The sequence below is a fragment of the Bacillus sp. FSL K6-2971 genome (assembly GCF_038006405.1).
In the GTDB taxonomy this organism is placed as follows: domain Bacteria; phylum Bacillota; class Bacilli; order Bacillales; family Bacillaceae; genus Bacillus; species Bacillus pumilus.
This window is the reverse complement of the sequence record NZ_JBBOVD010000001.1, coordinates 2,580,233-2,636,366: the sequence shown is the minus strand read 5'-3', so window position 1 is coordinate 2,636,366 and position 56,134 is coordinate 2,580,233. Positions and strand designations below refer to the sequence as shown.

67 protein-coding genes, 1 tRNA gene and 2 riboswitches (2 of these 70 cut by a window edge) are annotated in these 56,134 nt (G+C 41.0%); of the genes, 51 read left to right on the top strand and 17 right to left on the bottom strand.

Features of this window, described 5'->3' with window-relative positions; genetic code table 11:
* From dnaG to MHI33_RS14015, 6 genes are all read left to right on the top strand, one after another.
* Nucleotides 1-1,059 carry the 3' portion of a DNA primase gene (gene dnaG / locus MHI33_RS14040; protein ID WP_340912056.1) on the top strand. It extends 771 nt beyond the left edge of the window, so 1,059 of the gene's 1,830 nt are visible here — the last part of the coding sequence; the start codon falls outside the window, past its left edge; the stop codon is at nt 1,057-1,059.
* A gap of 201 nt (nt 1,060-1,260) precedes the next feature.
* On the top strand, nt 1,261-2,382 hold the full coding sequence (gene rpoD, locus MHI33_RS14035) for an RNA polymerase sigma factor RpoD (protein ID WP_008342392.1): 1,122 nt from the start codon (nt 1,261-1,263) through the stop codon (nt 2,380-2,382).
* 303 nt (nt 2,383-2,685) lie between these two features.
* A complete protein-coding gene (gene cccA, locus MHI33_RS14030) occupies nt 2,686-3,045 on the top strand; it encodes a cytochrome c550 (protein ID WP_044139406.1) in 360 nt (119 codons plus the stop codon).
* A 110-nt stretch (nt 3,046-3,155) separates the two neighbouring features.
* Nucleotides 3,156-3,872, top strand: coding sequence for a tRNA (adenine(22)-N(1))-methyltransferase (locus MHI33_RS14025; RefSeq protein ID WP_065098414.1), 717 nt, complete (start codon nt 3,156-3,158; stop codon nt 3,870-3,872).
* Entirely contained in the window at nt 3,865-4,986 is a 1,122-nt protein-coding gene (locus tag MHI33_RS14020; RefSeq protein ID WP_065098413.1) for a Nif3-like dinuclear metal center hexameric protein, read from the top strand. Before MHI33_RS14025 ends, MHI33_RS14020 begins: the two co-directional genes overlap by 8 nt.
* A 116-nt stretch (nt 4,987-5,102) precedes the next feature.
* Nucleotides 5,103-6,253 (top strand): IS3 family transposase gene (locus MHI33_RS14015; RefSeq protein ID WP_106030396.1). Its coding sequence is split into 2 segments (ribosomal slippage): nt 5,103-5,376 and nt 5,376-6,253, totalling 1,152 coding nucleotides; the frame shifts between segments, so codons are not numbered across the junction.
* A gap of 60 nt (nt 6,254-6,313) precedes the next feature.
* Here MHI33_RS14015 and MHI33_RS14010 read toward each other — a convergent pair.
* Nucleotides 6,314-7,258, bottom strand: coding sequence for a 4-hydroxy-3-methylbut-2-enyl diphosphate reductase (locus MHI33_RS14010; protein WP_044139403.1), 945 nt, complete (start codon nt 7,256-7,258; stop codon nt 6,314-6,316).
* A gap of 158 nt (nt 7,259-7,416) precedes the next feature.
* Nucleotides 7,417-8,115, bottom strand: a complete 699-nt coding sequence (gene vrrA, locus MHI33_RS14005) for a VrrA/YqfQ family protein (protein WP_065098412.1) — start codon at nt 8,113-8,115, stop codon at nt 7,417-7,419.
* A 155-nt stretch (nt 8,116-8,270) separates the two neighbouring features.
* Here vrrA and MHI33_RS14000 point away from each other — a divergent pair, with 155 nt between their 5' ends.
* Both MHI33_RS14000 and MHI33_RS13995 read left to right on the top strand, forming a co-directional pair.
* A complete protein-coding gene (locus MHI33_RS14000; protein ID WP_065098411.1) occupies nt 8,271-9,590 on the top strand; it encodes a DEAD/DEAH box helicase in 1,320 nt (439 codons plus the stop codon).
* A 9-nt stretch (nt 9,591-9,599) separates the two neighbouring features.
* Nucleotides 9,600-10,493, top strand: coding sequence for a deoxyribonuclease IV (locus MHI33_RS13995; RefSeq protein WP_044139400.1), 894 nt, complete (start codon nt 9,600-9,602; stop codon nt 10,491-10,493).
* Between the two features lie 47 nt (nt 10,494-10,540).
* Here the strand turns inward: MHI33_RS13995 and MHI33_RS13990 are convergent, their stop codons facing one another.
* The gene (locus MHI33_RS13990) at nt 10,541-10,795 is read right to left on the bottom strand and encodes a DUF2624 domain-containing protein (protein ID WP_044139399.1); all 255 of its coding nucleotides are present in this window, start codon (nt 10,793-10,795) and stop codon (nt 10,541-10,543) included.
* 140 nt (nt 10,796-10,935) lie between these two features.
* Between MHI33_RS13990 and MHI33_RS13985 the strand changes: the two genes are divergently transcribed.
* The 5 genes from MHI33_RS13985 (at nt 10,936) to MHI33_RS13965 (ending at nt 15,053) form a co-directional block, all read left to right on the top strand.
* On the top strand, nt 10,936-11,817 hold the full coding sequence (locus MHI33_RS13985; protein WP_003217308.1) for a YitT family protein: 882 nt from the start codon (nt 10,936-10,938) through the stop codon (nt 11,815-11,817).
* 135 nt (nt 11,818-11,952) lie between these two features.
* Nucleotides 11,953-12,729: a metal ABC transporter ATP-binding protein gene (locus MHI33_RS13980; protein WP_217012221.1), complete on the top strand. Its 777-nt coding sequence runs from the start codon at nt 11,953-11,955 to the stop codon at nt 12,727-12,729.
* Entirely contained in the window at nt 12,729-13,589 is an 861-nt protein-coding gene (locus MHI33_RS13975) for a metal ABC transporter permease (protein WP_003217436.1), read from the top strand. Before MHI33_RS13980 ends, MHI33_RS13975 begins: the two co-directional genes overlap by 1 nt.
* Nucleotides 13,567-13,995 carry a Fur family transcriptional regulator gene (locus tag MHI33_RS13970; protein WP_003217433.1) on the top strand — a complete coding sequence of 143 codons (429 nt, stop codon included), beginning with the start codon at nt 13,567-13,569 and terminating at the stop codon, nt 13,993-13,995. The genes MHI33_RS13975 and MHI33_RS13970 overlap by 23 nt, the downstream gene beginning before the upstream one ends.
* Before the next feature lie 140 nt (nt 13,996-14,135).
* Nucleotides 14,136-15,053 (top strand): ROK family protein, encoded by a 918-nt coding sequence (locus MHI33_RS13965; RefSeq protein ID WP_065098408.1) that lies wholly within the window; start codon nt 14,136-14,138, stop codon nt 15,051-15,053.
* A gap of 219 nt (nt 15,054-15,272) precedes the next feature.
* On the opposite strand, the gene MHI33_RS13960 is transcribed toward MHI33_RS13965, so the two are convergent.
* Entirely contained in the window at nt 15,273-15,851 is a 579-nt protein-coding gene (locus tag MHI33_RS13960; RefSeq protein WP_044140951.1) for a 5' nucleotidase, NT5C type, read from the bottom strand.
* Between the two features lie 139 nt (nt 15,852-15,990).
* Here MHI33_RS13960 and MHI33_RS13955 point away from each other — a divergent pair, with 139 nt between their 5' ends.
* A complete protein-coding gene (locus MHI33_RS13955; RefSeq protein WP_003217474.1) occupies nt 15,991-16,353 on the top strand; it encodes a DUF308 domain-containing protein in 363 nt (120 codons plus the stop codon).
* A gap of 43 nt (nt 16,354-16,396) precedes the next feature.
* Here MHI33_RS13955 and ispG read toward each other — a convergent pair whose 3' ends face one another.
* Complete coding sequence (gene ispG / locus MHI33_RS13950) at nt 16,397-17,509, bottom strand: flavodoxin-dependent (E)-4-hydroxy-3-methylbut-2-enyl-diphosphate synthase (protein ID WP_340912043.1); 1,113 nt, start codon at nt 17,507-17,509, stop codon at nt 16,397-16,399.
* A 105-nt stretch (nt 17,510-17,614) separates the two neighbouring features.
* Nucleotides 17,615-17,917 (bottom strand): hypothetical protein, encoded by a 303-nt coding sequence (locus MHI33_RS13945; protein ID WP_034661318.1) that lies wholly within the window; start codon nt 17,915-17,917, stop codon nt 17,615-17,617.
* A gap of 190 nt (nt 17,918-18,107) precedes the next feature.
* On the opposite strand from MHI33_RS13945, the gene MHI33_RS13940 reads away from it, so the two are divergent.
* A complete protein-coding gene (locus MHI33_RS13940) occupies nt 18,108-18,653 on the top strand; it encodes a GNAT family N-acetyltransferase (RefSeq protein WP_065098407.1) in 546 nt (181 codons plus the stop codon).
* Nucleotides 18,654-18,708: 55 nt separating this feature from the next.
* Here the strand turns inward: MHI33_RS13940 and MHI33_RS13935 are convergent, their stop codons facing one another.
* Nucleotides 18,709-19,479, bottom strand: coding sequence for a DUF1189 domain-containing protein (locus MHI33_RS13935; protein WP_003217320.1), 771 nt, complete (start codon nt 19,477-19,479; stop codon nt 18,709-18,711).
* A 143-nt stretch (nt 19,480-19,622) separates the two neighbouring features.
* On the opposite strand from MHI33_RS13935, the gene MHI33_RS13930 reads away from it, so the two are divergent.
* The 9 genes from MHI33_RS13930 (at nt 19,623) to pstB (MHI33_RS13890) (ending at nt 29,226) form a co-directional block, all read left to right on the top strand.
* Nucleotides 19,623-20,108 (top strand): DUF456 domain-containing protein, encoded by a 486-nt coding sequence (locus MHI33_RS13930; protein WP_003217408.1) that lies wholly within the window; start codon nt 19,623-19,625, stop codon nt 20,106-20,108.
* A gap of 187 nt (nt 20,109-20,295) precedes the next feature.
* Entirely contained in the window at nt 20,296-20,904 is a 609-nt protein-coding gene (gene sodA / locus MHI33_RS13925) for a superoxide dismutase SodA (RefSeq protein ID WP_007501264.1), read from the top strand.
* 122 nt (nt 20,905-21,026) lie between these two features.
* The gene (locus MHI33_RS13920) at nt 21,027-22,313 is read left to right on the top strand and encodes an MFS transporter (protein ID WP_044140954.1); all 1,287 of its coding nucleotides are present in this window, start codon (nt 21,027-21,029) and stop codon (nt 22,311-22,313) included.
* A gap of 122 nt (nt 22,314-22,435) precedes the next feature.
* The gene (locus MHI33_RS13915) at nt 22,436-24,571 is read left to right on the top strand and encodes a peptidoglycan D,D-transpeptidase FtsI family protein (protein ID WP_340912039.1); all 2,136 of its coding nucleotides are present in this window, start codon (nt 22,436-22,438) and stop codon (nt 24,569-24,571) included.
* Between the two features lie 214 nt (nt 24,572-24,785).
* Nucleotides 24,786-25,703, top strand: coding sequence for a phosphate ABC transporter substrate-binding protein (locus MHI33_RS13910; RefSeq protein ID WP_034661310.1), 918 nt, complete (start codon nt 24,786-24,788; stop codon nt 25,701-25,703).
* Between the two features lie 79 nt (nt 25,704-25,782).
* On the top strand, nt 25,783-26,709 hold the full coding sequence (gene pstC / locus MHI33_RS13905; RefSeq protein ID WP_003217329.1) for a phosphate ABC transporter permease subunit PstC: 927 nt from the start codon (nt 25,783-25,785) through the stop codon (nt 26,707-26,709).
* Entirely contained in the window at nt 26,709-27,593 is an 885-nt protein-coding gene (gene pstA / locus MHI33_RS13900) for a phosphate ABC transporter permease PstA (RefSeq protein WP_340912036.1), read from the top strand. Before pstC ends, pstA begins: the two co-directional genes overlap by 1 nt.
* A 23-nt stretch (nt 27,594-27,616) precedes the next feature.
* Nucleotides 27,617-28,429, top strand: coding sequence for a phosphate ABC transporter ATP-binding protein PstB (gene pstB / locus MHI33_RS13895; protein ID WP_034661308.1), 813 nt, complete (start codon nt 27,617-27,619; stop codon nt 28,427-28,429).
* Nucleotides 28,430-28,443: 14 nt separating this feature from the next.
* Nucleotides 28,444-29,226, top strand: a complete 783-nt coding sequence (pstB, locus tag MHI33_RS13890; RefSeq protein WP_034620853.1) for a phosphate ABC transporter ATP-binding protein PstB — start codon at nt 28,444-28,446, stop codon at nt 29,224-29,226.
* A 44-nt stretch (nt 29,227-29,270) separates the two neighbouring features.
* On the opposite strand, the gene MHI33_RS13885 is transcribed toward pstB (MHI33_RS13890), so the two are convergent.
* Nucleotides 29,271-29,771 (bottom strand): endolytic transglycosylase MltG, encoded by a 501-nt coding sequence (locus tag MHI33_RS13885; protein ID WP_003217472.1) that lies wholly within the window; start codon nt 29,769-29,771, stop codon nt 29,271-29,273.
* Nucleotides 29,768-30,115 (bottom strand): hypothetical protein, encoded by a 348-nt coding sequence (locus tag MHI33_RS13880; RefSeq protein WP_340912032.1) that lies wholly within the window; start codon nt 30,113-30,115, stop codon nt 29,768-29,770. The genes MHI33_RS13885 and MHI33_RS13880 overlap by 4 nt, the downstream gene beginning before the upstream one ends.
* A gap of 420 nt (nt 30,116-30,535) precedes the next feature.
* On the opposite strand from MHI33_RS13880, the gene rpmG reads away from it, so the two are divergent.
* The 11 genes from rpmG (at nt 30,536) to MHI33_RS13825 (ending at nt 40,102) form a co-directional block, all read left to right on the top strand.
* Entirely contained in the window at nt 30,536-30,685 is a 150-nt protein-coding gene (gene rpmG / locus MHI33_RS13875; protein WP_012010579.1) for a 50S ribosomal protein L33, read from the top strand.
* Nucleotides 30,686-30,733: 48 nt separating this feature from the next.
* Nucleotides 30,734-31,294, top strand: coding sequence for a 5-formyltetrahydrofolate cyclo-ligase (locus tag MHI33_RS13870; protein ID WP_340912030.1), 561 nt, complete (start codon nt 30,734-30,736; stop codon nt 31,292-31,294).
* Between the two features lie 78 nt (nt 31,295-31,372).
* A complete protein-coding gene (locus tag MHI33_RS13865) occupies nt 31,373-31,735 on the top strand; it encodes a hypothetical protein (protein WP_340912028.1) in 363 nt (120 codons plus the stop codon).
* A 181-nt stretch (nt 31,736-31,916) separates the two neighbouring features.
* A complete protein-coding gene (locus MHI33_RS13860) occupies nt 31,917-32,090 on the top strand; it encodes a hypothetical protein (RefSeq protein WP_165840198.1) in 174 nt (57 codons plus the stop codon).
* A gap of 86 nt (nt 32,091-32,176) precedes the next feature.
* Complete coding sequence (locus MHI33_RS13855) at nt 32,177-33,715, top strand: rhomboid family protein (RefSeq protein ID WP_126741036.1); 1,539 nt, start codon at nt 32,177-32,179, stop codon at nt 33,713-33,715.
* Between the two features lie 70 nt (nt 33,716-33,785).
* Nucleotides 33,786-33,989, top strand: coding sequence for a YqgQ family protein (locus MHI33_RS13850; RefSeq protein WP_008342322.1), 204 nt, complete (start codon nt 33,786-33,788; stop codon nt 33,987-33,989).
* 13 nt (nt 33,990-34,002) lie between these two features.
* A complete protein-coding gene (locus MHI33_RS13845) occupies nt 34,003-34,956 on the top strand; it encodes an ROK family glucokinase (protein ID WP_065098404.1) in 954 nt (317 codons plus the stop codon).
* A gap of 213 nt (nt 34,957-35,169) precedes the next feature.
* A complete protein-coding gene (locus MHI33_RS13840; RefSeq protein ID WP_065098403.1) occupies nt 35,170-37,089 on the top strand; it encodes an LTA synthase family protein in 1,920 nt (639 codons plus the stop codon).
* An 86-nt stretch (nt 37,090-37,175) separates the two neighbouring features.
* The gene (locus MHI33_RS13835; RefSeq protein WP_065098402.1) at nt 37,176-38,300 is read left to right on the top strand and encodes a M14 family metallopeptidase; all 1,125 of its coding nucleotides are present in this window, start codon (nt 37,176-37,178) and stop codon (nt 38,298-38,300) included.
* A 155-nt stretch (nt 38,301-38,455) separates the two neighbouring features.
* Nucleotides 38,456-39,709 carry an MFS transporter gene (locus tag MHI33_RS13830; protein WP_065098401.1) on the top strand — a complete coding sequence of 418 codons (1,254 nt, stop codon included), beginning with the start codon at nt 38,456-38,458 and terminating at the stop codon, nt 39,707-39,709.
* Between the two features lie 78 nt (nt 39,710-39,787).
* Nucleotides 39,788-40,102 (top strand): MTH1187 family thiamine-binding protein, encoded by a 315-nt coding sequence (locus tag MHI33_RS13825; RefSeq protein ID WP_034662003.1) that lies wholly within the window; start codon nt 39,788-39,790, stop codon nt 40,100-40,102.
* Between the two features lie 222 nt (nt 40,103-40,324).
* Here the strand turns inward: MHI33_RS13825 and MHI33_RS13820 are convergent, their stop codons facing one another.
* The gene (locus MHI33_RS13820) at nt 40,325-40,498 is read right to left on the bottom strand and encodes a DUF2759 domain-containing protein (protein WP_003217333.1); all 174 of its coding nucleotides are present in this window, start codon (nt 40,496-40,498) and stop codon (nt 40,325-40,327) included.
* 157 nt (nt 40,499-40,655) lie between these two features.
* Here MHI33_RS13820 and MHI33_RS13815 point away from each other — a divergent pair, with 157 nt between their 5' ends.
* Nucleotides 40,656-41,294, top strand: a complete 639-nt coding sequence (locus MHI33_RS13815; RefSeq protein WP_065098400.1) for an MBL fold metallo-hydrolase — start codon at nt 40,656-40,658, stop codon at nt 41,292-41,294.
* Between the two features lie 45 nt (nt 41,295-41,339).
* Here the strand turns inward: MHI33_RS13815 and MHI33_RS13810 are convergent, their stop codons facing one another.
* Nucleotides 41,340-41,582, bottom strand: coding sequence for a DUF2626 domain-containing protein (locus MHI33_RS13810; protein ID WP_003217440.1), 243 nt, complete (start codon nt 41,580-41,582; stop codon nt 41,340-41,342).
* 213 nt (nt 41,583-41,795) lie between these two features.
* Here MHI33_RS13810 and MHI33_RS13805 point away from each other — a divergent pair, with 213 nt between their 5' ends.
* Nucleotides 41,796-42,176: a Spx/MgsR family RNA polymerase-binding regulatory protein gene (locus tag MHI33_RS13805; protein WP_007501232.1), complete on the top strand. Its 381-nt coding sequence runs from the start codon at nt 41,796-41,798 to the stop codon at nt 42,174-42,176.
* A 54-nt stretch (nt 42,177-42,230) separates the two neighbouring features.
* On the opposite strand, the gene MHI33_RS13800 is transcribed toward MHI33_RS13805, so the two are convergent.
* A tRNA-Gln gene (locus MHI33_RS13800) sits at nt 42,231-42,301 on the bottom strand.
* Between the two features lie 98 nt (nt 42,302-42,399).
* On the opposite strand from MHI33_RS13800, the gene MHI33_RS13795 reads away from it, so the two are divergent.
* From MHI33_RS13795 to MHI33_RS13755, 9 genes are all read left to right on the top strand, one after another.
* Nucleotides 42,400-43,272 carry an STAS domain-containing protein gene (locus MHI33_RS13795; protein WP_065098399.1) on the top strand — a complete coding sequence of 291 codons (873 nt, stop codon included), beginning with the start codon at nt 42,400-42,402 and terminating at the stop codon, nt 43,270-43,272.
* A 178-nt stretch (nt 43,273-43,450) separates the two neighbouring features.
* Nucleotides 43,451-44,521 carry a competence type IV pilus ATPase ComGA gene (gene comGA / locus MHI33_RS13790; RefSeq protein ID WP_044140966.1) on the top strand — a complete coding sequence of 357 codons (1,071 nt, stop codon included), beginning with the start codon at nt 43,451-43,453 and terminating at the stop codon, nt 44,519-44,521.
* Nucleotides 44,463-45,542 carry a competence type IV pilus assembly protein ComGB gene (gene comGB / locus MHI33_RS13785; protein ID WP_231129518.1) on the top strand — a complete coding sequence of 360 codons (1,080 nt, stop codon included), beginning with the start codon at nt 44,463-44,465 and terminating at the stop codon, nt 45,540-45,542. Before comGA ends, comGB begins: the two co-directional genes overlap by 59 nt.
* A gap of 16 nt (nt 45,543-45,558) precedes the next feature.
* Nucleotides 45,559-45,852 carry a competence type IV pilus major pilin ComGC gene (gene comGC, locus MHI33_RS13780; RefSeq protein WP_003217322.1) on the top strand — a complete coding sequence of 98 codons (294 nt, stop codon included), beginning with the start codon at nt 45,559-45,561 and terminating at the stop codon, nt 45,850-45,852.
* Nucleotides 45,845-46,291, top strand: coding sequence for a competence type IV pilus minor pilin ComGD (gene comGD, locus MHI33_RS13775; protein WP_044140967.1), 447 nt, complete (start codon nt 45,845-45,847; stop codon nt 46,289-46,291). Before comGC ends, comGD begins: the two co-directional genes overlap by 8 nt.
* Nucleotides 46,275-46,592 (top strand): competence type IV pilus minor pilin ComGE, encoded by a 318-nt coding sequence (comGE, locus tag MHI33_RS13770; protein WP_044140968.1) that lies wholly within the window; start codon nt 46,275-46,277, stop codon nt 46,590-46,592. The genes comGD and comGE overlap by 17 nt, the downstream gene beginning before the upstream one ends.
* The gene (comGF, locus tag MHI33_RS13765; protein WP_258395182.1) at nt 46,501-47,031 is read left to right on the top strand and encodes a competence type IV pilus minor pilin ComGF; all 531 of its coding nucleotides are present in this window, start codon (nt 46,501-46,503) and stop codon (nt 47,029-47,031) included. The genes comGE and comGF overlap by 92 nt, the downstream gene beginning before the upstream one ends.
* Nucleotides 47,028-47,411 carry a competence type IV pilus minor pilin ComGG gene (locus MHI33_RS13760; protein ID WP_044140972.1) on the top strand — a complete coding sequence of 128 codons (384 nt, stop codon included), beginning with the start codon at nt 47,028-47,030 and terminating at the stop codon, nt 47,409-47,411. The genes comGF and MHI33_RS13760 overlap by 4 nt, the downstream gene beginning before the upstream one ends.
* A 59-nt stretch (nt 47,412-47,470) precedes the next feature.
* Entirely contained in the window at nt 47,471-47,665 is a 195-nt protein-coding gene (locus MHI33_RS13755) for a YqzE family protein (RefSeq protein ID WP_106065585.1), read from the top strand.
* 33 nt (nt 47,666-47,698) lie between these two features.
* On the opposite strand, the gene MHI33_RS13750 is transcribed toward MHI33_RS13755, so the two are convergent.
* On the bottom strand, nt 47,699-47,977 hold the full coding sequence (locus MHI33_RS13750) for a DUF3889 domain-containing protein (protein WP_065098439.1): 279 nt from the start codon (nt 47,975-47,977) through the stop codon (nt 47,699-47,701).
* Nucleotides 47,978-48,276: 299 nt separating this feature from the next.
* On the opposite strand from MHI33_RS13750, the gene tapA reads away from it, so the two are divergent.
* From tapA to tasA, 3 genes are read left to right on the top strand one after another with little or no spacing between them, the layout of a single operon-like run.
* Nucleotides 48,277-48,804, top strand: a complete 528-nt coding sequence (tapA, locus tag MHI33_RS13745; RefSeq protein WP_044140975.1) for an amyloid fiber anchoring/assembly protein TapA — start codon at nt 48,277-48,279, stop codon at nt 48,802-48,804.
* 51 nt (nt 48,805-48,855) lie between these two features.
* Entirely contained in the window at nt 48,856-49,428 is a 573-nt protein-coding gene (gene sipW, locus MHI33_RS13740) for a signal peptidase I SipW (protein WP_044140976.1), read from the top strand.
* A gap of 58 nt (nt 49,429-49,486) precedes the next feature.
* Nucleotides 49,487-50,287 carry a biofilm matrix protein TasA gene (gene tasA, locus MHI33_RS13735; RefSeq protein ID WP_044140977.1) on the top strand — a complete coding sequence of 267 codons (801 nt, stop codon included), beginning with the start codon at nt 49,487-49,489 and terminating at the stop codon, nt 50,285-50,287.
* A gap of 67 nt (nt 50,288-50,354) precedes the next feature.
* On the opposite strand, the gene sinR is transcribed toward tasA, so the two are convergent.
* The 4 genes from sinR to MHI33_RS13715 form a co-directional block, all read right to left on the bottom strand.
* On the bottom strand, nt 50,355-50,690 hold the full coding sequence (gene sinR / locus MHI33_RS13730; RefSeq protein WP_012010555.1) for a transcriptional regulator SinR: 336 nt from the start codon (nt 50,688-50,690) through the stop codon (nt 50,355-50,357).
* Between the two features lie 33 nt (nt 50,691-50,723).
* Complete coding sequence (locus MHI33_RS13725) at nt 50,724-50,888, bottom strand: anti-repressor SinI family protein (protein ID WP_003217357.1); 165 nt, start codon at nt 50,886-50,888, stop codon at nt 50,724-50,726.
* Between the two features lie 182 nt (nt 50,889-51,070).
* Nucleotides 51,071-51,868, bottom strand: a complete 798-nt coding sequence (locus tag MHI33_RS13720; RefSeq protein WP_065098397.1) for a YqhG family protein — start codon at nt 51,866-51,868, stop codon at nt 51,071-51,073.
* Between the two features lie 14 nt (nt 51,869-51,882).
* Nucleotides 51,883-53,553, bottom strand: coding sequence for a DEAD/DEAH box helicase (locus tag MHI33_RS13715; RefSeq protein WP_340911992.1), 1,671 nt, complete (start codon nt 53,551-53,553; stop codon nt 51,883-51,885).
* 250 nt (nt 53,554-53,803) lie between these two features.
* Nucleotides 53,804-53,911, top strand: a riboswitch (glycine riboswitch).
* Between the two features lie 3 nt (nt 53,912-53,914).
* Nucleotides 53,915-54,009: riboswitch (glycine riboswitch) on the top strand.
* Between the two features lie 104 nt (nt 54,010-54,113).
* On the opposite strand from MHI33_RS13715, the gene gcvT reads away from it, so the two are divergent.
* A complete protein-coding gene (gene gcvT, locus MHI33_RS13710; protein ID WP_340911990.1) occupies nt 54,114-55,211 on the top strand; it encodes a glycine cleavage system aminomethyltransferase GcvT in 1,098 nt (365 codons plus the stop codon).
* A 16-nt stretch (nt 55,212-55,227) separates the two neighbouring features.
* A protein-coding gene (gcvPA, locus tag MHI33_RS13705) for an aminomethyl-transferring glycine dehydrogenase subunit GcvPA (protein ID WP_044140982.1) crosses the window boundary here: on the top strand, nt 55,228-56,134 show its 5' portion. The gene runs 440 nt beyond the window's last position; 907 of the gene's 1,347 nt are visible here — the first part of the coding sequence; the start codon lies at nt 55,228-55,230; its stop codon lies beyond the right edge, outside the window.

Below are 56,134 nucleotides of genomic sequence, written 5' to 3'. Positions count from 1 at the left end.
ATGCATATTCGAAAACGCGAACGGGCGGTTCTTTTCGAAGGATTTGCTGACGTCATCTCAGCTGTCACATCAGGTGTCGGCGAAAGTGTTGCAACAATGGGTACGTCTCTAACAGAAGAGCACGTAAAACTTCTCAGACGGAACGTAGAAGAGATCATCCTTTGCTATGACTCTGACACGGCCGGTTATGAAGCCACCATGAAAGCTTCAGATTTGCTTGGAAAAAGAGGATGTAAAGTTCGCGTTGCCATGATACCAGATGGACTTGATCCAGATGATTACATTCGTAAATATGGTGGCGAGAAATTTAGGAATGACATCATAGATGCAAGTGTGACATTAATGACTTTTAAGATGAACTTTTTCCGTAGGGGAAAGAATTTATCTGATGAAGGAGACCGGCTTACTTATATGAAGCAGGTACTCCGAGAAATTAGCCGATTAAACGGTTCCTTGGAACAAGAGATTTACATGAAACAGCTTGCTGGAGAGTTCTCGATCTCACTTGATTCATTAAAGGAACAACTGGAGCTGTTTGAAAAACAGCAGCGTCAAGAAGCCAAAAGCACGCAGGAAGAAAACGGGCTTGAAAAACGGCGTGCACATCTGTCAACACAGGTACGAAGAAAGCGTCTGCGGCCAGCATATGAAAATGCAGAGCGAATGCTGCTTGCTCATATGTTAAAAAGCGATGACGTGATCCGAAAAGTACTTGACAGAGTAGGGATTGAATTTAATATAGATTCTCACAGGGCGCTGGCCACGTACATTTATGCTTTGTATGAAGAAGGCAAAGAACCAACGCCGCAGCACCTGATGAACCGTATAGAAGATGATATCATCAATCAACTTCTGACGGATATATTCATGATTCAAGTTGGAGACGAACTAAGTGAAGCTGAATTAAGTGATTATGTAAAAAAAGTGTTGAATCATCGGAATTTGTCAATGATAAAGGAAAAAGAACTAGAACGTGCAGAAGCGGAGAGGCAAAAAGATTTCTTCAAAGCGGCAACACTTGCAAAAGAAATTATTCAGTTGAACCGTTCGCTGAAGTAATACGTCTAATATTTATGACAAGACTTACGGCTGGCAATGAATCCTTTACGGGAGGAGCATAAGACCGCAAGCATCTTGCCTTCATCATTATTTATTTTATTCCTATTTGCTCATCTGTTTGATAAAGAGAGAAAAGCAGGGCGGAAGCAAATCGCAAGTTACTTTAGAATTCGTTGCAAGCTTTGGAAGGAGGGATCCATAATGGCTGATAAACAAGCCCACGAAACCGAAACTGAATTAACCTTTGAACAGGTGAGAGATAAGCTCACTGAAACGGGTAAAAAACGGGGCGTTTTAACATACGAAGAAATTGCAGAGCGTATGTCTAGCTTTGAAATTGAATCAGACCAAATGGATGAATACTATGAATACTTAGGCGAACAGGGTGTAGAGCTCATTAGTGAAAACGAAGAGACAGAAGACCCAAATGTTCAGCAGCTGGCTAAAGCAGAAGAAGAATTTGACCTGAATGATTTAAGCGTACCACCGGGTGTCAAAATTAATGATCCTGTTCGTATGTACTTAAAAGAAATCGGACGCGTCAATTTGTTATCTGCTAAAGAAGAAATTACGTATGCTCAAAAGATCGAAGAAGGCGATGAGGAATCAAAAAGAAGATTAGCGGAAGCAAACCTTCGTCTCGTTGTCAGCATCGCGAAACGCTACGTCGGTCGTGGTATGCTGTTCCTAGACTTGATTCAAGAAGGAAACATGGGTCTTATGAAGGCAGTTGAGAAGTTTGATTACCGCAAAGGATACAAATTCTCAACATATGCGACTTGGTGGATTAGACAGGCGATCACGCGTGCGATTGCCGATCAGGCAAGAACAATCAGGATCCCGGTTCATATGGTGGAAACCATTAATAAATTGATCCGTGTTCAAAGACAGCTTCTGCAAGACCTAGGCAGAGAACCAACGCCAGAGGAAATTGCTGAAGACATGGATTTAACGCCAGAAAAGGTTAGAGAAATTCTTAAAATTGCGCAAGAGCCTGTATCTTTAGAAACACCTATTGGTGAAGAAGATGACTCGCACCTTGGTGATTTTATTGAAGACCAAGAGGCGACATCTCCATCTGACCATGCTGCATACGAATTGTTGAAAGAGCAGCTTGAAGATGTATTAGACACGCTAACGGACCGTGAAGAAAATGTACTGAGACTACGTTTCGGACTAGATGACGGAAGAACACGTACGTTAGAAGAGGTTGGAAAGGTGTTCGGCGTCACAAGAGAGCGTATCCGCCAAATTGAAGCGAAAGCTCTGCGTAAATTAAGACACCCAAGCAGAAGTAAACGATTAAAAGACTTCTTAGAGTAGAAACTGGACGGATCTTGAAAGAGATCCGTTCTTTCTTCATCAAAAATGAAAACGCTTTTTTCAATCTGATTATATTTTACTGAATAAATAATGAATTTGCAACGTTCTTAGAGAAAAGATGTATAAAAAATACATCAAAATGTGCTGAAGGCTTCATTTCTCATCTTTGCATCATTTTTGTCTAATCTGTGAACTTGACCAAAGTTTTGTATCATAATTCGTTTACTTTTTGTAAAATTAAAGTAGAATTAGAATTGTTTGTATAGTCTTAAAGGGGTTTTCACAAAGGGGAGGATGAAAGAAATGAAACGGAATCCACTTATACCATTTTTATTGATTGCCATTTTAGGGATTGGACTCACTTTTTTCTTATCAATGAAGGGGCTGAAAGATGAAGACAAAATCGCCTCTGGAGGCGAGGAGCAAAAGCAAGAAGAAACAGCAAATGCGACGCCGGAAGAATTGTATAAACAAAACTGTCTGAGTTGTCACGGGGAAAACTATGAAGGCGGTGCAGGTCCTGCATTAAAAGGTGTTGGAGACAAGCTTGAAGTGGCCGACATCAAGAAGAAAATTCAAGAAGGCGGCAATGGGATGCCAGGCGGGCTGATTCCAAATGAAAAGCTCGATGAAATGGCGGAATGGGTGTCTAAAATTAAATAATCTTACACAAAAAGCTCTTTTTCATCAGAAGAGCTTTTTTTCATTTGAAAACGACTTTTAATTTATATAAGATAGACAAGAATGAACATAAAAGAAAAGTAGTGATACGTATGAATGAAATGAATTTATCAAAACGATTAAAAAGAGTCGCAGACTTTTTACCACATGAGGCTGTCTTTGCTGATATCGGCTCAGATCATGCCTATTTGCCGTGCTATGCGATCCTGCATCAAAAAGCAGTAAAAGCAATTGCTGGTGAAATTACAGAAGGACCGCTTCAATCAGCGAAGCAGCAAGTACATAGACTTGAATTAGATGACAAGATTTCGGTCAGAAAAGGAAATGGTCTTGAAGCCATTGAAAAGGGCGAAGTGAATGCTGTAACGATTGCAGGTATGGGCGGAGCACTCATCGCAAGCATTTTAAATGACGGCAAGCATAAGCTCACAGGCCATGAAAGGCTTATTCTTCAGCCAAATATCCATGCTCACCACATTCGTTTATGGCTCTATCAAGAGGGGTATGAATTGATGGATGAAGTCATTTTAGAAGAGGATGGCAAAATATACGAAATTATGATCGCCGAAAAAGGCGACAAAGATAAAGCCTATGAAGGGATGTCAATTGAAACAGGCATGCTAGTTGGTCCGTTTCTTGCGAAAGAGCAAAATGATGTCTTCCGGCGCAAGTGGATGCAAGAACTTCAGCATATGGAGAAGATAGAAAGTCAAATCCAGCAGGCAGCGCGAACAGAAGAGAACAAGGATCGCCTTGAAGAGCTGCATGTAAAAATAAAGATTCTAAAGGAGGTTTTGACTGTTGGCTAAAACAGTAAACGGACATGAAATCATCCAATTATTTGAACAATTTTCACCAAAGGCATATGCCATAGAAGGTGACAAAATCGGTCTCCAAATTGGGACGTTAAATAAAAAGGTAAACAATGTCATGATCACCTTAGATGTACTAGAGAATGTGGTAGATGAGGCGATCGGAAAAAATGTGGATCTCATTATTGCTCACCATCCGCCAATCTTCCGTCCGTTAAAACATGTGGCGACAGATCAGCCAGCTGGACGGATCATTGAGAAATGCATCAAACATGATATTGCAGTATATGTGGCACATACGAATTTAGATGTGGCTGATGGAGGAGTTAATGACTTGCTTGCGGAGGCTTTAGAGCTTGAAGAAACAAGAGTGTTAGTCCCGACATATGAAGATCAAATCAAACAGCTTGCCCTCTATGTCCCGCAGGAATTTGAGGAAGCCATCCGTACAGCTTTAGGAAATGCGGGCGCCGGCCATATTGGCAACTACAGCCATTGCGTGTTTTCAAATGAAGGGACAGGCAGCTTTTTGCCATCAGAAGATGCGGACCCGTTCATTGGTAAGACCGGTCAATTGGAATTTGTTAAAGAAGTACGGATTGAAACCATTTTTCCGGCAAGTATTGAAAAACAAGTGATTCGTGAAATGATCAAAGCACATCCTTATGAAGAAGTCGCTTATAGTGTACACACGACAGACCTTCCTCCTATTCAAAAAGGGCTTGGCCGTATAGGGGAGCTAAGAGAGCCTATGACCCTTGGGGACTTCGCGCGATTTGTGAAGACGAAGCTGGATGTAAATGGTGCTCGCTTTGTAGGTGATCAGGACGCTGTTGTGAAAAAAGTAGCTGTGCTTGGCGGAGACGGAAATAAATACATTCACCAAGCAAAAAGAATGGGTGCTGATGTGTATGTGACAGGGGATCTTTATTTCCATGTCGCCCATGATGCTATGATGCTCGGGCTGAACGTAGTGGACCCAGGGCATTATGCAGAAAAAATTATGAAAGAGGGCGTAAAGGCGAAGCTTCAATCGTTATGTTCAGAGAAAAAGTATGATGTACAGCTCTTTGTTTCTGAATCAAACACAAATCCATTTCAATTTATGTAAACAAAAAACGTCAGAGCATAGGGGACTGACCCCATAAGATGAGACAAATAAAAAACACCTTCAAGTTTGAAAAAAGATCGTTGTGATCCGAAATAAAACATGGAGGTGTTTTTTCTATGGGGACAAGAGTGAGTTATCCGGTTGAAGTCAAACAGAAGGCTGTAGAAATGAGATTGGCAGGCGTACCTATGAAAGAGATCATGCAGAAATTGAATATCAAGAATAAGACGCAGGTTCAGACATGGGTGAGGTGGCATAAGGCTGGGGATACACACCGGTTCGAACAGCCTGTTGGAAAACAATATACCTATGGAAAGGGTCCCGAGTACTCTTCCGAATTAGAGAGACTGCAGGCAGAAAATCGCTATTTGAGTCAACAGAATGAAGTTTTAAAAAAGTACAACGAATTGGAAAGGAAGTTGATAAGGAAACGTCAATCAAACTGGTAGAAGAATTGTGCAAAACGATGACGGTACAGGACATCTGTGTCCATTTAGGCATCTTACGTACTTCGTATTATAGATGGAAAAAGGATCTGACTCAGAATCATTCTAAAAGACAACTAGAGAAACAGGTCGGCACGTTGTGCCGAAAGCACAAATATCGATATGGTTATCGAAAAATCACAGCCATACTAAAAAGGAGAATGCGTATTAACCATAAAACTGTTCAACGTATCATGCAGAAAAACCAGTGGCAATGCCGGGTTAAAATGAAAAAGCGTAAGAAGAATGGGCAGCCCTATGCCGTGGCCGGTAATATACTGGATCGGAACTTTCAGTCTGATCGCCCTCTTGAAAAACTAGTAACGGACATCACGTATTTGCCTTATGGACAGAAACAATTGTACCTTTCCAGTATATTGGATTTATATAATGGAGAAGTGATTGCTTTTACGATTGGTGATAAGCAGGACACAGACTTTATCTTAAACACACTTAATCAGCTCCCAGCACTGCCTGAGAATTGCGTGTTACATAGCGATCAAGGTTCTGTGTATACATCTTACGAGTATCAGAAAGCTGTTCATATAAAAGGCATTACCATGAGCATGTCCCGTAAAGGGACGCCCGCTGATAATGCCTCCATCGAATCGTTTCATTCCTCACTAAAGTCTGAAACGTTCTATCTTAACAGGATTGACCGCACTACGACCAGCATCGTAGAACGCACTGTCAAAGAATACATTTATTATTATAACAACATTCGTATTCAAACGAAACTAAACAACCAATCACCGATAAACTATCGGCAATTGGCTGTATAAAGGTGTTTTGATCCCTGTCTCAAAAACGGGGGTCAGTCCCATAGAAGCTCTGACGTTTTTTTATTTCTTTGTTTTCACGCGTGGTAGTATTTTCGAAAGAGGAACCGATCGTTCAATTTTCCAAGTTGATTCATCATCCGGCTCGTAGTTTTCTAAGAAACGGATAACTTCTTTTGTAATAGGGGTTGGTGTAGAAGCGCCAGCAGTAATGGCAACGGTATTTACGCCTTGCAGCCACTCCAGCTTGAGCTCACTTAGGTCACCAATACGGTAAGCCTGCGTTCCAGCAATCTCCATTGACACTTGTGCCAGACGATTGGAGTTATTACTTTTTGGATCGCCGACAACAATGGTAAGATCGGCTTGACCAGCTTGCTGAGATACAGCTTCCTGACGTACTTGTGTCGCAAGACAAATTTCTTGGTGGTACTCGACGTGAGGATATTTCTCTTTTATGAGCTCCATCAGATCGTGGACATCCCACTGAGACATCGTCGTCTGATTGGTGATAAGCAATTTATCTGATGTTAAATCGAGCGCCTCAATGTCCGCTTCTGATTCGACAAGATGCACCTTGTCAGGGGCTACTCCGACAGCTCCCTCTGGCTCAGGATGACCTTTTTTTCCGATATAAATAATGTCATACCCAACGGCTGTTTTCTCTGAAATGAGTTCATGTGTTTTCGTTACATCGGGACAGGTTGCATCAATGGCGACAAGACCTTTTTCTTCTGCAATTTGACGAACCTCAGGTGAAACGCCGTGAGCAGTGAAAATAACTGTTCCGCTTTCAACCTGCTTTAAAATGTCTAAGCGGTTTGGTCCGTCCAGTGTGTAGATCCCATCTTCTTCGAAGGCATCTGTCACGTGCTTGTTGTGCACAATCATACCTAATATATAAATTGGGCGTGGCAAGTTTTTATCAAGTGCGGCATTTTTAGCAATGACCATTGCATCTACAACGCCATAGCAATAGCCACGCGGCGAAATTTTAATTACATTCATTTATTCGTCCTCCTGTAGGGAAGTGCTGCTAGAGAAGAACAATATAAAAAGCCGTGAAAAAACGGCTTTTTATCATTCTCTAGCTTCCATTATAGCCAAAGTAAGCGTATATATCAAAGATTGTTATACGCAGGGGACACTTTGCCGTTAAAAGATCACTAGACATATAGTTTTGGAACAGAGCTGCCAGGTCTTTTTTTCGGTTTTGCTTCAGGAGCAGGTGATGTGTGAGGAGCTGCTTTTTTGACGAGGATGTCCTCTGGTTCTTCGTTTTCTTCTATTTCATCATCTCCTGATGCAACTTCTTTTTGCACTTCTGTTTCCTCGCCAATTTCTTTAGGTTCTTCATCTGTACTTGTTTCATCATCATCTGCACTGCCAAGCTGGCTGTACAGCTTAATCATCGCAGGCAAATTTCTGACTAAAGGACCGTATTGCTGAATCATTGGCGTAAATTGCTGCGCCATTCCGAGCACCTTTTGAACATTTCCCAACATGCTTGAAAGGGTTGCAGGATTTGCAAAGCTCTGGATTCCTTGTAATCCCGCACCACCTCCAGAAACCCCTGCTCCCCCTGCGCCAGGAAGAAATTTAGCGAGCATGCCTTTCATTCCTGCTCCGCCGCCTAGTGCACGGCTTTCGCCTCCTGGAATTCCGCCCATTCCGCGTACACCGCCTCCCTGTACAGACGGGGAGCGAGGCATCATTTGCTGAAATTGATTGCCTTGCCCTTGAAAAGGCTGTTCGATAGGAGCCTGCTGCCTCCTTTGAAAAATTCCGGGCTGTCCGCCATTTCCAAGATGCCGGCGTGAGGGACGGTGCGGCTGAAAATCGCCCATAGGCCTTTGCCCTAACATACTTGTACCTCCCTTACTGCATTCTCTTTCTCTTCATAGGTTATGCAAGGAAGCATCAATTGGTTTCCTGTAAGAAAAGCGGACATGGTTTTTTTGCTGAAAATCAGCTATAATGAGGAGATGAGCAAAAAGGCATTGCCTTAAGGAGTGAAAACATGAACGAAACAAAATTTACGACATATGAATTAAAGTCTTTTATTATAGATGCTATTCATGAACTGGGCTTTTATGAGCCAACTGATATTCAAAAAAGAATCATCCCTGCTGTGTTAAAAGGAGAAAGCGTGATTGGTCAATCACAAACAGGAACAGGAAAAACCCACGCGTACTTATTGCCGCTTATTCATTCAATTGATCCGAGCAAAGAGCAAGTACAAGTTGTGATTACTGCACCTACAAGAGAATTAGCCAATCAAATTTTCAAAGAAGCCCAAACAATCTTAAAGAAGGCCTCTCCAGAAGAAGAGATTAAAGCAAAGCTTTACATTGGTGGAACGGACAAGCAGAAATCCATTCAAAAGCTAAAAAACCAGCCGCATTTGGTTGTCGGCACACCTGGACGTATTGCTGACCTCATTCATGAGCAGGCGCTGAACGTTTACAAAGCGACATCTCTTGTCATTGATGAAGCGGATTTAATGCTGGATATGGGATTTTTAGAAGATGTGGACCGTATTGGTTCACAAATGCCAGAACAGCTGCAAATGCTTGTGTTCTCAGCAACGATTCCAGAAAAACTAAAGCCGTTCCTGAAAAAATATATGGACAATCCTAAATATGCCCATGTTGAACCAAAACGAATTACAGCTGAAAACATTCAGCATATTTTAGTCCCATCTAAACAGCGTGACAAGCTAAAATTGCTTCATGAAATGGTGACGAATGTACAGCCTTATTTAGGTATCATTTTTGCCAATACAAAAACAACCGTCGATGAAATCGCATCATTCCTACAAGAAAAAGGAATGAAAGTTGGAGTGCTTCATGGCGGATTAACGCCGCGCGAACGTAAAAAAGTGATGAAACAAATTGATGATTTAGAGTTCACTTATATTGTGGCATCTGATCTTGCAGCCCGCGGAATTGATATTAAAGGCGTCAGCCATGTGATCAACTATGAACTTCCATCTGATCTTGATTTTTATGTTCACCGTGTTGGTAGAACAGCTCGAGCTGGTTCATCTGGAATTGCGATGACTATTTATGAGCTTGCTGATGAGGATGCACTCATTCAAATCGAGAAAATGGGCGTTGTGTTTGAAAACAAAACCATTGTTCATGGCGAATGGCGAGATGCAGATGACCGCTTGAAGCGTCAAAGACGTAAAAAAGCACCTAATGAAATTGAGGAAAAAGCAAAGCGTCTTGTGAGAAAACCGAAAGCCGTCAAACCTGGATATAAAAAGAAAATGACACGTGAGATGGACAAAATCAAAAGACAGGAACGTAGAAAGTCAAAGCGTAATGGAAAGTAGGGGGAAACATTGTTGAAGATTGGTTCACATGTATCCATGAGCGGAAAACATATGCTTCTTGCAGCGAGTCAAGAAGCTGCCTCTTATGGTTCGAATACGTTTATGATTTATACTGGTGCACCGCAAAATACGCGCCGTAAAAAAATTGAAGATCTCAATATTGAAGCTGGACAAGCGCATATGAAAGAGCATGGTATGACAGATATCGTCGTACATGCACCGTATATTATTAATATTGGGAACACCGTCAATCCAGCGACGTTTGAGCTTGGTGTGGACTTCCTTCGCTCTGAGATTGAACGTACAGAAGCGCTAGGTGCGAGGCAGATTGTTCTCCACCCAGGTGCACATGTCGGAGCAGGACCAGAAGCAGGAATCCAAAAAATCATCGAAGGTTTAAACGAAGTCATCGTAAAAGGGCAAAAGGTTCAAATTGCACTTGAAACAATGGCTGGCAAAGGATCAGAGTGCGGAAGAAGCTTTGAAGAGCTTGCCCAAATTATCGACGGAGTGACACATAACGAAGCACTTTCTGTCTGCTTTGATACGTGTCACACACACGATGCTGGTTACCCGATTGTGACTGACTTTGATGGGGTGTTAGAAGAATTTGATCGAATCGTCGGTATTGACCGAATCAAGGTTCTTCATATTAATGACAGTAAAAACGTACAAGGCGCAAGAAAAGACCGACATGAAAATATCGGCTTTGGTGAAATTGGCTTCGATGCACTGAACAATATTGTGCATCATCCGCAGCTTCAAGATGTGCCCAAAATCTTAGAAACGCCTTATGTAGGTGAAGATAAAAAGAACAAAAAGCCACCTTACAAATTCGAAATTGCGATGCTAAAAGAAAAGCAATTTGACGAAGGCTTACTAGATAAAATTAAAGATCAGTAAAAAGCATACAACATCATGAGGTGCCGCTAAATGCGGCCCTTTTTTGCTTAACTTGTAAACTGATTAAACAGATCATTGACAGTCTGAGCTGTCTGTTTAGATGTAATCGCTTCTACTTGCTTAAGAAGCCGGCTACGCTCTGCATCATTAAAAATATTGACGTTTTTCCCATTCATGAGTTTGGCCACCTCAGCAGCTTGATTTGACGTTAAACTGACACCATACTGCTTCGCATACCTTAACAGATCATTTGCTGTGATCTGATTGAGCCGTTGCAGGACAATTTTTTGAATTAAAATCAATTCCATTCCTCCCCTCTGTAACAATGTATGGGCGAAAACGGAAAATGTGCAAAAAATTTTATTTTACCCTGTGAAATGATAAAATAGTAAAGTGAATAAAATGTTCATTGAAAATTTAAGATGTGTAGAGGGGAGACCGTATGGCAAATAGTAAACAGCATAGAAAGGAATCAGTGCCTCATTTTATATTTAGAATTTTCCTAATTCTAGTAGGAGCTACATGCGCAGCAGTCAGCATTGAATTATTTTTAGTGCCAAACAATATTATCGATGGAGGCATCATCGGCATTTCGCTTATTTTGGATTATCTCTTTACAGATAACCCATTCATCAATTTTGCGACGATTGTTGTCATTTTGAATATTCCATTTATGATATCAGGATACAAACATATTGGGAAAACCTTTCTGGTTTCCACAGTAATTGGGATTGTCAGCTTAGCCGTGATTGAATCTTCACTTCATCATGTAGAGGCATTTACAAATCAGCCGATCTTAGCCACTGTATTTGGCGGGCTATTACTTGGTTTTGGTGTTGGACTTGTCATTCGTAATGGAGGTTCAATGGATGGAACAGAGATCTTAGGCATTCTGCTAACGAAAAAAATTCCATTCTCCGTCGGTGAGTTTGTCATGATCGTCAATGTGTTCATTTTTATTTGGGCAGGCTTTGTCTTCGGACCAGAGCAGGCTATGTATTCTGTTATGACATATTATTTGGCAATGAAAACAATTGATGCTGTCATTCAAGGGCTTGATGAAACAAAAGCTGTCATTATCGTGTCAGATTATTATGATGAGATTTCAGATGCGATTCTTCATCGACTTGGCAGGGGAACGACAAAGCTGAGAGGGAAAGGCGGTTATACAGATGAAGAAAAAGATGTCATCTACGCCGTTGTCACAAGACTTGAAATCACAAAGCTAAAATCCATTGTATTTGAAATTGATAGTCAAGCATTTATTACGATTATGGATACGCATGAAACAAAAGGCGGTAAGTTCAAAACAGCCATTCATTAGCTTTTATTTTACTTTTTAATCTTTCTTTTATATAATGAAATGTATGTATGGACAGAGAAAATGGCAAAAGCCATTTTCTTTTTGTTGTATAAATCGTAATCATTCTTTTTATATTGATTAAAGGTGGAAAGATTCATGGCAAAGCCAATTATTGAAATGAAGGACATTTCGTACTCGTATGGACAGCGAAATGTCATAGATCACATTCATTTAACAGTAGAGGAAGGGAACTTTCTAGCACTTGTTGGACCGAATGGATCTGGTAAAACAACCTTATTAAAATGCCTGCTTGGGCTCATTAAACCACAGCAAGGTGAATTAAAACTATTTGGCACGCCTGCTTCAAAATTTAGAGACTGGGATCAAATTGGATTTGTTTCTCAAAAGGCGAATAGTTTTAATACAGGTTTCCCTGCTTCTGTTTACGAGGTCGTCGCAAGTGGATTGACGGCGAAAATAGGTTTATTCAAACGAATGAGCAAGCAGGACAAGTGGCAAGTTGAGGATGCCATTCGCTCAGTTGGGATACAAGATTTAAAGCACCAAAACATCGGGGAACTTTCAGGTGGTCAGCAGCAGCGTACCTTTATTGCCCGTGCGCTCGTCAGTCAGCCAAAGCTGCTTATTTTAGATGAACCAACGGTTGGGGTAGACCAGCGGACAGTTGAGGGCTTTTATCGGCTGCTCGAAACATTGAACAAAGAAAAAGGAATGTCTTTAATTCTCGTCACACACGACGTTGGCACCGTTTCTGATAAAGTCACCCATGTGGCTTGTTTAAATCAGACACTTCATTTCCACGGAGATGCAGCAACGTTTGATTCAATGGATGATCAGGCGTTATCTCAATTTTACGGACATGACATTCAAGTGATTCATCACGATCATCACCATCATGGGGGACATGAATAATGCTATTTCCATTTTTTCATTATGAATTTTTACAAAATGCGTTTATCGCAGGAATGCTGATCGGTTTTATTGCGCCCTTGCTTGGTGTATTTATCGTCGTGAGAAGGCTCTCGCTGATTGCAGATGCCCTCAGTCACGTATCACTTGCGGGTATTGCAGCAAGTTTATTTCTTGATAAAAAGTTTGGCCTTTTGACAGGGGTGAGCCCGCTGTACTTAGGGATGGCGTTTTCTGTTGCCGGTTCGTTATTTATTGAACGCCTGCGTTCCGTGTATAAGCATTATCAGGAACTTGCGATACCTATTATTTTATCAGGCGGTATCGGGATTTCCGTCATCTTCATTTCACTAGCGAATGGCTTTAATACAGATTTGTTTAGTTATTTGTTCGGAAGTGTCAGTGCGGTGTCGAGATTAGATCTTTGGATTGTTGTTGGGATCTCACTCGTTGTTGTGTTAGTTGTCGTGCTTTTATATAAAGAATTATTTTTACTTTCTTTTGATGAAGAGCATGCAAAGGCTTCTGGTATTTCAGCGAAATGGATTCATTTTATTTTTATCTTAGTTGTCGCACTTGTCATTGCGGCATCGATGCGTATCGTAGGTACACTACTTGTTTCTGCGCTCATGACACTTCCTGTTGCGGCAAGTATCCGCATTGCCAAAGGATTCAAACAGGCAATCTTCCTTTCGATCTTGTTCGGTGAATTGTCTGTATTGGCGGGATTGATCTTAAGCTATTATCTAGATTTAGCGCCAGGCGGAACCATTGTGATGCTGTCCATTTTGATTTTAATCGGATGTATTTTTATTGGAAAATTCAAAAGGGGGAATCATCATGAACGTACAAGAAGCGCTTGATTTATTAAAGGAAAAAGGCTACAAGTATACAAGCAAACGTGAAGACATGCTTCAACTGTTTTCTGATTCTGATAAATATTTGACTGCTAAAAATGTGCTGACGGCACTAAGTGAAGACTACCCGGGTCTTAGCTTTGATACGATTTATCGAAACCTGTCGCTATATGAAGACTTAGGTATATTAGAAACAACGGAATTGTCAGGGGAGAAGCTTTTTCGTTTTAAATGCTCTTTTTCTCATCACCACCATCATTTTATTTGTCTGACATGCGGTAAAACAAAGGAGATCGATGCCTGCCCTATGGACAAGTTAGACGCCGATCTAGAGGATTATCACATTAGCGGACATAAATTCGAAATATACGGAACGTGTCCTTCCTGCGAACCGAAGGAAGTTCACTCATAGACTCATCAAAAAGCCAGCCGCAGAGCTGGCTTTTTCTTTTGTCTTTTTGAAAACGTTTTACAAAGGGCGGCTGTTTCATTAAAATGAGAACAAGGTACTGAAGCAATTTGCGTCTTTTGGAGTAAAGGGAGGGGTCGAAAGTGGCTTATTATGTCGTGTTCGATGTAGGCGGGACGAGAACAAAACATGGATTAATGGATCAGGATGGGGAGATTGTCACGAGCGGTGACTATGAAACGAACTGCCGGCAGCTTGAACCGTTTTTAGAAGCGATGGCGGATGTGGTCAAGCAATATCAGAGAACGTCGGATGTTAGCGGAATCGCGATTAGTCTTCCAGGCTTTGTGGACAGTGAAACAGGTTATACAGAATTTGCAGGTGCCATCATCGCCTTAAATGGTCAAAATATAAAAACACTTTTAGAAGCGAAAACATTTCTTCGTGTTGAAGTCGAAAATGATGCGAACTGTGCAGCTCTTGCAGAAAAATATAGTGGCCATGCGAAAGAGTGTGACAGCTTTATTTGTATGACGCTTGGCACAGGTGTTGGCGGTGGTATTTTCGCTGGCGGTCAGCTTGTGCGAGGGGCTTCCTTTCGCGGCGGTGAATTTGGCATGATGCTGACAGAGACAGAAAATGGACAATTTACAACACTTAACAGCAGTGCTTCAACGGCTGGTTTAATTCGCAGCTATAAAGAAAAGCAAGGAATTCCGCAAAGTACTCAAATAGACGGTCAAGACATTTTTGAAAAGGCAAAGCATGATCCGTCCATTGAAAAGCTAGTGGATCAGTGGTACAAGCGAATCGCCATTGGCATTTACAATGTAGCAACTGTCCTTAATCCAGAGAAAATTCTCATTGGCGGCGGCGTAAGTGCAAGACAGGATTTGCTGTCAAACATTGAGAAACATTTACATACACTGCATGCGTGGAAGAACATTCAGGTGAAGCTGGAAACGTGCTACTACTTGAATCAGGCAGGCATGAAGGGAGCACTGTACCATTTTCTCATGAAAGAAGGTCAGCTTGTTCCATCCAAAAAGCCGATACATTAAGCGTATCGGTTTCAGCATGTAGACAAACCCTCGCACTCGCCCGCAGTCCTGCGCGCTGGTGCCCACGAATGTCAAATTCGCTCCGCAAAAGTAGCCGTCCTTCCTAGACTTTAAAGGTTTTCTATCACGCTGAAAAGAAGACAAAGGGCTAAAATAATGATCATTTTAGCCCTTTGTCAATAATCTGAGCCGATACATTTGAGTATCGGCTTTTCTACATTAATAAGCAGTTTCCAAACGCTGCTCGTATTGTTTGATCCATTGAGATGCTTCCTGCCAGTTGTTGACGCGTATAATCCTGTCATCAATGGGCATTTGATTATATGGGGAGTTAAAAAGAATAACCGGGATGTCAGCCTCTTTTGCAATCATTGTGGCATTCCCATGATGATCCTCGAAAAACACATCAATCTTGTGCTTTTGAACAGCTTCGAGCTTATGATGACCGCCAACCAGCTCAATGTCATCATAGTGCACGTGATGTTTGTGAAACCACTCGTAGGTGATATCCGCATGATGCTGCCTTCTCGCTGTAATATAGATTAGCCTGTGTTGATGTTTCATTTGATCAAGAATCTCTTTTGCGTCCTTAGCAGGCTTTGCCTGTTTATATATAATAGGCTCATGCTGATTCATCCAGCCCCAAAACTCTTCTTGAGAAATATTTAAAAGCTTCGTCAAATCATATTCTGTCATATCATCTAGTGTCATGGCACGTTGGAACGACTCATTTAAATAGGGAACAAAGGTGTCCTGCGCCGTCACTGTGCCATCTATATCAATTCCTAAACGTAACATGCCCACACTCCTCATTTTTATACTCTTAAAGTGTAACATAATCAATTCACAATTCCAGCAAGTTTTAGCAAACATGAAACAGACATTTTTGCTCATACTAAAAAAGCTCCTTTCTATTAACCAAAAGGGGGAATTGATCATGGAAAGAGACGAAGATTTCAGAAGAAATGATCGTGAAATCGACACACACTTTAGTAATGATGATGGCTATCTAGAGGAAACAGCTGCTGAAATTGCAGAGCCATATCAGGCTTCAAGAGATCGAGTAGACAGACGAGAACGTGACCAAGTAGGTGACGATTCAGGCAGTAAGGGGATAGGCTATACAGCACTCGCGATTGCGATTATCTCGTTATTTGTCTTGCCGGTGCTATTAGGAGTAGCGGCAATCGTCGTTGGTTATATTGCAAGAAGAAAAGGAGCACATGCGCTTGGCGCATGGTCAATCGGGATCGGAATTGTTTCCGTCATCCTTGGCATATTTATCACCCCGTTCTTTTAACAAGAACAGAAAAACGCCTGACAGTGACGTCAGGCGTTTTTTGTTATACGTTGGCTTTTGCTTTTTCAGCTTCCATTTTTGCATAATGCTCTTCAGCAATTTTATCGATTTCTTTTTTCAGTTCTTCGACCATTGTTTCTTCTGGCACTTTACGAACAATTTCACCTTTGCGGAACAATAGGCCTTCGCCTCTAGCTCCGGCAATTCCGATATCAGCTTCACGCGCTTCACCTGGACCGTTTACAGCACAGCCAAGAACAGCTACTTTAATCGGTGCTTTAATCGTGGAGATATATTCTTCGACTTCATTTGCAATGCTAATGAGGTCAATTTCAATTCGTCCACAAGTTGGGCAAGAGATCAGTGTGGCTGCATTTGCTGCAAGACCAAATGATTTCAACAGTTCACGTGCTACTTTTACTTCCTCAACTGGATCAGCACTTAATGAAATGCGGAGTGTATTCCCAATCCCCATATTCAAGATAGCGCCGAGACCAGCTGCACTTTTAACCGTACCTGCAAATAATGTACCTGATTCTGTAATTCCAAGGTGAAGAGGGTAGTCAAATGCTTTTGCTGCTTTTTCGTACGCCTCAATCGCTAGGTTTACATCAGATGCTTTCATGCTGACGATGATATCGTGAAAATCTAGATCTTCTAGAATTTTAATGTGGTGCAGTGCACTTTCGACCATACCATCTGCTGTTGGGTAGCCGTATTTATCAAGAATTTTTTTCTCTAATGAACCAGCGTTTACCCCAATACGGATTGGAATGCCTTTTTCTTTTGCTGCTTTTACAACCGCTTCGACTTTTTCTCGTCTTCCGATGTTTCCTGGGTTGATTCGAATTTTGTCTGCACCTGCTTCAATCGCTTTCAGTGCAAGCTTGTAGTCAAAATGAATATCGACAACAAGCGGGATGTTGATTTGTTTTTTTATGTCTGCAATCGCATTTGCTGCACGCTCGTCTGGGCATGCGACACGAACGATTTGACAGCCTGCTTCTTCAAGACGCTTAATTTCAGCTACTGTCGCTTCGACATCATGTGTTTTGGTTGTTGCCATACTTTGAATGACAACCTCATTATTTCCACCTATAGTTAAAGGTCCCACTTTGACGGGACGCGTTTTAGTACGATGTGTGACTTCACTCACTTGTCAATCGCTCCTTAGTGTACAAGCAATCATTTGCCATGTACGTCTTGTTTTACAGTTCATATTGTAACAGTCTCTCTGTATGAATGACAAGGAATTAACGTTTTATCTCTTATATACCGGAAACTTATATGTGCTGCCTGCCCGAATTTCGTTTGCTTTGACGCCTTGATTCAGCTCTTCAAAATCCTCAATGACTTCATCAAGTGGCTTGCTTGTATGGACGATAGAGACGACAGTTTCACCTTGTTTCACTGTGACCTTCTTATATGCTTTTTTCTCAGGTGTTTGAAAGGCATTTGCAGGGACAGCTGGACCTTCTTCTACGGGAATGGTGCCATTTTTTAAATCAAAAAAGATAATAAAGAGGACAAACAAACTGATTAGCAAAAAAATAATACGCCGCATTTCACTCACCGCTTTTAAGAGTTTACTTCAGTCTATGCATGTCCCGAAATGATAGAACCAACATGAGGAGAAAAGCTGGAAAGGGAGGTTCTAGTTAGTTCTAGTGAGTCTTGTATTGAATTTACGCTCGGTGGTGCTTTTTCAAGCTTCTATCACGATTATGATAAAATAAAAGCAGGGGGGAGAGTTTATGAAGAAAATAAGTCAGCATATATATGTGAGAACGCTAACAGAAAATGATGCACAATCACTACTCGCACTTGAACTTGAGAATCGCTCATATTTTCAGCAATTTACACCTTTGGTCAAAGATGATTTTTTCACGATATCTCGTCAAATTGAACGAATTCAGCGCAGTGTGGAAAGATGCGCACGGGATGAAGCCTACATGCACGGTATTTTCTTAAATGAAACAGATGCCTTAATTGGGACAATCTCATTAAGTTCTGTCGTAAGAGGTCCGGTAGAAGGAGCTTGGCTAGGGTATGTACTTGATGAAAAGCATGGCGGGAAAGGGTATATGACAGAGGCCATTCGTTTAATCATCGATTATGCCTTTGATGAGCTGCACCTGCATCGTATTGAAGCTGGAGTAAAGCCGAGTAATATAGGCTCCATTCGTGTGCTTGAAAAGACAGGTTTTGAAAATGAGGGACTCAATCGTAAAAAAGTGAAGATTAATGGCGTGTGGGAAGATCATTATTTGTTTGCGATCATTCATCCGGATGAATCATAGAGCACGCACATACATAAAAAGCTCCTCCAAGTTGGGGGAGCTTTCATATACTAAATTAATTTTTGACAAGTGGTTTATGTTTAGCGGGTATTTCCTTTACGACAAGGTATAAGAAGATAAAGTTAATGACCCAATTTAATAAAAATGAATTCGCAACAGGCGTGTTTAATGCACTCATGATGGCGAAAAAGACTGTTGTTAATGTGAGTGAGTAAGCAGAGAGCTTCCATAGCATTTGGAAGGACAGCTCTTTTTGCTGCATGCGTTTAATAAATGTACCAAGCATCGCAAGGAAAGTTGCGCTAATGAACATGAGAGCTGCAGTTGATAGATATAGCAGCACACAGATGACTGGGATAATAATCGCTTGATTCTGATTTGTGACGCGGGCAAGTTCGTCTTTTGTCAGCGTCCCACCAAGCAGCTGATACGGGATATCTGTCATTTGACCATCAATGGCAATCACAGCTTTTTCTTTTAATAATGCGATGGCTGTTTGCTTTGATTCAAGCTCACTTGCTTTTATTTTTTCAGCAGGATCAAAAATGATCGTAATGCCGTTTTCTTCTTTTTCTATCGGTTCACTTTGATCCGCTTGAAGCTTTCCTTTTTCGATTGAGAAATCAGGTAAATCTTTTTTGATCACATGCTGAAATCCTGACATCGCATTCGAGATCTCTTGACTCATATGATAACCCTGAGGAACTGCTGCGATGATCGAAAGGATAAAAATGAATAAAATCGCTTTGCCAATCCCTGTAAACCGTGCTTTAGCAATATCTTTTGGTGAATAAATGCCTTTTAACAATAGTTTAAATACGTTCAATCAATTCACTTCCTACATTCTTTTCTATTTCTCATATTGTATCAATGTCTATCTAACAAGTACAAGTATGGCCTTCATTGCTGGTTAAGATAGTGTGAATGAGGCATAATGTATACAGCAAATAAAAAGGAGGCGGCTGTGACTTGGACGTGCTGTATTGGATTCTGATCATTTGTGCATTTATCATTGCATTTGTTGGACTTGTTTATCCTATTATCCCTAGCGTGGTTTTTATGGTTCTCGGATTTATTCTATATGGTTTCTTTTTCAGCTTCGAGCCGCTGACACTGACGTTTTGGCTCATTCAAGCCGTATTTACCGCAGTATTATTTGCGGCAGATTATGTCTCAAACCTGATTGGGGTCAAGCGTTTTGGCGGCAGCCGTGCAGCTATTTGGGGAAGCACCATTGGGTTATTAGTCGGTCCTTTTGTGATTCCGATTGCAGGAATTATCATTGGTCCATTTATCGGAAGTGTTATAGCAGAGCTCCTTGTTCATCAAAAAGATGTGAAGACAAGTGTGAAAGTAGGATTAGGCTCGTTAATCGGATTCATATCAGGTGTATTTGCCAAAGGATTGATTCAAGCGCTGATGCTGGGCATCTTTTTATTTTATGTCCTTCGATAAATAGAAAAAGGGCGTTTAAAACTTTTTCTAAAGGGCTAAATACAAAATAAACACTGAAATGTTTCAGATCATGAGCAATAACATTGAAACAAGCCAATTCTTTTGATACTCTTTGAGTAGGGTGAATTGCTTGCTTACGACCTAAGGAAGCATTTCAGTACATACATTTCTAAGGAGGAATTTAACCATGGCTTTTAAACTTCCAGAATTACCATATGCTTACGATGCATTAGAACCACATATCGACAAGGAAACAATGACGATTCACCACACAAAACATCACAACACATACGTAACAAACTTAAACAAAGCAATCGAGGGTGTATCAGCTCTTGAAGATCAATCAATCGAAGAGCTAGTGGCTAACCTAAACTCTGTACCAGAAAACATCCGTACAGCTGTACGTAACAATGGCGGAGGACATGCTAACCACTCATTATTCTGGACGCTTCTTTCACCAAACGGTGGCGGCGCACCAACTGGTGAACTTGCAGATGCAATCGAAAAAGAATTAGGCGGATTTGAAAAATTCAAATCTGATTTCGCTGCAGCAGCTGCAGGACGCTTTGGTTCTGGTTGGGCATGGCTTGTTGTGAACAATGGCAAACTTGAAATCACAAGCACGCCAAACCAAGATTCTCCTTTAACTGAAGGAAAAACACCAATTCTAGGACTTGACGTTTGGGAGCATGCTTACTACCTAAACTACCAAAACCGTCGTCCTGATTACATTTCAGCTTTCTGGAATGTTGTGAACTGGGATGAAGTGGCTCGCCTTTACAGCGAAGCTAAATAAATTATTTGATTTGAAAAGACCTGCTCTTTAGAGAAGCAGGTCTTTTTATATTTTCCCTCCTTTTTTTACATATCTGCCTTTTGATGAGACAGACTATTGTGTAGAAAAGGAGAATGAAATATATGAGCAGATTAAAGAAAATGTTCGGGGACATGGATGTTACAAGAGATTTAATGCTCCTCCTCACGATTGGCGGATTATATGCACTTGCCATTGCGCTATCAAATACGTTTGTAAACGTGTATTTATGGAAACAGTCGGGGAAATTCACGGATCTTGCGATTTACAATCTGGCTATTGTTGTGCTTCAGCCCATTACATTTTTATTCGCAGGCCGGCTCGCTAAAAAAATAGACCGGGCGTTTGTCCTTCGTTTCGGCGTGATCTTCTTAGCCGCTTTTTACTTAATTGTCTTAATAGCAGGAGAGCACGCGGCCGCGCGGCTTGTTTTATTAGGGAGTGTCCTTGGGATCGGCTATGGTTTTTACTGGCTTGCTTTTAACGTACTTACCTTTGAGATCACCGAGCCTGAAACAAGAGATTTCTTTAATGGATTTCTAGGAGTCCTCACCTCTACAGCTGGCATGATCGGTCCACTGATCGCGGGTATTGTCATTTCTCAATTAACAGATGATACGGGCTATACAGTGATTTTTACTTTATCGCTAATTTTGTTTTCATTAGCGGTTGTGATGAGTTTTTTCCTTAAGAGAAGGCAGTCAAAAGGAAAATTTATCATCAAGCAAATATGGAAAGAACGCCATGCCGACGAGAATTGGCGTAAGATTACAACAGCTCACTTTTTTCAAGGGCTTCGTGAAGGGGTCTTTGTCTTCTTAATCAGTGTCTTTGTGTTTATCGCAACAAACAGTGAACTTGCTCTTGGGACATTTGGTTTGGTGAACTCAGGTGTTGCCTTTTTCGCTTATTTCTTCGCTACGCGTTTGATTAAGAAAAAATGGCGTAAGAAAGCCATTATGCTTGGCGGGCTGATTTTATACGGTGCCTTGTTCTTAATCGTCTTTCACTTGTCCTATGTATCACTTCTCATGTATGCGGTAGCCATCGCGATAGGATATCCGCTTCTGCTTGTTCCATATGTATCCTTAACATACGATGTCATCGGTCATGCAAGGTATGCAAGGAAAGCCCGAATTGAATATATTGTGGTCAGAGAGCTGTTTTTAAATGCTGGCCGTATTTGTTCCATTGTGTTGTTTCTTCTGTCTGTCACTTTACTTGGTGATGAGCTCGGGATACCTGCATCTCTTGTTGTGCTTGGAGCGGGACATACCCTCATTTATTTCTTTGTAAAAGATATTCATTTGAAAGAAAAAATGGCTGATATGAAAGAGGCAGACGGTCAAAAGCCAGTTTCTCAGACGAACCTTATTAAGGGAGAAAGGTAAAATTTCTTACCAATGGAACATCAAATTTCTAGATAAATAATAGAAAAACCGCTAAAATGATGATGGCACCTTTTATACACAAAAAGGGGTGCCATTTCTTTCTTGATAGAAAAGGTGATGTGATGAGAAACAAGAAAAACAAAAAAGACGCGAAGGAAGGGCGCAAAACACTTCCAATCCGGCTGAATTTACTATTTTTAGCTGCGTTTATTATTTTTACAGGTGTTGTTGTAAGACTCGGATTTGTACAAATTGTCAATGGAGAAGATTATAAAAAGCAGGCAGAAAAACAAGAGGATGTAAATGTCAGCTCAGCTGCTCCGCGCGGGAAAATTTACGATCGAAACTATAATACGATTGTCAGCAATAAAGCGCTAAATGCCATTACATATACGAGAACCTCGACGACTTCACAAGAAGAGCGGCTCAAAGTGGCTACAAAATTAGCGGATATGATTCATGTGAGTACGAAAAAAATCACAGATCGTGACAAAAAAGATTTCTGGATCTTAACGCATCCGAACGAAGCGAAAAAGCTTGTTCAAAAGGAATCGGAATTAAAGGGTGACGATAAGATCGCTGATGATAAATTATATGAGCTTCAGCTGAAACGCATCACGGACAAGGAATTAAATCAACTGACGAAAAAAGACTTACAAGTGCTTGCGATTAAAAGACAAATGGATGCAGGCTATGCACTTACGCCTCAATTCATTAAAAATGATGATGTGAAGCCAAGCGAAATTGCTTACGTCTCTGAGCATTTGGACGAGCTGCCAGGTGTGGATGTGACAACAGACTGGTCACGCAGCTATCCTTATAAAGGACTGCTTCGCAGTATGCTCGGCAGTGTGTCCTCAAGTGATGAAGGACTTCCGCAGTCACTTCTTGAACATTATTTATCGCTCGGCTACAGCCGAAATGACCGTGTAGGAAAAAGCTATCTAGAATATCAATATGAAGATGTCCTGCAAGGCCAAAAGGAAAAAGAGCAGAGTACAACTGATAAAGAGGGCAATGTGACAAGCTCTAAAGTGCTAACAGAAGGAAAGAGCGGGAAAGACCTTGTGCTCACCATTGATATTCAGCTGCAAAAAGCGGTTGAAAAAATCATTGAAAAGAACTTGAGAAGTGCGAAACAAAGAGGCGGGACAGAGCTTCTTGATCGTGCGTTTGTTGTCATGATGGACCCGAGAAATGGAGAAGTTCTCTCCGTTTCGGGGAAACAGATTTCAAACAAAAACGGAAAATACAAATTTGATGACTATGCATTAGGAACAATGACATCATCCTATGCGATGGGCTCAGCCGTAAAAGGGGCCACTGTACTGACAGGCTATAAAACAGGCGTGATTCACATTGGAAGTACCCAGTACGATGAACCGCTATATATCGCGCAGTCACCGCCTAAGAAATCCTATCAAAATATGGGACTCATTAATGATTTAACGGCACTCGAGCGTTCATCTAACGTGTATATGTTTAAAACAGCGATTGCCGTTGGAAAAGGGGAGTATCGTAAGAACCAGCCGCTCCCAATCGATCCGAAAGCTTTTGATACATTCCGTTATAATTTTAGTAAATTTGGTCTTGGTGTCAAAACAGGGATTGACCTGCCAAACGAAGCGACAGGCTACCGGGGAACGTCTACACAATCTGGTCTCCTGCTTGACTATGCAATTGGACAGTATGATACGTTTACACCGCTGCAAATGGCGCAATACGTTTCAACGGTTGCAAATGGCGGATATCGTTTACGGCCGCAGCTTGTGAAAGAAGTGAGAGAGCCAGATCCGCAGCGCGGCATTGGTGCTGTAACAGAATCCGTCAAACCAGACGTATTGAATAAACTAGACATGACAAGTGATGAGATCAAGCGTGTTCAGCAAGGGTTCAAGCTTGTCATGCAGAACCCAAGAGGGACAGCCTACTCGAACTTTGGCAACAAAAAGTATAACCCAGCTGGCAAAACAGGAACCGCTCAATCATTCTATGACGGCCCAATTAAAAGCAAACGCGGCACACCAACATACAACACAACACTTGTTGCGTATGCGCCTGCTGATAATCCAGAAGTGGCCATTTCCGTCGTTGTACCATGGGTGTATCAAGACTACAATCAGCGCTATCCAATTACAAATGATATCGGTGAACAAGTATTAGACAAATACTTTGAGCTAAAATCAAAACAGGAAAGCAATGATACTCAAGCGAAGAACAAAAATAAAATTGAAAATGAAACAGAAACAAATGACTAGACCTTTTCTAGGTAAAAACGCTCACTTTTTGTGGGCGTTTTTTTACGTTTTCTTCAAAATTTTCGAGATAAATTGACAAAATACATAAAAAACATCGTAAGATCTCTACAAAACTTCGACATTTACAAAACCTTAACATTCCATTTAAACGAAATTAATAAAGAACCTTTAATGTATTACTCGTAGGACAAATTATTCAGGGGGTATTCTTGAAATGAAAAAGAACAAATTATGGCTGCTTACTTTCCTTACTATCGCATTGTTAGCATTCGTCACAGCATGCGGAAACAGCAGCTCAAGCGGAGATTCAAAAGACAGTAAAGGAAATGCTTCAAACAAAGATGAGGCATCAGGTTCCATTACCATCTCAGGATCATCTGCGATGCAGCCTTTAGTTCTTGCGGCAGCAGAAAAATTCATGGATAAACATCCAAAAGCCGATATTCAAGTACAAGCCGGCGGTTCAGGAACAGGACTTTCTCAAGTGTCAGAAGGATCTGTACAAATTGGTAACTCAGATGTATTCGCAGAAGAGAAAGACGGAATCGACGCAAAAGCTTTAACAGACCACAAAGTAGCAGTTGTTGGAATGGCCGCAGCTGTAAACCCTGAAGTGGGTGTCAAAGACATCACAAAGGACGAATTGAAAAAAATCTTCACTGGTAAAATCAAAAACTGGAAAGAGCTTGGCGGGAAAGACCAAAAAATCACTCTTGTGAACAGACCTGACTCTTCAGGAACTCGTGCAACATTTGTGAAATATGCACTTGATGGTGCAACACCTGCAGAAGGAATCACAGAAGATTCTTCAAACACAGTGAAAAAACTGATTGCAGAAACACCAGGTGCGATTGGATACCTAGCATTCTCTTATTTAACAGATGACAAAATTACACCGCTTAGCATTGATGGTGTGAAACCGGAAGAAAGCAATGTAGAAAGCGGTAAATATACAATTTGGGCATACGAGCATTCTTATACAAAAGGTGAGCCAGATGGTCTAGCAAAACAATTCTTAGATTACCTTATGAGTGATGAAGTACAAAAAGAAATCGTCAAAGACCAAGGCTACATCTCAGTTTCTAATATGAAAGTAGAAAGAGACGCAACAGGCAAACAAACAGATAAGTAAGAGGTCTTGAATTGCTGATGAAGGAAAAGTGGAGCTTTTCACTTTTCCTTTTATGACATTCATAGGAGTGTAGAAAAAGATGAAGCAGATAGAACATACAGAAGCGAGCGATCGACTGATCAGCTCGAAGAAAAATAGGCAAATGGATGAAGTAAGAGGAAGTATTTTGGTGAGATTCTGCGCATTCTTAATGATTGCTGTATCAATCGCCATTACCATCTTCCTTGGCATTAAGGGTTTACAATCTTTCATCGTAAATGGTGTAAGCCCAATTGAGTTCTTAACCAGTATCAATTGGAACCCAACAGCAGAAAACCCGCAGTACGGCGCATTTCCTTTTATTTTCGGATCAATCGCCGTCACGCTCCTATCGGCACTCATTGCAGCGCCGCTAGGCATCGCAGGCGCAATCTTTATGACAGAAATTGCACCTGCTTGGGGACGTAAAATCCTCCAGCCAGTCATTGAATTGCTTGTAGGGATTCCATCCGTTGTTTACGGATTCATAGGTCTTACAGTATTGGTGCCGTTTATCGGACACTTCAAGTCAAGCGGCTCAGGGCATAGCGTGCTAGCAGGAACGATTGTCCTGTCTATTATGATCCTGCCAACCGTTACATCCATTGCGACTGATGCAATGGGTTCACTACCAAAAAGTTTACGTGAGGGATCGTACGCATTAGGCGCAACAAGATGGCAAACGATTAGACGTGTGCTTGTGCCAGCAGCACTGCCAACATTAATGACAGCGGTCGTTCTTGGCATGGCTAGAGCATTTGGAGAAGCCCTTGCTGTACAGATGGTCATTGGAAACACGCGTAATTTACCAGAGAGCATTATGGATACAGCTGGTACATTAACAACCATTATTACGTTAAACATGGGTCACACAACGTATGGAAGTGTTGAGAACAATACACTTTGGTCAATGGGACTTGTCCTTCTAGTTGTATCATTTATGTTCATACTCATTATCAGATACTTGTCGTCTAGGAGGAAGATTTAATGAATAGCAAAATGACCGATCGTTTTGCCACATTTATATTTGGATTATGTGCTGCCATTATTACGGCGATTCTCGTTGGTTTGTTTTCTTATATCATTTTCAACGGTGCAAAAGAATTAAATTTCGACTTTTTGACAACCCGCTCAAGTGCGATTGGCTCTGGCGGCGGCATCAGGGATCAGCTCTTTAACTCGTTTTATATTTTGTTTATTACGATGCTGATTACAGTACCGCTTGGTGTCGGCGGCGGAGTGTATATGGCAGAGTACGCACCTCAAAACAAAGTCACAGATTTTATTCGTACATGTATTGAAGTGCTGTCTTCACTTCCGTCTATCGTCATTGGTATGTTTGGTTTACTCATGTTTGTGAATTTAACAGGCTGGGGCTATACGATCATTGGAGGAGCTCTTGCGCTCACTGTGTTTAACTTGCCGGTGATGGTCAGGGTGACAGAAGATGCGCTGCGCTCTGTACCGAAGGATCAAAAGGAAGCATCACTAGCGCTTGGTGTAACGAAGTGGCACACAGTCAAAACGGTCCTTATTCCAGGTGCGCTTCCGTCTATTATCACTGGTGCGATTTTAGCATCAGGAAGAGTCTTTGGTGAGGCGGCTGCTCTTCTTTTTACAGCAGGTCTCTCCACACCGCGCCTTGATTTCACAAACTGGAGTCCTTTTTCTGATACGTCACTGCTGAATGTGTTTAGACCGGCAGAAACATTAGCCGTTCATATATGGAACGTCAATACACAAGGAATCATTCCAGATGCAGAAGCCATTGCAAATGGTGCATCAGCTGTACTTGTGCTTTCAGTCTTATTGTTCAATTTAGCAGCTAGATGGCTTGGTTCATTTATTCATAAAAAGCTTACGTCAAAATAATGTGAGAGAGGTGTGAAGGGGATATGGTTCAAATGCTAGCAGAAAAAAAAGAGATTGCAGCGAAAAAGGCTCCACTTCAAGCGGAACAGATTTTACAGGTGCAGGATTTAAGCATTTATTATGGTGAAAAAAGAGCGGTCAATCACATTTCATTCGAGATTGAGAAGAATGCGATCACCGCATTAATCGGTCCATCCGGCTGCGGGAAGTCTACCTTTTTACGCAGTATTAACCGTATGAACGACTTAATTCCAGGTGCGAGAAGTGAAGGGGCGATCATGTACGAAGGATTAAATATTTTGGATGACCGTATTAATGTGGTGAATTTAAGAAGAGAAATCGGCATGGTCTTCCAAAAACCAAATCCATTTCCTAAATCGATCTACAATAACATCACCCATGCGTTAAAGTATGCTGGGGAAAAAAGAAAATCTGTGCTTGATGATGCGGTTGAGGAAAGCTTAACAAAGGCGGCTCTATGGGATGAGGTCAAAGATCGTCTGCACCGATCTGCCTTGTCATTGTCAGGCGGTCAGCAGCAGCGCCTTTGTATTGCACGTACACTTGCGATGAAACCTAGTGTCTTGTTATTAGATGAACCGGCTTCTGCCCTAGACCCCATCTCAAATGCGAAAATTGAAGAGCTATTAGGCGAATTAAAAAATGATTATTCAATCGTCATTGTGACACACAACATGCAGCAAGCGCTCCGTGTATCAGATCGTACAGCCTTTTTCTTAAACGGAGATCTAGTAGAATATGATGCTACAGAACGTATCTTTACACGTCCTGCGCAGCAAAAAACAGAAGACTATATCAATGGTCGATTTGGATAAGGCGGGTGGATTTGATGAATGCAGTAGCAACTAAAGCAGCAAAAAAAGAAGTGTTTCGTGTGAATGATATGAATCTTTGGTATGGACAGCATCATGCATTGAAGCATATTGACTTAGCGATTAGAGAGCATGAAGTCACAGCGATTATCGGCCCGTCCGGCTGCGGGAAGTCAACGTTTATTAAAACGTTAAATCTTATGGTCAAAACAGTGCCAGGTGTGAAAATCACCGGGGATATGATGTATAAAGATGACAACATTTTAAAAGGCCGTGTTGATTTAGTGGAGCTGCGTAAAAATGTCGGCATGGTGTTTCAAAAAGGGAATCCATTCCCTCAGTCTATCTTTGATAATGTCGTTTACGGACCAAGAATTCACGGAGTTAAGAGCAAGCAGCAATTGAAAGAAATCGCGGAAAAAGCGCTTCGAGATGTTGCCCTATGGGATGAAGTGAAAGATCGATTAAGTGCTCCCGCTCTAGGCCTTTCTGGCGGTCAGCAGCAGCGTCTTTGTATCGCAAGAGCCATTGCTACAAGCCCAGACATCTTATTAATGGATGAACCAACATCAGCGCTTGATCCTGTCTCAACATTAAAGATTGAAGAATTGATTATGAAATTGAAAGAGAAATATACGATTGCCATTGTGACGCATAACATGCAACAAGCGGCTCGGGTATCAGACCGAACGGCCTTCTTCTTAATGGGGGAGCTTGTTGAGGTCAATGATACGAATGTGATGTTTTCTGAGCCAAACGATCAAAGAACGAATGATTATATATCTGGTCGATTTGGATAAGAAAAACCCCCTGAAGGTCAGTGCCGTCAGGGGGGGGGTTGTTGTTATTTTGTTAAGGCTTTGACTATCTGTTTGAACGTCATTCCTGTTTTTAAATTGAACTTGCCTGCACGAATTTCTTTATGGTAGCCGGCGTCAATTACGTAATCATTAAAGTCTTTAGACGAGTTGATGATGCCGTCCTTTTCAAGCATGTCTGAAACATCACTTGTACTCATACCGTTTTTAATCACAAATTTGATCGATTTGCCTTTAGGCTTGTCCTCTTTTTGTTGATCACTCTTAGAATCTCCGTCTTCATTTGCCTTCAGCGCTTTTTCCTTATAGTCAAGAAGCTGCTGGTACGTTTCGCGGCTGACAGTGACTTCTTTTTTGGAGTCTAAATAGTTTTTCACGTCAGTGTCTGTTACTTTCTGTGCGAGGGTTTCTTTTGTTGTTGTATCAGCTGCTGCCTCGTCTTTCCCAGTGAGGAAAAAGACAATCGCAAGAACCCCAGTTGCAAGAATCATACCTGCTGCAAACGTTTGGATGCTTTTTTTCGTCATACAAGCACCCTCTCGTTGTCTTTAATGATCATGTTGACATCTTCTACAGATACATGCTCAGCGCGCGCAATGGCCTCAGGAGACATGCCATTTTGATGTTTTGAAATGATCTGTCTTGCGATGGATGGATCAATTTCTGAATGCTTGCGAACGACGATGTTTGTTTCAAGTAATTCTTCTTCAAGCACTTTCATTTTCTTTTTCAGTTTATAGATTTCTTGCATTGCAGATAGTTGAAGTGTTTCAAGTTCCTGCTCGACTTCTTTAATCGGCTCTCTTTGAAAATATGAGAATGCGATCAGTACAATACTGATAACAAGCAATCCGATAATTGCAATTTCCATGTTTCATCACCTTTTATTCATATTTTAATGCTGAAAGCCATAAAAGGCTTCCAAGATTGTTTCAGACAGTTTTCGACCCTTCTTTTTTATACCATAAAAAAGCTAGTTTCAAAAGGAATTGCTGAAGAAAATCACCTTTTTTTCATCTTTTTTCTTTTTATATGTAAAACGGGTATGAAAACCTTGCTTCGCTGTCAAAATAAATGAAAGCGGCGGGGAGAAGAGGAGTCTCATGTATACAGTACGACAAAGAATAAGGTTTTATAGGGGAGCAGACGATTTTTCATGACATAAGCATGCGATATGTAAGTGAATGCACTCAAATTGAAATTGGTGAAAAAACATTCTAGCATTCCTAAGCTAGAAGTGGTATTATAGTTAGGTCTGAATGTGAATTGATTTTAGTTTGGAGGGAAAAATATGCGCGTAAATATTACTCTAGCTTGCACTGAATGCGGTGAGCGTAACTATATTACTAAAAAGAATAAGCGAAACAATCCAGATCGCGTTGAATTCAAAAAGTATTGCTCACGTGATAAAAAACAAACTGTACATCGTGAAACAAAGTAAGCAGCAGGGAATTTTCCTGCTGTTTTTTTATGATGGGAGATGATCTGTATGAAAAAGGAGCTTCGCCTTCAAACATTAGCCAAGCTTGATCAAATAAGCGCTGAAGAATTTGAGCGCAGCACGGCTTTACTTCATGAACACTTATTGCAGCTGCCAGCATGGAAACAGGCGAAAACGATCGCTTTGACGATGTCTAGAGGAAAAGAGATACCGACAATGCCTCTAATTGAAAAAGCGTGGGAAGAAGGAAAAACAGTATGTATCCCTACCTGTTTTCCGAAAGCAAAAGAGATGATGTTTTATGAATATACACCCGAAACAAAGATGACATCCAGCTACTTTGGGCTATTGGAACCAGACCCTCAAGTATCAACAGCTGTACATAAAGAAACCATTGATTTAATAATTGTGCCTGGGGTATGCTTCGATCAAAAAGGCTACCGGATTGGATTTGGGGGCGGCTATTATGACCGCTACTTAGCTGACTATCACGGGGTAACCATTGCACTTTGTCTGTCTTTACAGCAAATCAGGCATGTGCCGTCTGAAGCATACGACATACCGGTGTCTATGATTGTCAGTGAAAAAGGCACGTTATATCAAAAGTAAAAGTCCGCTGATTGTCCAAAGAACGGGCTTTTTGTTGTTTCATAAGGTCATGGCATTTTAGTTGATAGGAGGTCCGTTTTGAAAAAATTTCGTGGAAAGAAAAGATACTTCCGCAATATGTGGGAGGAAGTGAATACTTGTGACCTAAAACTCGATCAGGATTCATGGTTTTATTTTTGGCATACGTACCATGATTTTTTTGGGGTCGGGGAAAATAGCTTAAAAATAAGAAGAGAGCATATCAAAGCCCATATCGCTTTATATCATAGGCTGTTAAAACAGCTTGAAGGCTTTGAAAAGCCATACCAAACATGGATTTGTATTCACGAACATGCCCCTGGTTTAGACGCTGTATATGTTCATACACCAAATCCATACGACAGTTACTTCCCTCACAAGATGGAAGAGGTAGAGCGGAGCCTCATACGTTCAAGGATTTAATCGACCATCATCAATTTGACGTTTCTTATGATCAATCAGAGTGTGAAGAGGTCTATTATATTCAATCAAAAGAACAAGGGATTAGAGTGTGAAAGCAGAAAGCATTGTAAGCGATAAAAATGATGGTTCATGCATAAACACATCCTATTTAAGCCACGATACGAACATAGGAGGGAATATGATGAATAAAATGATTTGGAGCATTGTGTTCACATTGTTTGCATTCGTTCTCGTGCAAAATCGTTATCGGCTGATGAATTTGATCTTAGGTCAAAATCAAGTGCGTCACTTTTTTATTAAGTGGCTGATGAAAGTCCCGTATTTTCGGACGAAATTTATTCGCCAAGCATTCTAATCCCGCAGACGCCGGGATTTTTTTGTTCAGAAATGCGGATATGAACGATTCTTGTTATAATAATGTAAAAAATGGAGCGCGAATGAATGAATGTCATAGATAGTTTATTTTGGCGAGTTGTTGATGAATTAAGACAAAAAGGGTACGAGATGATTCAAAGTCCGTATCCAGAAGATGAAATATTTTTTGAAGCACCACGAAACTCAGGGTATGATCTCATCCGTCTATATAGAAAAGATGTCAATTTTAAACAGGAGATCGTTCGAGAAATTGAAGAGCAGACGTATCGGATGGATCAGCTGAGAGAGGCCATGCGTAAACGTTCTCTTCATCTCTTACAGCTCCAATTTACAGCTGACTACCCTGTAGATGATTGGGAGGACCTAAACGGTCAACAGCAAAAAAAGCAAAAGGTGACAGTTACACCTGTATTACTGAATGCAGACACTCTTCAACATGACGTAAATGAGCTGCAAAAATGGCTCAATACATCGCTGACAGTGGATGCAGAAGAGGCAAAAAGAGACACAGCTGAAGATGTCATCCAGCTTAAAGTGAGCGTACTTCAAGCATTTGATGATCAGGAAAAGCAGCGTGAACGAGAACGGGCCGTTTTTCAAAATGGCAGACCGATTTTCACCTACCTGTTCATCGCTGTTCAAGTGGTGATGTTTCTTTTACTTGAACTATTTGGCGGAAGTACCAATACGGCAACTTTGACAGCGTTTGGTGCTAAAAATAATGGGCTGATTTTAGATGGAGAATGGTGGCGCCTGATTACACCAATGTTTTTGCACATTGGCTTGACGCACTTACTCTTTAATACATTTGCTCTTTGGTCTGTCGGAGCGGCTGTTGAGAAAATTTATGGCTCATGGAGATTTTTGCTCATCTATTTCATTTCCGGCATTTTTGGTTCCATAGCGAGCTTTGTCTTTAATACGGCCATCGCAGCCGGTGCATCAGGCGCGATCTTTGGATGCTTAGGTGCACTATTATATTTGGCAATTTCTAACCGCAAGCTCTTCTTCCGGACGATGGGGACAAATATTATTGTGATCATCCTCATCAATTTAGGGATCGGCTTTACCGTATCAGGTATTGATAACGCAGGGCACCTTGGCGGTCTGGTTGGCGGTTTTTTTGCTGCTTTAGCTGTCCGGCTCCCTAAACAGGTGCAGCCTGTCAAAATGTTTCTTGCTAGTGTTGTTCTACTGTTGATTGGTGGTTTTGGATTGTATACAGGGTTTCATTCAGACGATCAAAAGGAAGCGGCAGCAGTAAGTGAGGCAGCAAGTTTATTTGATGACAAGAACTATAACGAAGCAAGTAAACGTCTAGAGAAATATGTACATCAAAAGGATGCATCAGCTGAGGCTCTCCATATATATGCTCTATCGGAAGCGCAGCTCGGCCACCTTGACAAAGCGATTGGATTTTTACAAAAGTCGCTTAAAAAAAATCCAGATGATCCAAATAAACTGTATCATCTATCGTTGTTGTACGTAGAAAAAGGAGAGACAGCGAAAGCAGAGGATCTAATAGAAAAAGGGTTAGACCAAGATCCAAAAAATGATCAATTTTTAAAGCTGAAACAATATATTGAAAACACGCAAACACATTGAATGACTTGACTGAAAGCGCATTTATGAATACGCTTATCCTATCTGTTGATGAGAAGAAATGGTGGAAACAATGAAAACGTTATATGATGTACAGCAGCTGCTCATGAGATTTGGAAATTATGTGTATTTCGGAGATCGTGAAGTGGAATTAGAATTTATGGCAGATGAACTGAAGGAAATGTATACATCGGGCATTATTGACCGGACAGAATGGTCAAACGCAATGACGATTCTTCAAATGGAACTAGCCAAATTAAATCGAAAAACAATGTGAAGGTGGAGGGCATATGATCGGGGATTGGTTTGTAGGAGTTGATCTTGGCGGTACGACAATTAAGCTTGCGTTCATTAACTTATATGGTGAAATTCAGCATAAGTGGGAGATTCCTACGGATAAATCAGGGCAGACGATCACAGTCGATATTGCCAAATCAATTGACCACAAATTAGTCGAAATCAGTATGCCCAAATCAGCGCTGATTGGGATTGGAATGGGTGCACCTGGGCCTGTAGATAAAGTATCTGGGATTGTCTATAAAACAACGAATCTCGGCTGGACAAACTATCCACTCAAAGATCACCTAGAGGCAGAGACAGGACTTCCATCTGTCATCGAAAATGATGCGAATATTGCTGCACTCGGTGAAATGTGGAAGGGTGCAGGCGATGGCGCAAAAAACATCCTGATGGTCACACTTGGCACAGGTGTTGGCGGCGGCATTATTGTAAATGGTGAAGTTGTTCAAGGTGAGACAGGGGCTGGCGGAGAAATTGGCCATATTTGTGCCGTTCCATTCCAAGGAGCACCTTGTAATTGCGGGAGAACAGGCTGTATTGAAACCATTGCATCTGCGACTGGCATCGTCCGGCTTGCAAAGGATAAATTAGTAACAGAGCAGCATACATCTTCACTTGGCACGCTCACTTCGCTGACTGCAAAGGATGTGTTTAAGGCTGCTGAAAGTGGAGATGATCTTGCCATGCGTGTCGTAGAAGAGGTGACGACTCATCTTGGGCTTGTATTAGCGAATCTTGCCAGTGCGTTAAACCCAACAAAAATCGTGATTGGCGGCGGTGTTTCAAAAGCAGGTGAGCTCCTTCGCAGTAAAGTAGAACGCGTTGTTAAGCATCACGCATTTCCGCCTTGCGCTGATGATGTCGAAGTCGTGATTGCCTCTCTCGGAAACGATGCAGGAGTCATCGGCGGTGCATGGATGGCAAAAAACAAATGGTCGTCTTAAACAAAAAAGTCATCATGATGTCATTTTTATTAAAAAAAGCGATAGATGGGCATGAAATGAAATGTTTAGCATATTCATAAGTTTGTCATGAGGAAAAAGACATTGATTTTCCAGCACATACAGGATAAGATATAGTTTAGTTATTTTTGAAGAAGCACCAATAATTAGGGTGTATCCCTAGCTTGAGTGCTCGCTTAGCATAAGGAGGTTACAATGCGAAAGAAAAGATTAAAGGCGATTTCATTTTTACTGATTGCGACATTGCTCATGTGGGTCAAAACCTATGTTATCTATAAATCTAGCTTCAATATTAAAATAGAAAATTTCATGCAGGAGTTTATCCTGTTTATTAATCCGCTTAGCTTTATCTTGTTTATCTTCGGTATCGGTTTATTTATGAAAGAAAAAAATCGCAATCGATATATCATCGTGACGAGCTTTATTCTGACATTTATTTTGTTAGCTAACATTGTGTTTTACCGATTCTATAGTGACTTTTTAACCATCCCCGTCCTATTTCAAACAAACAATATGGGTGACCTCGGGTCAAGTATTACCTCTTTAATTGAACCAGTCGATTTATTGATGTTCGTGGATATCATCATTTTAATGTGGCTCTATAAAAAGCAGCCTTCCTTTAGAACGGATATCACCATTTCACGAAAAGAACGAGCAGCCTATTATTTATTTGTGGCAGCGACTTTCTTCTTTAACCTTGGTTTGGCTGAAACAGAGAGACCAGAACTGCTCACTCGCTCTTTTGACCGTGAGATGCTGGTGAAAAATATTAGCTTATATAATTTCCATATTTATGATGGAGTGCTGCAATCGAAACAGTCTGCTCAACGAGCCCTTGCTGACAGCAATAGCTTAACAGAAATTGAAAACTATGTAAGTGCAAATCAAACCGACCGTAATGAAAAGACGTTTGGTCAAGCAAAAGGACGAAATGTCATTCTTGTCTCACTTGAATCTACACAAAGTTTCGTGATCAATGAAAAACTAAACGGGAAAGAAATCACCCCGTTTTTAAACAAATTAATCAAGAAAAGCTACAACTTTACTAATTTCTATCATCAAACAGGTCAAGGGAAAACATCTGACTCAGAGTTTATTGTTGATAACTCTCTCTATCCACTTGGAAGAGGAGCTGTGTTCTTCACAAATCCAAGCAATGAGTTTACAGCCACACCTGAGCTGTTAAAGGATGAGGGGTACCATTCTTCTGTCATTCATGCGAATAACAAAAGTTTCTGGAACCGTGACCTGATCTACGATAGCTTTGGCTACGATAAGTTTTTTGATATTAAATCATTTGATGTAAATGAAGAAAATTCAGTTGGCTGGGGGCTGAAAGATGGTCCATTCTTCGAACAGTCAGCGGAATTGATGAAATCGATCCCGCAGCCTTTCTATACGAGATTGATTACATTAACGAATCACTTTCCGTTTGATCTAGATGAAGAAGATAAGCTCATTGATGAATATGATTCTAAGAGCAAAACGCTAAACAAGTTCTTTCCTACAGTGCGATATCAAGATGAGGCGCTGAAGATTTTCTTTGAAAAAATGAAGGAAACAGGTTTGTACGAAAATTCCATCTTTGTTTTATATGGGGATCATTATGGAATTTCAGAAAATCATAACGAAGCTATGGGGCAATTTTTAAATAAAGAGATTACGCCATTTGAAGAAGTACAGCTTCAAAAAGTCCCGTTTGTTGTACACATTCCAGGGATCACGGATCAACATCCAAAAGAAATTGATACGGTAGGTGGTCAGGTCGATCTCCGCCCAACTGTACTCAATCTATTAGGAATTGATACAAGTAAACAAATTCAATTTGGCCATGATCTTTTATCGAAAGATACGAATGATTTTACCGTGCTTCGTGATGGCAGTTTTATTACGAAGGACAGTGTTTTCACAGATGGTGTTTGCTACAATAAAAAAACGGGTGAGCCAAGAGATGATGAGACTGTGTGTCAGTCTTATGAAGAGAAGGCAAAGCAAGAGCTCCAATTCTCTGATCAAATCATCTATGGGGATCTCCTTAGATTTTATGGCCGGAATAGCCCGGACCATTCTCCATCCAAAAAAGAAGATGAAACGCAGCTGAAAAAGGCGTCCTAACATACGAGAAAACCTCTGTTATTTTTAAATGCAGAGGTTTTCTTTTTTTGTCTGCCGGCTCATATAGTATGAGAGGAGGGATGTAAATGAAGACAACGTCGTTTGGGAAAATTGAATGGCAGCTAGATGGAGAGGAAAAGGATAATGTAGCAAAGCAGTTAGGGATAGGAAATGCAGCTTTCCATTTATCCAATCAAATCAGCAATGAGTACCTCCTTTTACCGGGATATCGACTTCCGGAAGGTATCCATTCATTTTCTTCCATAGGTGAGCTGCAGAAATTTATTGCGCCTTACAGGCTGCAGCAATCCGATGATTGGATCAATGGAACCTTTGAATATGATAGTGCTCAATTAGAAGAAGAGCTGAGCCACTTGAAAGCCGCATTTCCTTTTCTTCAAATGAGCATAATAGGTCATTCAGTGCTTGATACACCTATTTATGAAATCCGAACAGAGCCTGTTCAGCATTTACATTCTATTCATTTGAATGCCTCTTTTCATGCAAATGAATGGATCACGACGTCTGTTTTAATAAAATGGCTGAAATCGCTGTGTTTGGCTGCATCTGACCCGGTGCAAGCAAGGCATCATGAAGCCGTTCATATTCTGCGAACCACAGCTCTCTCTATCGTACCAATGGTGAATCCAGATGGTGTGGACCTCGTACGAAATGGACCAGAGTCACTTGGTCTGAGCAGTGAAGAATTCACACCGCTATATGATGGATATGCTGATTATCAGGAGTGGAAAGCAAATATACGAGGGGTGGATTTGAACAATCAATTTCCTGCTTATTGGGAGATCGAATACTACCGTCATGAGACTAAGGCTCCGTCCAATCGAGGCTTTCCTGGGTATCAGCCGCTAACAGAACCAGAAGCGAAAGCGATGGCAAATCTAGCATTACGAAAACGCTTTGACAGGCTTGTTGCTCTCCATACACAAGGAGAAGAGATATACTGGGGCTTTCTTGGTCATGAACCAGCCATCTCAAAAGAAACGGTCAAACGATTCGAACAAGTAAGCGGCTATAAATCGATTCAATATCTTGACAGCTATGCAGGCTATCGCGATTGGTTTATTTATCAATGTCACAATGAGGGCTATACAGTCGAGCTTGGCCTAGGAAAAAATCCTCTTTCCATGAATCAATTTGACACCATCTATGAGAAAACAAAGCGGTTGTTATGGGAAGCATGTAAGTGTTAAAAAGCACCTGTCAGGTGCTTTTTACATTTGAACATGAAGTAATTTCTTATTGTCAATAAAAATAATGTTAGGGCAATTGACGAAGGTCGCCTTGTGAGCTATTGTGAAAGGTGTGGATGTAAAAAAAAGGATATGTTTTAGGGAGATGTCGATCATTGAGTGCTCAAAGCCTGTGGAAAAGGAATTTCACTTACTTATTTATTTCTAAAATGTGCAAAATAACAGGTGATAGTTTATCTTTCAACACCATCTTGTGGCTTTTAGTACTAGGCGGAAAAGGGGCAATTGGAACAGCCTTTTTTATTGCGGTCAGCTTTGTTCCGCAAGCCATTGTTGGGCCGCTAATTACCCCAATGATGAAGCCGCATCAATTGAAATTTTGGATGTGTTTTGCTGATTTAACAAGAGGAGCGATAATCCTTGTGATTGTGGTCAGTTACTTTTATGGTTTCACGCCATTAGCACTTGTTATTGGCTGTATGCTGCTTCATTCGGCAACTGGTGGCTCCTACGAACCGGCGTCTGTATCAATTATTCCAAAGCTTGTCCATGAGGACCTCATACAAAAAGCGAATGCAACTATTCAATCAGCAAGTCATGTAGTCAGGCTTGTGACGGTCACGGTTTGTGGTGTCATGATTGCGTTTGTAGGGGTAGGATATACAATGCTTGTGATTATTCCTCTTTATCTCTTGTCTGCTTTACTCGTATTAATCATTACATATGAAACAGAAATCATCATTGATAAAGCCAAAAAAGGGTTATCATACGGCAAAAGATTGATTCGGGGATTTTCACTTGTTAGAAGGCACCATATTTTGTTCCCATTGGCGATTTTTTGTGTTTGCTCGAACTTTGCTGCCGCACCATGGGAAGCATTGTCTGTTATTTATTTAACAGAGGATTTACATAGTGGACCAGTTATCTATTCATTTATTAAAGTCACAACGGCACTAGGTGCATTCTTGATGGGGTTTGTTTTGACAAAGGTAAAAGTGAACCGGTATGGGCTGCTGTTTATAGGTGCTGGGATTGTTGATGGAATCTCGTTCTTTATAACAGGCATGAACGCATTTTTACCACTTGTATTTATATCAGCTTTTGCATTAGGTGCCGCCATCAGTGCAGTCAACGTGCCTGAACATACAATGATTCAATTGTCAGTAAAAGCAGAGGATCAGCCGCAAGTGTATGCAATTATCAATATGATCTCCTTCTTCATGATCCCGTTAGGCGCTCTCATTGGCGGCTATATGGCAACACTATTTGGGTCAGGGTATGTCATTGCGGCTGGCGGCATCATTGAAGCTGTGTCAGGGATATGCCTGCTGCTATTCACAAAGATTGGGAAGGTAGAGAGGGCGGATTTGACGATAGAACGGGACAAACCTTCTTTAAATGCAACGTGAGCATGGCATGATGGATTGCGAATAGGTTACAATGAGGACGAGAAAACATGAGGATTTCAATGGAAAGGGGCAATAAACATGGCCATAGCAGATGTCACTATCATTCCAATAGGCACGGAAACACCAAGTGTCAGTGCTTATGTAGCAGATGTACAAAGAATTTTAGAAGGCTTTCAAAAAGAAGGGAAAATTAATTATCAATTAACACCAATGAATACGTTAATTGAAGGTGAATTATCCGTTTTATTTGAAGTCATTCAGCGCATTCATGAAGCACCTTTTGAAAAGGGATTGCACCGCGTAGCGACCAATATTCGCATTGATGACAGGCGGGATCAAACCACAACGCTTACAAGCAAAATAGAAAGCGTGAATAAGCACTTGAATCAATAAAAAAAGCCTGCTAAATGCAGGCTTTCAGCGTGTAGACAAACCCTCGCATTCGGTGTCAGTCCTGCGTGCCGGTGCTCACGAATATCAAATTCGCTCCGCTCCGGTACTCGTCCTTCCTAGGCTGCAAAGGTTTTCTATCAAGCTGAAAAGAAGACAAAGGGCTAAAATCAAGATCATTTTAGCCCTTTGTCAATAATCTAAAAGCCTGCTAAATGCAGGCTTTTAATGTGCAGTTGGATAACCGCTATAGATGATGGTCATGACAGTAAACCAGCCAAAAACCAAAAATGTTGCGCCAGCAAAAGCGATGGCAAGTACGTTCACTTTTTTAAGTGAGCGATAGATCCCGAGTGCAGCTAAAATCGTGACTAGACCAAAAATAATGACGAGCATCATGTGAAAGTCCCCCTTTGTCATCAATCCCCTTGATTTCCTTTCTTTTCATTTTAACCGTTTTCATAAAGCTTGTCGAGTAGATTCCAGTTGACGATTGTTTGAATTTTTATTGTGTAGCCTTCATAATAAAAAAGAATGAATAAAGTAGGTGATGAAAATGAATTGGAGAAGAATGCCACTAGGCTATGTACAAGCGAATGCGTATATTTGGAAAAATGAGCACGGAGAATGCTTAATCTTTGATCCAGGCGGTGAAGCACAAAAGCTGATTTCCTATGTAAAAGAAAAACAGCTCACACCGCTTGCTGTCTTACTGACACATGCTCATTTTGATCATATCGGTGCCGCAGATGAGGTGCGCGCAGAGTGGGGAGTGCCACTCTATGTACACGAGAATGAAAAAGAATGGCTCACGAACGCTGAATTAAACGGTTCAGCTCGATTGATTGGAAATGGAATTACGGTCAATGAAGCTGAAAAATTAATTACGTCAGAAGGAACTCTTCAAATTGGATCGTTTACATTAGAGATGTTCCACACTCCTGGGCATTCACCAGGCAGTGTATCTTACTATTCGGCGGAAGAAGGATTTGTGATTTCTGGTGACACGCTATTTGAAGGCGGCATCGGAAGAACAGATTTAGTAGGGGGCAGTCAAGAAGTGCTGCTTCAATCAATTCATAACAAATTATTGTCTTTACCAGAATCAACTCTTGTTTTAAGTGGACATGGCGGAGAAACCACTGTACTCACGGAGCAGGAACAAAATCCATTTATCAATGGCTTTTCTCTTTAAACGTATGAAAAAAAGCATCTCTTTTTATTGAGATGCTTTTTTCAATTAATGTCCGGTACCGGGAACCATGATGAAAATCGAATAATATGTAAATCCGGCAAAGAAAATCGTCAAGTACGCTCCGAAAATGTAAATATACATTCTTTCGGATAAATTCAAGTAGGATAAAAATACAAAAAGAACGGTTTGACCGAAGAACAGCAACGATGCATCTTTCATATGCCCTAAATAGAACATGACAGCAAAAATACCCGTCCAAAAGCCAAGCACGCGGAACATGCGATTCATTTCTTTCCCTCCCCTTAAAAAAACCCCTTTGATTCATATTATAGCTGATCACCACTTGTTATGTAAACATTTACATTTTTGACAACGTGTGAACATTTATTTTACGAGTAGAAAAAATTTTTTTGAAAAAGTGATCAAAACGTGTTTATGCCGAAATACATGAGGGTACTTACTCCATAAGAGAAAAGGTTAACGACCTAAGGAGGAAGACTAATGAGTGACATTACTTTTTATTCGTACCCGAGCTGCACGTCTTGCCGCAAAACAAAACATTGGCTAAAGGCGAATCAAATTGATTTTAAAGAGCGTCACCTTTTCAGAGAAACGCCAACCCTAGATGAATTAAAAAAGATTCTTTCCTTAACAACAGAAGGAATGGATGAAATTTTAGCCACACGAAGCCAGGCTTTTAAAAGCTTAAATTTAAATATTAATGATTTAAAAGTAAACGAGGTTCTTCAGCTTCTTATTGAAAAACCAAAACTGCTTCGGAGACCAATTATCATTGATGGAAATAAATTAGTAGTAGGCTATAATCCCGGAGAACTCATGAAAATATCAAAAAAGAAAGCGATTCATCAATCAGTTTCCTAATAAAAACGAAGATCAGCTGAAACATGCTTCAGCCGTCTTCGTTTTTGTGCTGAACTGGGCTAGCTGGGTTCGAACCAACGATCACGGAGTCAAAGTCCATTGCCTTACCACTTGGCTATAGCCCAATATCAAACGTGTAATGATATTGTTCACCATCTGCGGTCATTTATACATAAAAGTTGTATGTCACTAGTTTTAAGTGAAAAAGGAGCGGGAGAAGTAAATGAAAAATGAAAAATCGAAGCAATTATATGAATTTATCCTAAAAGAAGCCCCTGTCATGACCGAAGAATGGCTGAAAACAAGAACTGAAGAAGGCTCATTATATTCCAAACATGCTTCAGAGGAAACGGAAATGAAGCTGAAGGAACAGAACACAGCGTTTATTCAAACCATTGCATCAACACTTGTGACACTGTCAGACAAAGTAGAAAATCATTTGAAAAAGTGGTCTGTTGATATCGCACGTGATCGAGCCGTTCACGAGGTGCCTTTATATGAAATCATTGGACAATTTAAGATATTTCGTCAGATTTTCTGTTCCAGAATCGAGAAATTCATACTAGAAACCGAGCTTGAAGTGACGCTCCAAGATGTATGCGGGTGGAATCAGCATTTTCATTCCACGTTTGATGATATGATCGAGCGTTTATCAGAAGAATACGACCGCGTGACACTGAGTCAGCTAAATGCACAAAGAGAGATGATTCAGGAACTGAGTGCCCCTGTTATTCCAGTTTCAAAGGAAATCGGAATTTTGCCGCTCATCGGAGAGATTGATACGTACCGGGCCAAAATTATTTTGGAATCCGTGCTAGAACAGGCTTCAAGACTGCGTCTAACGCATTTGTTTATTGATATATCAGGCGTACCGATCGTTGATACGATGGTTGCTTATCAGCTGTTTAAAGTGGTGGATAGTGCGAAGCTTCTAGGCATTGAGACGATTATTTCAGGCATCCGCCCAGAAATTGCTCAAACCGTTGTGAAACTCGGCATTGATTTCTCAAAAGTAAATACAGAACATAGCCTTGCAAAAGCCTTGGAAAAAAGAGGATTTCGTATTTTTGAAGAACAGCCGCAAGAAGCCACATGACCAAAAAACCTGCACTTGTAAAAGTCAGGTTTTTTTATATGCACTTTTTTAAAAAACCACGTTTTCCATCGCAAGCTGATGGTTTTTTTCACTTGATTAGGCGTTAAAATGATAAATTGCTCTTTTGTCAGACAGGTTCCTCCGACTTACAATATAGTCAGAGAAGGGAGTGAACCATTTGTATGGGATTGAATATTTGGGACAAGAGCTGCTAGAAGAAGCATGCCGCATGAGAGCATCTGATGTGCACATTGTTCCAAAAGAAAAGGAAGCGTCGGTATCTTTCCGCGTAGACTCAGATTTAATTCAGCAGCGAACCATTGATAAAAAAAGCGGCGAGCGGCTCATTGCTCATTTTAAATTTTTATCATCCATGGATATTGGAGAAAAAAGGAGGCCGCAAAATGGGTCACTAGCTGTGATGCTAAGAAGCGGCCAGGTGTTTATTCGAATGTCTACCCTACCAACTGTAAATGATGAGAGTTTAGTGATTAGAATATTGCCGCAGGATCATGTTCCGAAAATAAAACATCTGTCACTATTTCCGAAAGCCTCCACCAGGTTATTATCATTTTTGAATCATTCGCATGGGCTCATTTTATTTACCGGTCCAACCAATTCAGGGAAAACAACAACCCTTTATTCATTGATCCAGTTTGCAAAAAAGAATTTCAACCGAAATATTATTACACTTGAAGATCCTGTGGAAACGAGAAATGAAGAAGTGCTGCAGGTTCAAGTAAATGAAAAAGCCGGCATCACATATGCCGCAGGATTACGCGCTATTTTAAGACATGATCCAGATATGATTGTGCTAGGAGAAATAAGAGATGCTGAAACGGCCCGAACGGCAATTAGAGCAGCACTAACAGGCCATTTAGTGATGAGTACACTCCATGCGAAAAATGCAAAAGGAGCCCTTTATCGTATGCTTGAATTTGGTGTCACGATGAATGAACTCGAACAAACGATGGTGGCGATTGCTGCGCAGCGATTAATCGAGCTCACCTGTCCATTTTGCGGAGAAACATGCCAGCTTTACTGTAAATTAAATCGACCGGTCAGACGAACAAATGTATTTGAACTGCTGTTCGGAAAGGAGCTCGGTGAGTGTATCAAGGAGGCTAAAGGAGAATATGCTCACTCGTCATATGAAACACTGCAAAGATTAATTCGTAAAGGAGTGGCACTTGGCTATTTATCGAAAAACACCTATCATCGCTGGGTTTATGAAGAAGCAAGCCTCTAAAGTGTGGTCTAAAAAGGATCAAGCGGAATGTCTATCAAAACTTGCCCAATTGATTCAGGCTGGATATACATTGATTGAGGCATTAACGATGGTGAATATCCAGTTGTCGAATAAGCAGCAGCAACAATTGACACCAGGCATTCAGTGGCTGCTCGAAGGGGAGCCTTTTTATGTGGTGCTAGAAAGACTCCATTTTCAGCGGGAAGTCATTGCCATTTTAAGTTTCTCCGAAAAGCATGGAAGTCTAGCAAAAGCACTTGAACAAAGCGCGCGGTTTTTAGAGAAAAAAATTAAACAGGTAGATACGTTTAAACGCATGTTACGTTACCCGATTTTCCTCATCTTTACGGTTTTGATCGTTCTCATACTCGTTCAGCAAATGATCATTCCTCAATTTTCTCTCTTGTACTCCTCGATGGATACCCGAATGTCATGGCTGATTCAAGGTATGTTTGGACTTTTTCAATTGCTGCATGTATCTCTCCTCCTCATCGGCTGTGTGTGTATCTGTCTGACTGGATACTATGCTTTCTTTTTTAGGAAAAAATCTACCCTTGAGAAGCTAAGGGTAATAAGCAGGTTTCCTTTTTTATATAAAGGAATGCGACTGATGCATACGTATCTTTTCTCTCTACAGTTAAGCGGACTGCTTCAGGCTGGATTATCGATGTACGAGAGCTTGCTAGCTTTTAAGCAGCAAAGCTACTTACCCTTTCTTCAAGAAATATCAGAACAGATGATTGAAGAGTTAAGAAAAGGAGAGAGCATGGCACATCAAGTGAGCCTGTCTCCTTTTTTTGAAAAACATTTTGCAGCCGTCATCGAGCATGGTGAAGCGAGCGGGATGCTTGCAAGAGAAATGTACACGTACAGTCAATTTCTATTAGAGAATGCAGAGCTGAAAATTGAAAAATGGATATCGTGGCTGCAGCCGGTTATCTATGGTCTGACGGCAATTCTTATACTCGTTGTGTATTTATCTATTCTTTTACCAATGTATCAACTGATGGAGCAAGTGTAAGGAGGAGGGCAAAGACATGAATGATAAAGGATTTACTCTGTTAGAAATGTTAATTGTCATGCTTGTGATTTCGATTCTTTTACTTATTACCATTCCGAATATTACTCGTCACCACCAAACGATTCAAGCAAAGGGCTGTGAAGGGCTTAAATCAATGGTGAGCACTCAGGTGATGGCATATGAATTAGAGCACGATGGCAAGACACCTTCTTTAGCTGAATTAGAAAAAGAAGGCTATGTCAAAAAGGGATTAACGTGTCCTAATGGAAAAGCGATTGTCATTCAAAACGGCCATGTGAAGCATGAATAAATTAATTTTTCATGAAAAGGGTTTTACCCTCATAGAACAGCTAATGATCTTACTGGTTCTATCGATTCTATTGTCGATCATAGGAGTGAAAATCCCAAATTTAATAGAAGACGCTGAAGCCAAAAAACAAGTGAACATCATGAAACAAGATTTTCAATTGGCTGCTAATACTGCATTTGTCAAAAAAACACGTGTATATGTTGAATTCTATCCGCCACATGTATCGTATCAGGTAATCAATCAAAAGGATGGCGAAGTCATTGCTTCTTTTAAGCAACAAAAGGGAAGCATTAAGGCTTCTACATTTCCACAAGGTATCTATTTTAATGTAAACGGACATCCAAGCAGCGGCGGGTCTCTCATCATTCAATTTGGCAGTCAAACGTATAAGCTCACGATCTATTTAGGAAGCGGGCGAATCCATGTTCAAAAGCAATAGAGGGTTTAGTACGATTGAAGCGCTGTTTGCTTGTCATATCTTCCTATTTGCAGCCCTTGTGCTGATGCCGGCCTATGAAAAAATCATGATAGGGAAAAATGAAGTAAGAGCCAAACTTGAGGCTTACCAAATTTTGCATGAACAGATGAATGAATCGTTCATAGAGGGTACAAAATCTTCTGTCAAAAAGAAGCGAGGCGACATCACATATGTATTCAATTGGAGTAAAGAGAAGGGATGTGTATCATACAACTTACAAAAAAAGCAGACCATATGCTTTCACCAGGTTGCTGAACGGTGAACAAGGTTTTACCCTTGTCCAGGCTTTATGGCAATTGCAGCTATTTTTGTTCCTCTCTTTTGGCTGTGTACTGATCTTATCAACAGCTTCGAAAGCTCATCCTTTTGAAGAGATTAACCGATTTTCACAAATGGAGTGGAAACAGACTGTTCTGCAATTAGATGAGGAATTAAGCCGAGCAACGGCTGTTCGATCGGTGCAAGGAGGTAAAGCGTTAGAGTATGTGTCTGATCAAGGGCGAGTGGTAACGATTGAGCCATATCAAGAGATGCTTCGGAAGCGAATGGATCAAGCTGGCCATCTCCCTTTATTGCAAAAGGTGAAAGAATTTCGCGTGAGAACAAATCAGCATAGAGCTATCCTTAAAGTCACAGATGAGTCTGGTAAGGTGTATGAAGCCGTTTTTTTCATATATAAAGGGGTGGTTCCTGCATCGTGAAAAGGGAAGGAGGATTTATCTATCCGCATGTACTGGCTGCGATTCTATTTTTTCTCTTGATCCTAGGGGCAATGACGATGGGGTTTCAAAAAGAGCTGAGAAGTGCAGAGCTGACGATTTCGTTTTATAAAAAACAGCAGCTTTTCAGAGTGGGGGCGAGTGAAGCTGCCCGTACATTCCATCGTTTGTGTGAAAAGCATCAAACCCCTATTGACACTGAAGAAGGCCGCGTGACATTAAAGAAGATAACATGCGATCAAAAGAAAAAGCGTATCCACATGTTAGTCAGTGTGAAAACGAAGGATGGTTTATCAGATAAGCGGGAACTCGTGCTGGATTGGAAGACCCGTGAAATCATGAAATGGGCAAACCCTGAATAGCCAGTGTATAAAATGATCCTCTTCCTGGTAACACTTGAAGAAAGAAGAGGTGATTGTGCTTGAAAACCAATGACTATGTAAAATATATGACACAGGAAATCATTAAATATATGAATACACCACGTGACGAACGGAAGGAACATAAACAAGAGAAAATGGAAACGAAACTGCCATTTTCACAGCGTTTATTTGGGGTTCTGCCGTTTGGGTTTTCAATGATGCTAAAAAAACGTAAGCGACATCGACAAAAGTAAAAAGCCGCCAGCAGGCGGTTTTTTTATGCCCCTTTAGCTGTATTCTTCCACAACAATCACTTTATTGACCTTGTTTGAGTACGGGTTATAAGAAATAGTGACAAATACCCCAAATTCTTTGGTGTGGTCTTTTAACGTAATATGATACTGTTTCACAGATTCCTTCTCACGATGACGGTCCCATACTTTTTGTTTGAATAAGACTTGCGTTAGTGGATATCGTTTCTTTGCTTCTTTGACTGCCCGTATTTCCCATTGATCTGCGGCGGAAGTGAAACCTCTCGCATCCGCAGGATTGGCGTCTTGTAACATAGGACCCAACAGTAAACTGAGCATGATTATCATCTTTCCATATTTCACTTCACATCACCTCACCTGCTATTATTCTGACCAAATGCTGTACTTTTATGTAAATTTTTAAGAAGTACAAATGTCACACAAAAAAATATTGAATACGGCGAAAGAATGAGAAAATGGAAGAATTTTCTCGCAATAGTTCTTGTTTAAGAACAAAATGGACTAATTTGACGTTTTGGGTTTTATAGGTATTTCCTTATACTGTATGTAATCGTTCTTATTAGAGAACAATCGTTCAAGGAGTTGGAGAATGAATGAAACAGTCGCTCTTTGTACTCTTTTGTGCCATTTGTTTGATTTTCACGTCTCTCTTGATCTCAACAACGAATGCTTCTTTTAACGATGTTGAGCACTCAAACTTTGTCATGAAAACATGCGAAAATTTTGAACAGACGGACCAGAATTGTCAGCCTTCCAAATGGGATAGAAGTCATTTGGAACTCATTGATCAAACGATGATCAAAGGAACAGTCTGCGCGCCTCAAAAGCTGAGCATGACACTAAAAAATAGTGGACAACCTATTGCACACTCTGAATGGAAATGGGAATTACATAAAGTGGAAAGTGAGCAGAAGCCGTTACAAGATGGTCATATTCTCGAAAAAGGCTCTATACAGTCCCTTCTTTCTCAAGAAACAACGACTGTCACGACAGATAAAGCAAAAACGAATGGAATTTATGCGTTTAAAATCTATTATCCTAAAGGTTTTGAAGGATCTGAAGATGCATTTATATGGTCTAAACATATGCAGCTCGCAAAGTGTCAAGAAAATGCATCCTAAATGGAGCTGTCTTCTAAATGAAACAATGATAGGCGAAGGGGAGAAGAGGTCATGAAAAAATGGATGAAGATGTCTGGAAGTATTCTTTATGTAGTGGTGTTCACGGTGATGATTGCATGTATTATTGTCGTATTGTCATCAAGAACTACTGGGGGAGATCCTCAAATTTTCGGTTATCAATTCAAGCAAGTATTATCTGGCTCAATGGAACCAGAATTTTCGACTGGCTCACTCATTGTCGTAAAAGAAGTGACTTCACCAGAGGCACTTAAAAAAGGGGATATTATCACGTTTCAAACGAAACAGGACCAGTCTTATGTGACCCACCGAATTGTAGGGATGAAAGGAAAGGGACCAAATAAAGCCTTTGAGACGAAAGGTGACCACAATATGTATCAGGACGGCACGCTAGTAAAAGCGGATCAGGTGGCTGCGCAGTATACGGGTGTGACCATTCCATATGCAGGAAAGCTTCTTTCGTATGCAGGGACTTCGGCTGGAACTGCGTTGTTGCTCATTATACCAGGTGTGATGCTGCTCGTTTATTCGACTCTTCATTTTGTGGGCGCTGCAAAACACCGAAGACACACGGCTGATTTACATATGTCAGAGGAACAAGCTTAAATTTTCGTTTGTAACCTAATTAGGTTTCAATAAAACAAATTTATTAGGGGGTTCATTCATGACAAAGAAAAGATCAATTCGTTTAGGTGTATTATCAGGGGCTTTAGGCCTGGCGTTAATCGGCGGGGGGACATGGGCGGCGTTTAACGATGTAGAAACGGCAAACGCGGTCTACTCGACAGGAGAGTTGGATTTATCTGCAAAAGAGAACTCCGGCGCCATCAACCTTTCGAACTTAAAACCTGGTGATCGGATCAAGAAAGAATTTAATTTTGAAAATAAAGGATCACTTGCGATCAATCAAGTGCTGATGAGTCTTGATTACAGCCAGTTTCAAGACGGATCTTCCGGGAAGAATGGCGATAAGAATACAGCTGAAGAATTTCTCAGTCAGTTTCAGGTGAGTGTTCTGACGGTTGGAGCCGAAGGTGGAAATGGTTATCCGAAAAATATTATCTTAGACGCTGCAAACCTGCTTGACTTGCATCAACTAACGTCAAAACAGGATCAGACTGCATTTGAAAAGCTTCGTCATGCCGTCGATGAGAAGTTTTTACATGAAAGTGGGAAGATTAATGTAGCAACTGTTGATGGAACAGTGGCTCCAGAGTATGACGGCATACCAAAGAACCCGTTTGATTACGATAAAATGGAAATGATCATTGAATTTGTCAATGACCAGACGAAGGATAAAGCTGGTCACTATATCCAAAATAAATACCAAGGCGATGCGATTCAAATTGATCTTTCCTTCGAAGCGACTCAGTGGAATGGTTTAACGATCAATCCCAAAAAGCATACGGATGAAAAAGGCTACGTGAAAGAAAACGAAAAAGCACACAGCGAAGATAAAAAATAAAGCCAGTCTTTAGACTGATATCAAGTTCTGCATAGCAATTGGAGGAGTATGCGCTAAAATGTGCGCTTTACTCCTCTTCTTGCTTTTTTCTCCAGATTTGATAATCTAAAAATTCACGAAATTGCTTCTTCGAAACCCCTGATGTCATTGCATCTCGAACTAGTTTTTCCCATTCACTATCTAATTGACCATCGTATTCGGTTTCATCTTTTTCGTGTAACAGTGTATGAACCGAGACGTCCAGAACAGCGGAGACTTTTTCAAGAAATTGAATGGAGGGGTTTGTTTGCAAGTTTCTTTCTATTGAGCTTAAATAAGACTTCGCTACCCCAGCCTTTTCGGCCAGTTCTGATAGTGAGTAGCCTTTTTCATTGCGGTATTGTTTAATACGCTGGCCAATCAATGTCATCACCTTCCTTTCGATATTATAGCACATTCAGAAAGGTTTGATAGAATGACTTCTTACCAGAGGGTGAGACTCAGAGGACTTTTCACTTGATTTGAGGAATTGACGGACTTCTTCCACTGTTAGCCCTGCTTTACGAGCTTCAAGTAATAATTGAACCCATTCACTGTCTAATATGTTCGTTTTCTTTTCCATACAAATACCCTCCTAAAATACTGAATCATGTATTTCAGGCACTTAACGCATGAAATGGAAAGACATAGGTGGTAAGACCTCATAGTTTGCTTGCGTCATTTTTCCGCCCAATACAAACAGACAAACGTTGCTTTTGGCTGATCGAAAATTGTACGTCACATGAAAGGAAGGGGACCTATGGGTCAACCTCCTCTTTTGTGCTGTAAGTAAAAAAGTCCGCCATTTTCAATCGTTAGACTGATTTTTGGTTCATATAAAGTTTTGAGTGCTTGTCTTTCTATTTCATATTCTACAGACGTGTCTGAAGTCCCTTCATAAAATTGGTTTAAAAGTTCAGTGTCTTCTTTCCATTTTTGAACAGCTCTCACCGCCCAATCGTCTGGTTCCTCATGGGCGTAACGCTCCATTAGACTGTAGAGCCGTTTGACTCCGCTTTCTGGCTTGATCATTGTACTCATCGTAAAGCAATAATCGGGAATTTGAGATGACAGCTCACGGGTTTCCAGCTTTTCTTGAAATTGTTCAACGACTTCTCCGCGTATTAGATGAAGTCCTAGTGATAAAAGCTTATCCTTCTTTCGATCTGCGAGATAAGAAATTTTCACATTGAGACCAAGCCAAGGCTCGAGTGCGATCTGGTTGTTGGTGAGCGGAGAGACTCGTTCATAGAGACGGATAAAACGGCCCTGCTGTTTGACAGCTTCAAATATTTGAAATAAACGAGGGGAGCCGAAGTGGATAAATTCACCCTCAATGGTATCCTCCACTCTTTTTTGATCGGTGATGAGGGTCAATTGCCGCGGCTCCGGAACACCACCAGTTTTTTCAAGCCAGTGCCAATAAAAAGGGCGGTTCATAATCAATTTATCCATATCGATGGTCAGTTGTACGGTCATATGTCCTGCACTTTCTTCTAGTATGTCGCATTGATTTGCCTGAAAGAAACGGAGAAGAAAGGTATGTATGTCACGCTGCTTCATTGATCAACTCTCCTTTATGAGCCTTGCTGTCTTTTTTCTAAAAGCGGTGTTTTTGCTTGTGTTAAATAAGAAGCAAACTGAGTTAATTTCTTTTTCATGTCACCGTCTGATTCGTGCTGAAAGAGAATCTGATGCAGTTGTGTTTCGGCATCTTTGATATCGATTCGCGTTAAAATATCATCTAGATCGCCAATGACGTTTTCAAACAGCTGAATTTTTTCATATAAAAGCTTTAAGATGTGTTCCTCAACGGTACCGTTTGTGGACATATTGTAAATGTGGACATCTCGCTTTTGTCCAAGGCGGTGGATACGTCCAATCCGCTGTTCTAAACGCATCGGGTTCCACGGAAGATCGTAGTTGATGATTTGGTTACAAAACTGAAGGTTGATTCCTTCGCCGCCGGCTTCTGTCGCAATTAACACTTGTGCCCGTTCTCTAAATAAATCTTTCATCCAATCCTTTTTGCCCCGCTTAAAGCCGCCCCGAAAAGGAACGGAGCTGATGCCATTTTGCTGAAGAAACCATTGTAAATAAATTTGTGTCGCGCGGTATTCGGTGAAAATAATGACCTTTTCATTTAACTGCTGAATAAGCTTGACGACTTCAAGCGCCTTTGTGTTTTGCTGCACTTGATTGATTTTCTCCATAATTTGCGCTATAGCAGAGGAACCAAGGATATGTTTTTCATCTTCCTGCATCTTTTTAATTGTCATATAGACCGCCTCGCGGCTTGAACAACATTCTCGTTCCAAGGTCATGATGGAAAACATGTGTTTAGTATAAGACGGGTTCTCTTTCAGCTTGCAGATTTCATCATATAATGCTTGTTCCGTCGGAGAGAAATCAATGGAAATCGTTTTGACATGCCGTTTTGTCCACTCGATGCCCGTGTCTTGCCTTCGGTTACGAATCATCACTTTATTCACAAGCTGTTTTAAACGGTCATGGTCTTCTAACTGTAAATCCTTTTTGGCAAAGACATCTTTAAACTGATGTTCATTCCCTAGGTGACCTGGCTTCAGTAGGGAGACAAGATTAAATATTTCTCCGATACGGTTTTGGATAGGCGTCGCTGTCAGCAGCAAGCAGAATTTCTTATTTAGATTTCTTACAAATTCATAGTTTTTCGTTTTATTGTTTTTCAGTTTATGTGCTTCATCAATAATGACCATATCATAGGCAATTGATAAAATGGTGTCTCGATGCGGCTGTCTTTTGGCTGTATCAATGGAGGAAACCACGACGTCACACTGCTCCCATACATAGCTCTTTTTTTGTTCGACAGCATCAATGTAAAATTTCGTCCGCAGCTCCTGTACCCATTGAGATACAAGGGAGGCGGGGACGAGTATGAGAATTTTTTTGGCAAGTCCACGAATCATGTATTCTTTGATAATAAGTCCTGCTTCTACGGTTTTTCCAAGTCCCACTTCATCTGCTAAAATGGCTTTTCCGTTCATCTCTTCTACGACTCTTCTGGCTACTTCAAGCTGGTGTTTTAAAGGCGTGAATGCAGGCAGATGGGCAGGAGCTTGCAGTCCTTCAAATGAATCAATGGCTGTGACTTTTTGGACCTGCGTCGCTAAACGGTACATTTCCCAATTCGCCCAGGGGCCGTCTGCTGCAAGCCGCTGCTGAAATTCACTTGCCCAATCCTGATCAAAAATCGTTTGAATATTCAATGTGGTCGCCTGCCTTTCTAGTAGGTTGAGGATAGAATTGTTCTGTATTTAAACGCTTCATTTTTTAAGAGGTCTTGAAAAGACTAGATATTTAAATAAAAGCGAACGATAATGAATGGTTTTTTAAAAAATGTTAATGATTTTTCTGTTGCTCTTCATCCGTTTCTAATGGTAGGATGTTGGTAAGTGATCTAGCAAATAAGTCACCCATTTTGATAGTATGTCCAATAAATGTGAAGAATATGAGCGGATGATGGTATGGGGAGAGACTTGGCGGTTATTTAGCACTGGCAGGCGCCGAAGGAGCAAGCTGAAATGTTTCAGTGAATCTCTCAGGCAAAAGTACTCTTACCGGACGCAACTCTGGAGAGTGTTTGCTCATCGTTTTTAGCAAACCACCAAAGGGGAAAACGCACAATGATGTTGTGCTGTAAACTTTCAGGTGCAAGGACAGAGACTTCTTTTTGATAAAAGGGAGCGCTCTGTCCTTTTTTGCTGTGATTTTTTTCTGAAAATTCAGCTTGTGATCTGCACTGAAAGAAAAAAGGGGGAAACGATTGATGTTGAAACGAACACCGCTTTTTCATGCGTATGAAACGTTTGGCGCAAAAACCATTGACTTCGGGGGCTGGGAATTACCTGTCCAATTTTCTTCCATTAAAGAAGAGCACGAAGCTGTTCGAACAAAGGCAGGGCTTTTTGATGTGTCTCACATGGGTGAGGTGGAAATCAAAGGTCAAGATGCCCTTCCTTTTTTACAAAGGTTATTAACCAATGATGTGTCTAAGCTGACAGACGGTAAGGCACTATATACAGCCATGTGCTATGAAGATGGCGGGACAGTGGATGATCTGCTCGTCTACCAAAAAGAAAAGAACGATTATTTGCTTGTCATAAATGCATCAAATATCGAAAAAGATGTGGAGTGGCTGCTTCAGCATCAAGGTGAGAACGACGTATTGATCAAAAATGTCTCTGATCAAATCGCCTTGCTAGCCCTACAAGGACCTCTTGCCGCTGACATAATGAAAGATGTGGCGGATGAAGAAGTGACATCGCTCAAGCCATTTACATTTTTATCAAGAGCTGAAGTTGCTCAAAAAGAGGTGCTTGTTTCAAGAACTGGCTACACAGGAGAAGACGGCTTTGAAATCTATTGCCAGTCAGAAGATGCGGTCCACATTTGGTCGGCTTTATTAAAAGCAGGCGCACCAAAAGGATTAATACCGTGCGGGCTCGGTGCACGTGACACCTTGAGATTTGAAGCAAGACTTCCGCTTTATGGGCAGGAGCTGACAAAGGATATCTCTCCATTAGAAGGCGGGATTGGCTTTGCTGTCAAAACGGATAAAGAAGCCAATTTTATTGGCAAAGAAGCGCTCAAGAAGCAAAAAGAAGAAGGGCCGAAGCGAAAGCTTGTCGGCATTGAAATGATAGATAAAGGGATTCCGCGCACAGACTATCCGGTCTTTTCAGGAGAAAAGCAGATTGGGGTAGTCACAACGGGCACACAGTCCCCAACATTAAAGAAAAATGTCGGGCTTGCTTTAATCGAATCTTCTCAGGCGCAGTTTGGAACAGAGATAGAAGTACAAGTTCGCAAAAAACGTCTAAAAGCGAAAATCGTCGCAACACCATTTTATAAAAGAGCCAAATAACGAGGGGGAATAGAGGATGAAGCATAGGTATTTGCCGCAAACCGAGCAAGATCAAAAAGAAATGCTGGATGTCATCGGCGTTGAGTCGATTGATGAGCTTTTTTCAGATATCCCAGAAAAAGTGAGATTTAAAGGAGCATACAACATTAAAGCAGCCGCATCTGAAACAGAGCTTGTAAGGGAATTATCCCGATTAGCTGCAAAGAATAAAGATACGGTTTCCTATGCATCGTTTCTTGGTGCCGGTGTATATGATCATTACCAGCCTGTCATTGTGGATCATGTTATCTCACGTTCTGAATTTTATACAGCATACACACCTTATCAGCCGGAGATTTCGCAAGGTGAACTACAAGCCATTTTTGAATTTCAAACAATGATTGCTGAGCTGACAGGTATGGATCTTGCTAACTCCTCGATGTATGATGGCGGGACAGCATTAGCTGAAGCGGCAATGCTAGCTGCTGGACATACAAAAAAGAAAAAAGTGGTTGTTTCTGAAACGGTTCACCCTGAAGCAAGAGCCGTGCTAAAAACATACGCCAAAGGACAGCACATCGAAGTTGTTGAAGTGCCTGCGAAAAAAGGGCAGACGGACCTAGCAGCATTAGAAAAGGCTGTCTGCGAAGATACAGCAGCAGTTCTTGTGCAATATCCAAACTTTTTTGGTGTCGTCGAACCGTTAAAAGACATTGAACCTATTGCGCATAAAGGAAAAAGTCTGTTCGTTGTCTCTAGTAATCCACTTGCACTCGGGTTACTGACGCCGCCAGGAAAACTTGGAGCAGACATTGTCGTTGGTGATGCACAGCCGTTTGGTATTCCAGCAGCGTTTGGCGGGCCGCATTGCGGATATTTTGCTGTGACGAAAAAGTTGATGCGAAAAGTGCCAGGTCGTTTAGTCGGGCAGACAGAAGACGAAA

Coding starts and splice junctions, on each gene's coding strand:
- pstC (WP_003217329.1), top strand. CDS start 25,783: ATGAAGCAGATAGAACATACAGAAGCGAGCGATCGACTGATCAGCTCG.
- MHI33_RS13795 (WP_065098399.1), top strand. CDS start 42,400: ATGAAAAATGAAAAATCGAAGCAATTATATGAATTTATCCTAAAAGAA.
- comGD (WP_044140967.1), top strand. CDS start 45,845: ATGAATAAATTAATTTTTCATGAAAAGGGTTTTACCCTCATAGAACAG.
- comGF (WP_258395182.1), top strand. CDS start 46,501: ATGTATTCAATTGGAGTAAAGAGAAGGGATGTGTATCATACAACTTAC.
- MHI33_RS13880 (WP_340912032.1), bottom strand. CDS start 30,115: ATGGAAATTGCAATTATCGGATTGCTTGTTATCAGTATTGTACTGATC.
- MHI33_RS13850 (WP_008342322.1), top strand. CDS start 33,786: ATGAAAACGTTATATGATGTACAGCAGCTGCTCATGAGATTTGGAAAT.
- MHI33_RS13835 (WP_065098402.1), top strand. CDS start 37,176: ATGAAGACAACGTCGTTTGGGAAAATTGAATGGCAGCTAGATGGAGAG.
- MHI33_RS13860 (WP_165840198.1), top strand. CDS start 31,917: ATGAATAAAATGATTTGGAGCATTGTGTTCACATTGTTTGCATTCGTT.
- comGC (WP_003217322.1), top strand. CDS start 45,559: ATGAATGATAAAGGATTTACTCTGTTAGAAATGTTAATTGTCATGCTT.
- MHI33_RS14010 (WP_044139403.1), bottom strand. CDS start 7,258: ATGAATGTAATTAAAATTTCGCCGCGTGGCTATTGCTATGGCGTTGTA.
- MHI33_RS13975 (WP_003217436.1), top strand. CDS start 12,729: ATGCTATTTCCATTTTTTCATTATGAATTTTTACAAAATGCGTTTATC.
- rpmG (WP_012010579.1), top strand. CDS start 30,536: ATGCGCGTAAATATTACTCTAGCTTGCACTGAATGCGGTGAGCGTAAC.
- gcvT (WP_340911990.1), top strand. CDS start 54,114: ATGTTGAAACGAACACCGCTTTTTCATGCGTATGAAACGTTTGGCGCA.
- MHI33_RS13845 (WP_065098404.1), top strand. CDS start 34,003: ATGATCGGGGATTGGTTTGTAGGAGTTGATCTTGGCGGTACGACAATT.
- tasA (WP_044140977.1), top strand. CDS start 49,487: ATGACAAAGAAAAGATCAATTCGTTTAGGTGTATTATCAGGGGCTTTA.
- MHI33_RS13820 (WP_003217333.1), bottom strand. CDS start 40,498: ATGATGCTCGTCATTATTTTTGGTCTAGTCACGATTTTAGCTGCACTC.
- cccA (WP_044139406.1), top strand. CDS start 2,686: ATGAAACGGAATCCACTTATACCATTTTTATTGATTGCCATTTTAGGG.
- MHI33_RS13970 (WP_003217433.1), top strand. CDS start 13,567: ATGAACGTACAAGAAGCGCTTGATTTATTAAAGGAAAAAGGCTACAAG.
- MHI33_RS13750 (WP_065098439.1), bottom strand. CDS start 47,977: ATGTTACAAGACGCCAATCCTGCGGATGCGAGAGGTTTCACTTCCGCC.
- MHI33_RS13855 (WP_126741036.1), top strand. CDS start 32,177: ATGAATGTCATAGATAGTTTATTTTGGCGAGTTGTTGATGAATTAAGA.
- rpoD (WP_008342392.1), top strand. CDS start 1,261: ATGGCTGATAAACAAGCCCACGAAACCGAAACTGAATTAACCTTTGAA.
- MHI33_RS13920 (WP_044140954.1), top strand. CDS start 21,027: ATGAGCAGATTAAAGAAAATGTTCGGGGACATGGATGTTACAAGAGAT.
- tapA (WP_044140975.1), top strand. CDS start 48,277: ATGAAACAGTCGCTCTTTGTACTCTTTTGTGCCATTTGTTTGATTTTC.
- MHI33_RS13870 (WP_340912030.1), top strand. CDS start 30,734: ATGAAAAAGGAGCTTCGCCTTCAAACATTAGCCAAGCTTGATCAAATA.
- MHI33_RS13810 (WP_003217440.1), bottom strand. CDS start 41,582: ATGAATCGCATGTTCCGCGTGCTTGGCTTTTGGACGGGTATTTTTGCT.
- MHI33_RS13960 (WP_044140951.1), bottom strand. CDS start 15,851: ATGTTACGTTTAGGAATTGATATAGATGGCACAGTGACGGCGCAGGAC.
- MHI33_RS13910 (WP_034661310.1), top strand. CDS start 24,786: ATGAAAAAGAACAAATTATGGCTGCTTACTTTCCTTACTATCGCATTG.
- pstB (WP_034661308.1), top strand. CDS start 27,617: ATGGTTCAAATGCTAGCAGAAAAAAAAGAGATTGCAGCGAAAAAGGCT.
- MHI33_RS13840 (WP_065098403.1), top strand. CDS start 35,170: ATGCGAAAGAAAAGATTAAAGGCGATTTCATTTTTACTGATTGCGACA.
- MHI33_RS13885 (WP_003217472.1), bottom strand. CDS start 29,771: ATGACGAAAAAAAGCATCCAAACGTTTGCAGCAGGTATGATTCTTGCA.
- MHI33_RS14025 (WP_065098414.1), top strand. CDS start 3,156: ATGAATGAAATGAATTTATCAAAACGATTAAAAAGAGTCGCAGACTTT.
- MHI33_RS13805 (WP_007501232.1), top strand. CDS start 41,796: ATGAGTGACATTACTTTTTATTCGTACCCGAGCTGCACGTCTTGCCGC.
- MHI33_RS13725 (WP_003217357.1), bottom strand. CDS start 50,888: ATGGAAAAGAAAACGAACATATTAGACAGTGAATGGGTTCAATTATTA.
- MHI33_RS13955 (WP_003217474.1), top strand. CDS start 15,991: ATGGAAAGAGACGAAGATTTCAGAAGAAATGATCGTGAAATCGACACA.
- MHI33_RS13940 (WP_065098407.1), top strand. CDS start 18,108: ATGAAGAAAATAAGTCAGCATATATATGTGAGAACGCTAACAGAAAAT.
- MHI33_RS13945 (WP_034661318.1), bottom strand. CDS start 17,917: ATGCGGCGTATTATTTTTTTGCTAATCAGTTTGTTTGTCCTCTTTATT.
- MHI33_RS13720 (WP_065098397.1), bottom strand. CDS start 51,868: ATGAAGCAGCGTGACATACATACCTTTCTTCTCCGTTTCTTTCAGGCA.
- MHI33_RS13980 (WP_217012221.1), top strand. CDS start 11,953: ATGGCAAAGCCAATTATTGAAATGAAGGACATTTCGTACTCGTATGGA.
- sodA (WP_007501264.1), top strand. CDS start 20,296: ATGGCTTTTAAACTTCCAGAATTACCATATGCTTACGATGCATTAGAA.
- MHI33_RS13915 (WP_340912039.1), top strand. CDS start 22,436: ATGAGAAACAAGAAAAACAAAAAAGACGCGAAGGAAGGGCGCAAAACA.
- pstB (WP_034620853.1), top strand. CDS start 28,444: ATGAATGCAGTAGCAACTAAAGCAGCAAAAAAAGAAGTGTTTCGTGTG.
- sipW (WP_044140976.1), top strand. CDS start 48,856: ATGAAAAAATGGATGAAGATGTCTGGAAGTATTCTTTATGTAGTGGTG.
- comGE (WP_044140968.1), top strand. CDS start 46,275: ATGTTCAAAAGCAATAGAGGGTTTAGTACGATTGAAGCGCTGTTTGCT.
- MHI33_RS14000 (WP_065098411.1), top strand. CDS start 8,271: ATGAACGAAACAAAATTTACGACATATGAATTAAAGTCTTTTATTATA.
- MHI33_RS13815 (WP_065098400.1), top strand. CDS start 40,656: ATGAATTGGAGAAGAATGCCACTAGGCTATGTACAAGCGAATGCGTAT.
- MHI33_RS13825 (WP_034662003.1), top strand. CDS start 39,788: ATGGCCATAGCAGATGTCACTATCATTCCAATAGGCACGGAAACACCA.
- MHI33_RS13985 (WP_003217308.1), top strand. CDS start 10,936: ATGGCAAATAGTAAACAGCATAGAAAGGAATCAGTGCCTCATTTTATA.
- pstA (WP_340912036.1), top strand. CDS start 26,709: ATGAATAGCAAAATGACCGATCGTTTTGCCACATTTATATTTGGATTA.
- vrrA (WP_065098412.1), bottom strand. CDS start 8,115: ATGTTAGGGCAAAGGCCTATGGGCGATTTTCAGCCGCACCGTCCCTCA.